The sequence below is a fragment of the Bradyrhizobium sp. 197 genome (assembly GCF_023073375.1).
Taxonomy (GTDB): domain Bacteria; phylum Pseudomonadota; class Alphaproteobacteria; order Rhizobiales; family Xanthobacteraceae; genus Bradyrhizobium.
In genome coordinates this window covers 1-56,430 of record NZ_JADPJJ010000058.1, presented here as the reverse complement: position 1 = coordinate 56,430, position 56,430 = coordinate 1, and the positions used below count along the sequence as shown (strand labels likewise).

Here is a 56,430-nt window from a genome sequence, read left to right as displayed (position 1 = left end):
AAGAGCCATGCTCTCGACCCCCAGTTCCCCATTCCGCGAGGCGTATCAGGCCCAGATCGCGTGCGGCGCGATCGAGCCCGACGCTGCGCAGGCCGAAATCGCCGAAGCCTATACGGCGCTCGACCAGCGGCTCGCCGATTACAAGCCGCCGCGCAAGCAGGGCCTGCTCAGTCGCCTGTTCAGCAGCGACAAGGACGACGCGCCGCACGGGCTCTACGTCCATGGCGAGGTCGGCCGCGGCAAGACCATGCTGATGGACCTGTTCTTTCAGCACAGTACCGTCGAGCACAAGCGGCGCGCGCATTTCCACGAGTTCATGGCCGATGTGCACGAGCGCATCTACGACTATCGCCAGGGCATCGCGCGCGGCGAGATCGCCGACGGCGACGTCATCACGCTGACCGCTAACGCCATCTTCGAGGAGAGCTGGCTGCTCTGCTTCGACGAATTCCACGTCACCGACATCGCCGACGCGATGATCCTCGGCCGCCTGTTCGCAAAGCTGCTGGAGCTCGGCACCGTGGTGGTCGCGACCTCCAACGTCGCGCCTGACGATCTCTACAAGGGCGGCCTGAACCGTTCGCTGTTCCTGCCGTTCATCAAGCAGATTACCGACCACATGGACGTGCTGCGGCTCGACGCGCGCACCGACTTCCGGCTGGAAAAACTTCAGGGCGTGCCGATGTGGCTGACGCCGGCAGACACTGAGGCGGACACCGCGCTCGACCGCGCTTGGTCGAAGATGTCCGGCAGCGCCAAATGCAAGCCGCGCGATATTTCGATCAAGGGGCGCATCCTGCACGTGCCGTGCTCGGCCCCCGGCGTGGCGCGGTTTTCGTTCGCCGATCTCTGCGAGAAGCCGCTCGGCGCATCCGACTATCTCAGGCTGGCGCACGACTATCACACTATCCTGGTCGACCATATTCCAGTGATGGACCTCTCCCAGCGCAACGCCGCCAAGCGCTTCATCACGCTGATCGACACACTCTATGACAATGCCGTGAAGCTGATGGCTTCCGCCGATGCCAACCCGATCTCGCTGTACCTCGCCCACGAGGGCAACGAGGCCAACGAGTTCAAGCGAACGTCGTCGCGCCTGATTGAAATGAGCTCGGAATCCTATCTGGCGCTGCCCCACGGCCGCAAGGATTCCACCGCCAGCGGCTCGACCAAGGGCTTGGTGGAGACTTAAGTCCTATTTGCCAGCGCTGTCATTCCGGGGGCCGCGACGGAGCCCGTCATCGGGCCATGTTTCGTGCAAACCGGTTGGATGCGCTCTGGAATGACAGGGATGCGCTCCAATACGCGGCAAGCCCGACAAATGGGCAACCGGCGACTTGAACGGGGGAGGCTAAAGGGATAACCACCCGTCTCAGTTTTCTCCTCCTGACGTGTCTAAAGGACAGGTTCACATGGCGCGCGACAAGATTGCTTTGATTGGCTCCGGTCAGATCGGCGGAACGTTGGCTCATCTCATCGGCTTGAAAGAGCTGGGCGATGTGGTGATGTTCGACATCGCCGAGGGCGTGCCGCAGGGCAAGGCGCTCGACATCGCGCAGTCCTCGCCGGTCGACGGCTTTGACGCGCATTTCACCGGCGCGAACTCCTACGAGGCGCTCGACAACGCAAAAGTCTGCATCGTCACCGCCGGCGTGCCGCGCAAGCCCGGCATGAGCCGCGACGACCTCCTCTCCATCAACCTCAAGGTCATGGAGCAGGTCGGCGCCGGCATCAAGAAGTATGCCCCCGACGCTTTCGTCATCTGCATCACTAACCCGCTCGACGCGATGGTCTGGGCGCTGCAGAAGGCCTCCGGCCTGCCGCACAAGAAGGTCGTCGGCATGGCCGGCGTGCTGGATTCGTCGCGCTTCCGCTACTTCCTGGCCGACGAATTCAACGTCTCGGTCGAAGACGTCACCGCCTTCGTGCTGGGCGGCCATGGCGACACCATGGTGCCGCTGGTGAAGTACTCCACCGTCGCCGGCATCCCGCTGCCCGACCTCATCAAGATGGGCTGGACCTCGCAGGTGCGCCTCGACGAGATCGTCGACCGCACCCGCAACGGCGGCGCCGAGATCGTCAATCTGCTCAAGACCGGCTCGGCCTTCTACGCCCCCGCGGCCTCCGCGATCGCGATGGCCGAGAGCTATCTGCGCGACAAGAAGCGCGTGCTGGCCTCAGCCGCCTACCTGAACGGCGAATACGGCGTGAAGGACATGTATGTCGGCGTGCCCGTCGTGATCGGCTCCAAGGGTGTCGAGCGCGTCGTCGAGATCGAACTCGTCGGCAAGGACCGCGAGGCCTTCGACAAGTCGGTCGGCGCGGTTCAGGGCCTGGTTGACGCCTGCAAGAAGATCGCACCCGATCTTCTCGGCCGCTAAGGTCAAAACGTCCCCGCCGAAGACCGAAACCCGGTCTTCGGCGGTTTCATTTCCGGGGGCCGCGTCGGGCGGGTTCCGGGTCCGCAAGTCCAGAGATCGATGTCAAAGAATCCGACTTGCAGTTCCTGTGGTATATGGTATGCCAGCCACAAGACTGAGGTGGGCCCATGCGGTCACCGCCCGCGGGTTCAGGGAGCGACCATATGAATATCCATGAATATCAGGCCAAAGCGCTGCTGAATGAGTTCGGCGTGGCGATCTCCAAGGGCGTTGCGGTCCTGAAGGCGGCTGACGCAGACGCAGCGGCCAAGGCCCTCCCGGGCCCGGTCTGGGTGGTCAAGAGCCAGATCCACGCCGGCGGCCGCGGCAAGGGCAAGTTCAAGGAGGCGTCCGCCGGCGACAAGGGCGGCGTCCGCATCGCCAAGTCGGCCGCGGAGGTCTCCGAGTTCGCCAAGCAGATGCTCGGCGCCACGCTCGTGACGATCCAGACCGGCGCCGCCGGCAAGCAGGTCAACCGCCTCTACATCGAGGACGGCTCCGACATCGACAAGGAATTCTATCTTTCGATCCTGGTCGACCGCGAGACCTCTCGCGTCTCGTTCGTGGTATCGACCGAGGGCGGCGTCAACATCGAGGACGTCGCGCACAACAGCCCCGAGAAGATCGTGACCTTCTCGATCGATCCCGCGACCGGCATCATGGGCCATCACGGCCGCACCGTCGCCAACGCGCTGAAGCTTTCCGGCGATCTCGCCAAACAGGCAGAGAGGCTCACCGCGCAGCTCTACGCGGCGTTCGTCGCCAAGGACATGTCGATGCTGGAGATCAACCCGCTGGTCGTGACCAAGCAGGGCCAGCTCCGCGTGCTCGACGCAAAAGTGTCGTTCGACGACAACGCGCTGTTCCGTCACCCCGAGGTGCTGGCGCTGCGCGACGAGACCGAGGAAGACGCCAAGGAAATCGAGGCGTCGAAGTACGATCTCAACTACGTCACGCTCGACGGCAACATCGGCTGCATGGTCAACGGCGCCGGTCTCGCCATGGCGACGATGGACATCATCAAGCTCTACGGCATGGCGCCGGCGAACTTCCTCGACGTCGGCGGCAGCGCCAGCAAGGAAAAGGTCGCGGCCGCCTTCAAGATCATCACCGCCGATCCCAACGTGAAGGGCATCCTGGTCAACATCTTCGGTGGTATCATGAAGTGCGACGTGATCGCCGAAGGCGTCACTGCCGCGGTGCGTGAAGTCGGCCTCAGCGTGCCGCTGGTGGTTCGCCTTGAAGGCACCAATGTCGAACTGGGCAAGAAGATCATCCGTGAATCCGGCTTGAACGTGGTGCCGGCCGACAATCTCGACGACGCCGCGCAGAAGATCGTGAAGGCCGTCAAGGGAGGCTAAGGCCATGGCCCAGGACCATCTCGCCGCATCATCCCCGCTGCCGGAGCACGCGCGTCTTGCCGCGTTCGCCGGCGAATGGAATGGCGAAGAGGTGGTCTTTCCGTCGCGCTGGACGGAAGGCGGGCCGGCCACCTCGCACGTCGTGGCGCATATGGATCTCAACGGGTTCTACCTGATCCAGGACTCGGTTCAGATGCGCGACGGCAAGCAGGTCTTCGCCACCCACGGTATCTTCACCTTCGACCGCGAGGACCGGACCTACAAATTGTTCTGGTACGACTCGCTCGGCTACACGCCGCCCTCGCCCGCCTCCGGCGGCTGGATCGGGAAGTCCCTGACACTGGTGCGCGGCTCGCTCCGCGGCAATGCGCGCCACGTCTACGAAATCATCGACGACGATTCCTATTCGTTGAAGATCCAGTTCTCGCCGGACGCGGAAGGCTGGGCCGACGTCCTCACCGGCGTCTACCGCCGCATCCACTGACCTCTCACACGTTAGTTTCGCGAAAGCAGACCTCATGTCCATCCTGATCGACAAGAACACCAAGGTCATCTGCCAGGGCTTTACCGGCAAGAACGGCACCTTCCACTCCGAGGCCGCGATTGCCTACGGCACCAAGATGGTCGGAGGCACTTCGCCCGGCAAAGGCGGCGCGACGCATCTGGGCCTGCCGGTGTTTGACACCGTGCGCGAGGCGCGTGAGAAGACCGGCGCCGACGCGTCCGTGATCTACGTGCCGCCGCCGGGCGCGGCCGATGCGATCTGCGAAGCCATCGACGCCGAGGTCCCGCTGATCGTCTGCATCACCGAGGGCATTCCTGTCATCGACATGGTGCGCGTGAAGCGTTCGCTGGCCGGTTCCAAGTCGCGCCTGATCGGGCCGAACTGCCCGGGCGTCATGACCGCCGGCGAGTGCAAGATCGGCATCATGCCGGCCAACATCTTCAAGACCGGCAGTGTGGGCATCGTCTCCCGCTCCGGCACCCTGACCTACGAAGCCGTGTTCCAGACCAGCCAGGAAGGCCTCGGCCAGACCACCGCGGTCGGCATCGGCGGCGACCCGGTCAAGGGAACAGAGTTCATCGACGTGCTGGAAATGCTGCTCGGCGACCCCAAGACCGAGTCGATCATCATGATCGGCGAGATCGGCGGTTCCGCCGAGGAAGACGCCGCCCAGTTCCTCAAGGACGAAGCCAAGCGCGGCCGCAAGAAGCCGATGGTCGGTTTCATTGCCGGTGTCACGGCCCCTCCCGGCCGCCGCATGGGCCATGCCGGCGCGATCATTTCGGGCGGCAAGGGCGACGCGGGTTCCAAGACCGACGCGATGAAATCGGCAGGAATTACAGTGTCTCCGTCTCCCGCCCGCCTTGGGCACACGCTTGCCGAAAAATTGAAGGGCTAATTCACTCCTTCGTACTTTTCCGGGCGAAGTTTCGCAGCAAATAGGGTAAATGGTGCCTGTCGCGCTGGTCCTCTGCCGGGGAGCCCAGCGCCAGCGCCGTTTGTTATGCGCGAACCGAAATCGCCAGGAATTCAAGTATGTCTCGCCAAGACGCGAACGCAGCCTTTGCCCTCTCATCCTTTTTGCAGGGCACCAACGCCACCTACATCGACGAAATCTATGCCCGCTACGAGAAGGATCCGTCCTCGGTGGATGCCGAGTGGCAGGACTTCTTCAAGAGCCTCAACGACCAGCCGGCTGACATCAGCAAGAACGCCGAAGGCCCGTCCTGGGAGCGCGCCAACTGGCCGCTGACCCCGCAGGACGATCTGACCTCCGCCCTGGACGGCAATTGGGCGGAAGTCGAGAAGACGGTCGGTGCCAAGATCGCCGCCAAGGCGCAGGCCAGGGGCGGCGACAAGGGCGGCGGCCTCTCCTCCGCCGACCTGCTCCAGGCCACGCGCGACTCGGTCCGCGCCTTGATGCTGATCCGGTCCTACCGCATGCGTGGTCATTTCCACGCCAAGCTCGATCCGCTCGGCATCGAAGCCCAGCGCAATCGCGAAGAACTCGATCCGCGGACCTACGGCTTCAGCGAAGCCGATTTCGACCGCAAGATCTTCCTCGACCATGTGCTCGGTCTCGAATACGCCAACTTGCGCGAAATCACCGCGATCTGCGAGCGCACCTACTGCCAGACGCTCGGCGTCGAGTTCATGCACATCACCAACGCGGCGCAGAAGGCGTGGATCCAGGAGCGGATCGAGGGGCCGGACAAGGAAATCTCCTTCACCCGCGAAGGCCGTCGCGCCATCCTGATGAAGCTGGTCGAAGCCGAAGGTTTCGAGAAATTCTGCGACACCAAGTTCACCGGCACCAAGCGCTTCGGCCTGGACGGTGCTGAATCGCTGATCCCCGCGCTCGAGCAGATCATCAAGCGCGGCGGCAATCTCGGCGTGAAGGAGGTCGTGCTGGGCATGCCGCATCGCGGCCGCCTCAACGTGCTGACCCAGGTGATGGGCAAGCCGCATCGCGCGCTGTTCCACGAGTTCAAGGGCGGCTCGGCCAACCCTGACGCGGTCGAAGGCTCGGGCGACGTCAAATATCACCTCGGCGCATCCTCGGATCGCGAGTTCGACGGCAACCGCATCCATCTGTCGCTGACTGCCAACCCCTCGCATCTCGAGATCGTCGATCCCGTCGTGCTCGGAAAAGTCCGCGCCAAGCAGGATCAGCACGGCGATCCGCCGGACCAGCGCATCTCGGTGATGCCGCTCCTGATGCACGGCGACGCAGCGTTTGCCGGCCAGGGTGTGGTCGCGGAATGCTTCGGCCTGTCGGACCTGAAGGGCTACCGCACCGGCGGCTCCGTGCACTTCATCGTCAACAACCAGATCGGCTTCACCACCTATCCGCGTTATTCCCGTTCTTCGCCGTATCCGTCGGATGTTGCGAAGATGATCGACGCGCCGATCTTCCACGTCAACGGCGACGATCCGGAGGCCGTGGTGTTCGCGGCCAAGGTCGCGACCGAGTTCCGGCAGAAATTCCACAAGCCCGTCGTCATCGACATGTTCTGCTACCGCAGGCATGGCCATAACGAGGGCGACGAGCCGGCTTTCACCCAGCCGGTGATGTACAAGAAGATCGCGGCCCATCCGTCGACGCTCGAGCTCTACGCCCGTCGCCTGATCAGCGAAGGCGTGCTGACCGAGGGCGAGGTCGAGAAGGCCAAGGCGGACTGGCGCGCGCGGCTCGATGCCGAGCTCGAAGCCGGCTCCGGCTACAAGCCCAACAAGGCCGACTGGCTCGACGGCAAATGGGCCGGCTTCAAGATCGCCGATCAGGAAGAAGATGCGCGGCGCGGCGTCACTGGCGTCGACACCGTCGAACTGAAGGATATCGGCCGCAAGATCACCAAGGTGCCGGACGGTTTCCGCGTCCACCGCACCATCCAGCGCTTCCTCGACAACCGCGCCAAGGCGATCGACACCGGCACCGGCATCGACTGGGCGACCGGCGAGGCATTGGCGTTCTGCACCCTGCTCAACGAGAATCACCATGTCCGCCTGTCGGGTCAGGATTCCGAGCGCGGCACCTTCTCGCAGCGCCACTCCGTCCTGATCGACCAGGAGGACGAGAGCCGCTACACGCCGTACAACCATCTCGGCCACGAGCAGGGTCACTACGAGGTCATCAACTCGCTGCTGTCGGAAGAAGCGGTGCTCGGCTTCGAGTACGGCTACTCGCTCGCCGAGCCGAACACGCTGACGCTGTGGGAAGCCCAGTTCGGCGACTTCGCCAACGGCGCGCAGGTCGTGTTCGATCAGTTCATCTCCTCGGGCGAGCGCAAATGGCTGCGCATGTCCGGCCTCGTCTGCCTCTTGCCGCACGGCTATGAGGGCCAGGGACCGGAGCATTCCTCGGCGCGGCTCGAGCGTTTCCTGCAGATGTGCGCCGAAGACAACATGCAGGTGGTCTACCCGACCACGCCGGCGAACTACTTCCACGTGCTGCGCCGGCAGCTTCATCGCGAGATCCGCAAGCCGCTGATCGTGATGACGCCGAAGTCGCTGCTGCGTCACAAGCGGGCTGTGTCGCGTCTCGAGGAGCTCGCGAAGGGAACGACCTTCCACCGCATCCTCTACGACGACGCCCAGATGCTGCCGAGCGAAGCGGTCAAGCTCGTTCCCGACGAGAAGATCCGTCGCATCGTGCTCTGCACCGGCAAGGTCTATTACGATCTCTACGAGGAGCGCGAGAAGCGCGGCATCGACGACATCTACCTGATGCGCGTCGAGCAGCTCTATCCGGTGCCGCTGAAGGCGCTGGTGGCCGAGCTGTCGCGTTTCAAGAAGGCCGAAATGGTGTGGTGCCAGGAAGAGCCGCGCAACATGGGTGCCTGGCACTTCATCGAGCCCTATCTGGAATGGGTGCTGAACCAGGTGAACGGTGTGAGCCGGCGTCCGCGTTATGTCGGCCGCGCCGCTTCCGCCGCGACCGCCACTGGCTTGATGTCGAAGCATCAGGCGCAGTTGAAGGCGTTCCTGGACGAAGCATTGAGCTGAAAAGTCTTTACACCTCGTCATGCCCCGCGAAGGCGGGGCATCCAGTATTCCGCGCCGCCCGTCTTTATCACGACTGTCACGGCGTACTGGATCGCCCGCATCCGCGGGCGATGACATCTGCACTTATGTCTGCATTGGCGATCTCCTTAAGGAAAAGACCATGACTGAAATTCGTGTGCCGACCCTCGGCGAATCCGTCACTGAGGCCACCATCGGCCGCTGGTTCAAGAAGGCGGGCGATCCCGTCGCCGTCGACGAGCCCTTGGTGGAGCTCGAGACTGACAAGGTCACCATCGAAGTCCCGGCGCCCTCCGCCGGCACGCTGAGCGAGATCGTCGCCGCCGATGGCGCGACTGTTGCGGTCGGTGCGCTGCTCGGCCAGATCACCGAGGGCGCCGCTGGCGCTGCCAAGCCGGCTGCCGCTGCGCCCGCAAAGCCCGCGGCTGCCGCTCCTGCCGCCGCCGCGGCTGCTCCCGCTGCGGCGTCAAAGGCGCCGCCGGCCGACGCCCCGCTCGCCCCGTCCGTGCGCAAACTCTCGGCTGAGACCGGCATCGACGCCTCGACCGTTCCGGGCTCCGGCAAGGACGGCCGCGTCACCAAGGGCGACATGCTCGCCGCGATCGAGCGTGCGGCGTCTGCGCCGACCCCGGTCAACCAGCCTGCCGCCGCCGTTCAGGTCCGCGCGCCGTCGCCGGCCGATGACGCCGCCCGCGAAGAGCGCGTCAAGATGACCCGGCTGCGCCAGACCATCGCGCGCCGCCTCAAGGACGTGCAGAACACCGCGGCGATGCTCACGACCTTCAACGAGGTCGACATGACCAACGTCATGGCGTTGCGCGCGCACTACAAGGATGCGTTCGAGAAGAAGCACGGCTCGAAGCTCGGCTTCATGGGCTTCTTCACCAAGGCCGTCGTGCAGGCGCTGAAGGACATCCCGGCCGTCAATGCCGAGATCGACGGCACCGATCTGATCTACAAGAACTACTACCACATCGGCGTCGCCGTCGGCACCGACAAGGGCCTCGTCGTGCCCGTGGTGCGCGACTGCGACAACAAGTCGATCGCCGACATCGAGAAGGGCATCGCCGATTTCGGCCGCCGCGCCCGCGACGGCCAGCTCAAGATCGACGAGATGCAGGGCGGCACCTTCACCATCACCAATGGCGGCATCTACGGCTCGCTGATGTCGACCCCGATCCTGAATGCGCCGCAGTCGGCCATCCTCGGCATGCACAAGATCCAGGAGCGGCCGATGGCGATCGGCGGCAGGGTCGAGGTCCGCCCGATGATGTACCTGGCACTGTCCTACGATCACCGCGTTATCGACGGCAAGGAAGCCGTCACCTTCCTGGTTCGCGTCAAGGAGAGCCTGGAAGATCCGGCTCGCCTGGTGCTCGATCTCTGATCCCTGATGCTCTGCGAGCGCCGTCGCCTTTCGCGGCGGCGCGTGTCGAACCATGGAGGCGCGCGTGACGGATAAAGTCGTTGTCATCACCGGCGGCAGCCGCGGCATCGGCCGCGCGACCGCGATTGCGGCGGCCGCGCGCGGCTTCCGCGTCGTGGTCGGCTATGCCAGCAACAAGCAGGCCGCCGACGAGGTGGTTGCCGCGATCGAGGCCAGCAACGGCAAGGCGATCGCGGTCAAATGCGACGTCGCGGAGGAAAGCGACATCCTCGCGCTGTTCCAGGCGGCGGACAAGTTCGGCACGCTCGGCGCGCTCGTGAACAATGGCGGCATCGTCGGGACCAGCGGCGTGCGTGTCGACGAGATGTCGGCCGAACGCATCCAGCGCGTCATGGCGGTCAACGTCACCGGCTCCATCCTCTGCGCCCGCGAAGCGGTGAAGCGGATGTCCACGAAACACGGCGGCACGGGCGGCGTCATCGTCAATCTGTCATCGGTTGCTGCCAAGCTCGGCGCACCCAATACTTATGTCGATTATGCCGCCTCCAAAGGCGCGATCGATTCCTTCACCATCGGCCTGGGCTATGAGGTCGCGAGCGAAGGCATCCGTGTCGCGGGCATCCGCCCCGGCCTGATCGATACCGAAATCCACGCCTCTGGCGGTGAGCCCGATCGGCATCATCGTCTGGCCCATATGGTGCCGATGAAGCGCGTCGGTACCGCCGACGAAATCGCCAACGCCATCGTCTGGCTGATGTCGGACGAGGCCTCCTACGTCACCGCAGCCACTCTCGATGTGTCCGGCGGACGCTGACGCGCCGCGCGGACGCTGACACATCCTCATCACGCTAAACTCACGGGACTTTCTCTCATGGCTACCTACGATCTCGTCGTCATCGGCACCGGACCGGGCGGTTATGTCTGCGCGGTGCGCGCAAGCCAGCTCGGCATGAAAGTCGCCGTGGTCGAAAAGAACGCCACGCTCGGTGGCACCTGCCTCAATGTCGGCTGCATGCCGTCGAAGGCGCTGCTGCACGCCTCCGAAATGTTCGAGGAAGCCGGGCACTCCTTCGCCAAGATGGGCGTGTCGGTCTCGGCGCCGAAGCTCGATTTGCCCTCGATGATGAATTTCAAGCAGCAGGGCATCGACGGCAACGTCAAGGGCGTCGAGTTCCTGATGAAGAAGAACAAGATCGACGTGCTCAAGGGCACCGGCAAGATCTTGGGCACCGGCAAGGTCGAGATCTCCGCCGACGGCAAGTCGCAGGTCGTCGAAACCAGGAGCATCGTGATCGCCACCGGCTCGGACATCGCGCGTCTGAAGGGCATCGAGATCGACGAGACCCGCATCGTGTCGTCGACCGGCGCGCTCTCGCTGGACAAGGTCCCCGGCAAGCTGCTGATCGTCGGCGCCGGCGTGATCGGCCTCGAGCTGGGCTCGGTCTGGCATCGTCTCGGCGCCGAAGTGGTCGTCGTCGAATTCCTGGACCGCATCCTGCCCGGCATGGACGGTGAGATCGCCAAGCAATTCCAGCGCATCCTGGAGAAGCAGGGTTTTGCGTTCAAGCTCGGCGCCAAGGTCACAGGCGTGGACACCTCCGGCAAGATGCTGAAGGCGACGATCGAGCCCGCCGCCGGCGGCGCTGCCGAGACGCTGGAAGCCGACGTCGTTCTGGTCTGCATCGGCCGCGCGCCGTACACGGACGGGCTGGGGCTGAAGGAAGCGGGCGTAGCGCTCGACAATCGCGGCCGCGTGCAGATCGATCCGCATTTCGCCACCAGCGTGAAGGGCGTCTATGCCATCGGCGACGTCGTGGCGGGCCCGATGCTTGCACACAAGGCCGAGGATGAAGGCGTCGCGGTCGCGGAGATCATCGCCGGGCAGGCCGGTCACGTGAACTACGATGTTATCCCGGGCGTCGTGTATACCACGCCGGAAGTGTCCTGCGTCGGCAAGACCGAGGAGGAGCTGAAGCAGGCGGGCGTGGCTTATACGGTCGGAAAGTTTCCCTTTACCGCCAACGGCCGCTCCAAGGTCAACCAGACCACCGACGGCTTTGTGAAGATTCTCGCAGATGCGAAGACCGATCGCGTGCTCGGCGTGCACATTATCGGCCGCGAAGCCGGCGAAATGATCCATGAAGCGGCCGTTCTCATGGAGTTTGGCGGCAGCGCCGAGGATCTTGCCCGCACCTGTCACGCGCACCCGACCCGCTCGGAGGCCATCAAGGAGGCCGCGCTTGCAGTCGGCAAGCGGGCCATCCATATGTAGGTCGCGCCCAGCTCCGAATCGGGCGGGAAACACATGCTGCGCCGCCTGCTTCAACCGGTCTGGGTCCTGCTTGCGATCATCTTCCTGATCGAAGCCTGGCTGTGGGATCATCTCGAACCGATCGTCGCGCGGGCTGTCGCAATCATTCCGCTCGCGCGGTTCAAGCAATGGCTGTCGGAGCGTGTCGACGCGCTGTCGCCGGCGATGACGCTGATCGTGTTCGCGGTCCCGATCGTTCCGCTGTTTCCGCTCAAGCTGGTCGGCCTGTGGCTGCTCACGCACGAATACTGGACCAGCGCGGTCGTCACGATCCTGTTCGCAAAGCTGCTCGGGGTCGGCGTCACCGCTTTCGTGTTCGACGTGACGCGCGACAAGCTGATGGAGATGGGCTGGTTCGAGCGGCTCTATCAGCTCGTGATGAAGCTGCGCGCCAAGGCCGCCGAGCTGGTCGATCCGGTCAAGCGCCGCATCAGGGAGCTGATCGCCGGCAACGGCGAAGGCTGGTCCTCCCGCACGCTCCGCCTGATCCAGCGTTTTCGCAAGAGCGTGCACGAAGCGCGCTGATCATCGCCACTTGTTCGGTGTCATTGCCCGCGAAGGTGGGCGGCGTACTGGATGCCCCTTCGCGGAGCATGACAACGGTGTACGTCGCTTCAGCGCATCAATGCAAATGCAGCAGATGGGGCATCCACAGGCCGAGCGCCGTCATGAAGATGCCGGCCAGGGTCAAAACACCGGCGACATAGGCGAGCGCGATGATGCCGGTGATGATGGTGGCCGAGGCCAGCACGATGCCGATCTGGAAGGCGGCCGACGCCAGTTCGAAGTGATGGTATTTCGCGGTCGCCTCGTCGCGCTCGTGCTCGGCGTGCTTGGCCTTTTCGGCGAGCTGCTCGGTGCCTTCGCCGGTCTCCGGCTCGGAGCGATAGCGCGCCGCGGTCTTGGTCCAGTCGTCGATCTGCTTCTGCACCGTCGCCTTGATGGCGTCGTCGGTGGTGGCGCCGAGCGTGAGCTTGCCCTGCTCGGACGCGGTCAGCACCACGGTGCGGCGAACGCTCTTCGCCTGGAAGAACGCCCAGAGATTGGCGGCCTCGACGTTCTTGCTGATCGATTCGGTCTGGGCGCCCTTGCCGAGCGTCTCCGAGATCGCCAGGAACAGCGCCAGCACGGCGATCAGGAGGGCGATCTTCTTGTTCGAGCCGGACGCGTGCTCGGCATGCTCGGCATGCTCCATGCTTTCATGTGCGCTCATAAGTCCCTCCTGGCTCGGTTCCCCACGATTGACCGAACCGTTGTTCCGGCGCAAGCGCCAAGCGATCATTTGAGCGGATGCTTTAAGGGATTTTTTTGTCACGCGTCTTACGTTCAGCGCATGACTACAGCGGAATTCATCGCCTGGGCGCTTTGGCCGATCGTGGCCCTTTTCGTCGTCCTGCTGGCGGCGATCAGCCATCCCCGGCTGCGCCTCTACGTCATCGTGGCCGCGATCAGCGCGTTCTTCGTCTACTTCGTCCTCGGCCTTCTCTACTGGCGCAGCTCGATCGCGGGCGTCACGGATGCCTATCTGTTCGGCGTGATGTTCTCGCTGACTATGTTTGGATTGGCCCTGCGCAGGTTGATGAACGGCGGCCAGGGTTCGCCACGGCTTTCCAAGTGGAAGCTTGTGGTCGCCCTTGTGCTTGGTGCTGCCGGGACCTGGCTATTCGCCAGCACATTGTATTCGGACTATGCCGAGCCGCGCCTCGTGATTGAGGGGCGCGTGGAGAGCTTACGCGGGTCCGGCAAGCGAATCGCCGAACATCTTGCCGATATCGGGGGTCACACGGTGAAGGCGACGACGCCGGTCTATGACCGCCTCAAGTTCAAGCCCTATGTTCGCGCCGAGATCGGCCGCGGCTCGAACTACATCTTTGACATTGAGTATCTCGCCGACTGATGCCTCACCGCCGCGGATGCGCGCTGGCATAGACTTCCAGCAGCCGCTCGGAATCGATGCCGGTATAGATCTGCGTGGTCGAGAGCGAGGCATGGCCGAGCAATTCCTGAATTGCGCGCAGATCGCCGCCGCGTGACAACAGATGCGTCGCGAAGGAATGGCGGAGCGCGTGCGGCGTGGCGCTGTCGGGCAGGCCGAGCGCGCCGCGCAGCCGCTCCATCGCGAGCTGGATAATGCGCGGGCTCAAGGGCCCGCCGCGTGCGCCGACGAAGATCGGGCCTTCGGCCGGCAGCGGATACGGGCACATCGCGACGTACTCCTGCACGAGCGCGAGCACGTTCTGGAGCACCGGCACCATGCGGGTCTTGTTGCCCTTGCCGGTCACGATCAGCACGTCGCCCTCGCCGGGACGCGGCACCTCGCGGCGCGTCAGGCCAAGCGCTTCGGAGATACGCAGGCCTGATCCATACAGAAGCGCCATCACCGCGGCATCGCGCGCCAAAATCCAGGTCTCGCGATCCTCGCCGGCGCGTTCGTCGGCGTCCGCAAGACGTTTGGCGGACGCCATCGGCAACGGTTTTGGCAGGGTCTTGGCGACTTTCGGCGCGCGGATCGCCGAGAGTGCGCCGACCTTGCCCTTGCCTTCGCGTTCGAGAAAGCGGCCGAACGAGCGCAGGCCCGCGAGTGCGCGCATCAGCGAGCGGCCGGCAATATCGTCGGCGCGGCGCATCGCCATGAAGGCACGGATGTCGGTGGCCTCAAGGGCGGCGAAACGCTTGAGCGTGACGCGCTCGCCCCAATGGGCGCAGAGGAAATCCAGGCACTGCCGCAAGTCGCGGCTATAGGCTTCCAGCGTCTTCGGCGACAGCCGCCGCTCCGCGCCGAGATGCGACAGCCAGCGCGTCATCTCCTGCGCGATCGAGGGATCGGCGCTGGCGAGCTCGATTTGTGGGGCGGCCGCTTTGCTCATGCGCTCTGGACGTAATGATTCCACTCAGTATATCGCATCACACTCGTTTACTGTTCGCTAAGGCCTCCCCCAGGCGTTAGCTTCAAGGCCCCCAGGTTCCGATTCTCCCTCATGGATCATTCGTCGCGCAGCCAGACCGCCCCCGCCAACGCGACCCGCATGGTCGACGTGCTGGTGCCGGTCGCGCTCGACCAGACCTATTCCTACAAGGTGCCGCGCGGGATGGAGCTGAGGGCGGGCGATCTCGTCGGCGTGCCGCTCGGCCCGCGCGAGGTGATCGCGGTGGTCTGGGCCGAAAACGCCAATCCGGATCCGCGCCTGCACAACCGTCTCAAGGAGGTCAGCGAAAAGCTCGACATCCCGCCGTTGAAGCCCGAGCTGCGTTCCGTGGTCGATTGGGTCGCCAATTACACGCTGAGCCCGCGCGGCATGGTGCTGCGCATGTGCCTGCGAATGGGCGAGAACCTCGGCCCAGAGCGGGTGCGCGCCGGCGTGCGCCTGGTCGGTGATTCCCCGCGGCGGCTAACGCCGGCGCGGCAGCGCCTGATCGAGGTGCTGTCGGACCGGCTGCTGCACAGCAAATCGGAAGCCGCCAAAGAAGCCGGCGTTTCGGCCGGCGTGATCGACGGCCTCGTCGACGAAGGCACGCTGACGGTCGAGCCGATGCCGCCGCCTCCGCCGCCGCCGGCCCCCGATCCGGATTTCAGCCGGCCGGATTTCACACAGCTCCAGTGCATTGCTGTCGATACGATGCGCGCGCTCGCGGCCAACGGCACCTTCCACGTCGCGCTGCTCGACGGTGTCACCGGCTCGGGCAAGACCGAGGTTTACTTCGAAGCCGTGGCCGAGGCGATCCGCCGCGGAAGACAGTCGCTGATCCTGATGCCGGAGATCGCGCTGACCGGCCAGTTCCTCGACCGCTTCGCGCAGCGTTTTGGCGTGCGCCCCTTGGAATGGCATTCGGAGCTGACGCCGCGCACCCGCGCGCGCAATTGGGCGGCGATCTCCGAGGGCAGCGCGCCGGTCGTGGTCGGCGCGCGCTCGGCGCTGTTTCTCCCTTACGGCAATCTCGGCCTCATCGTCGTCGATGAAGAGCACGACCAGGCCTACAAGCAGGACGAGGGCGTCCATTATCACGCGCGCGACATGGCGGTGGTGCGCGCGCATATCGCAAAGGTCCCGATCGTGCTGGCCTCGGCGACGCCGTCGGTCGAATCCGAGGTCAATGCGCGCAAGAACCGCTATCAGCGCATCGCGCTGCCGTCGCGCTTCGGCGGTCAGCACATGCCGCATATCGAGGCCATCGACATGCGCCGCGGGCCGCCGGCGCGCGGCCGCTTCATCTCGCCGCGACTCGCTTCCGAGATCAAAATCGCGATCGAAAAGCGCGAGCAGGCGCTGCTGTTCCTCAATCGCCGCGGCTATGCGCCGCTGACGCTGTGCCGCGCCTGCGGTCATCGCTTCGCGTGCACCATCTGCGATGCCTGGCTGGTCGATCACCGCTTTCGCCAGCGGCTCGTCTGTCACCATTGCGGCTTCTCGATGCCGCGTCCGCAAACCTGCCCGCATTGTTCGGCGGAGGAATCGCTGGTCGCGGTCGGGCCCGGCGTCGAGCGCTTGCAGGAAGAGGCGGCCGCGCTATTCCCGGAAGCGCGCACCATGGTGCTGTCGAGCGATCTCATCACCTCGATCGAGACGATGCGCTCCGAACTGAATGACATCGCGGAGGGTCGCGTCGACATCATTATCGGCACGCAGCTCGTCGCCAAGGGCCACAATTTCCCGCGGCTCAATCTCGTCGGCGTGGTCGATGCGGATCTCGGCCTGTCCAATGGCGATCCGCGTGCGTCGGAACGCACCTGGCAATTGCTCAACCAGGTGATCGGCCGCGCCGGGCGCGAGCAGGGTCGCGGCGTCGGCTATCTGCAGACCCACCAGCCCGACCATCCCGTGATGAAGGCGCTGATCGCCTGCGACCGCGAGGCCTTCTACGACAGCGAGATCGACTTGCGCGAGCGCACGCTCTATCCGCCGTTCGGGCGGCTCGCGAGCCTGATCATTTCCGCCGGCGACCGACCGAGCGCCGAAGGATTTGGTCGCCGTCTCGTGGCGCTCGCGCCGCGCGACGAGCGCGTGGTGGTGCTGGGCCCGGCGGAAGCCCCGCTCGCGGTCATCAAAGGCCGCTACCGCTTCCGCATCCTGGTGAAATCGGCGCGCGGCTTCGACCTGTCGGATTATTTGCGCAACTGGCTTGCCGTGTGCCCGAAGCCGAAAGGCAATCAAAAGCTCGAAGTCGACGTCGATCCGCAGAGCTTTTTATAGGGACTACAAAACTCTCTCCCCGTCATTGCGAGCGCAGCGAAGCAATCCAGATTCTCTCCACGGAAGCCGTCTGGATTGCTTCGTCGCTGCGCTCCTCGCAATGACAAAAGGGATAAAACAAGCCCGCCGTCCCCCAAGACGGCGGGCTTGTTTCACCCGCGCTGATCCCGCTGCTCACACGTCCATGCGGACGATGACGGGAACTGCACTTGTGCGGTGAGGCGCTGTCGCGCCTTAGGAGACGACTTCCGCGGTGACGCGGCCGACGCCGGCACCGGTGAGGCCGATGGCCCGGGCGGCGCCCGTGGAGAGGTCAAGGACACGGCCGCGAATGAACGGTCCACGGTCGTTGATGGTGACGATGACGCTCGAGCCGCCATGGGTGACGCGCAGCTTGGTGCCGAACGGCAGCGAACGGTGCGCCGCGGTCATGGCGTTCTGGTTGAAGCGCTGGCCCGAGGCGGTCTTGCTGCCGGACTCGTTGCCGTAGAACGAAGCCATGCCGGAGAAGGAACGTCCGGTGCCCTGCGATGGCGTCATCGACGCATTGGCGTTACGCCAATCGGTGGTCGCGTTGGCATCGTTCTGGGCGTGATGGCGGTGATGATGGTGAGAATACCGATGGTGATGCCGGGATTTGGCGGAAGCTTCGGTGGCGGTTCCGCCGACGAGGAGTGTTGCGGCAACAAAAGCGATCGCCGTACGCGGCCGGGTCATAGAGCCCAGCGTCTTCAAAGTCAGCATTTAGTGGTCCCTAAGCTAGTATTGCCGCATATGTGGCAAGTGGAGCCCTCGTAAGTTTGCGAGCGGGATCGCGTTTCGATTCCTAATGAGGCGTGAATTGGGCAGTAATTCCGTTCTGTGTCCTTATGAAACATCTTGTTACTCTCGACCGGTATTCAGCTGATGTTCCGTAATATTTCGTTTTAACGGTTTGTTAACCTTCTAATTACTTGTAAGTACTGTAAACTGAAGTCATCGCTTCCAGCGTTTAGAATTGGGTAAGTATTCGGCGAGTGAAGCCGGCGGGCGGGAATCACGCCTCAGCGATCCGTGTTCATGGCCGCTATGCGCTGAGGGCAGGAACCACGGGCGGGTATCGGTGCCGAGCGCGCGACAATTCCGTCAGGTGGCAGGTCGTCGTTGCGTCGTCGTGGACTGCGCCGAACTGGCGACAGAACGTCGTGCCTTTAATTTGGCGTCATGTTGCACGTGCGCGCCTGCTATGTTAGCAAAGCCGCGATTTCAACGAGCCCGGCACTTCTCGTGCGGGGTCGAAAATCGAAGTCCCGCTTGAATTCCAAGGGCTTGGATCGCTAGGCGCCGCTTTGTGGCGACGGTTTTTCCCTTGCGAGTTTGACAGCAAAAAGAGCGCGTCTGTGGCTGCAGAAGATACGTCCGTTTCCGGTGTGTCGGGTCGTTATGCAACGGCCTTGTTTGAACTGGCCCGCGACCAGAAAGTGGTCGACGAGGTCAAAGCCGATCTCGACAAATTCGAGGGCTTGCTGAACGAAAGCGCCGATCTGACGCGCCTCGTCCGCAGCCCGGTGTTTGCGGCCGAAACGCAGTCCAGGGCCCTCTCGGCCGTGCTGGACAAGGCCGGCATCGCCGGCATCTCCGCCAATTTCCTCAAGGTTCTGACCGCCAACCGCCGCCTGTTCGCGGTGGCTGACGTCATCCGCGCCTACCGCGCCCTCGTCGCCAGGTTCAAGGGCGAGGTAACGGCCGACGTCACCGTGGCGGAAGCGCTCTCGAACAAGAATCTCGACGCCCTCAAGGTTGCCCTGAAGTCGGTGACCGGCAAGGACGTCGCGCTCAACGTGAAAGTCGACCCCTCGATCATCGGTGGCCTCGTGGTCAAGCTTGGCAGCCGTATGATCGATAGTTCGCTTCGCACCAAACTCAATTCGATCAAGCACGCGATGAAAGAGGCAGGCTGATGGACATCCGCGCCGCGGAAATTTCCGCGATCCTCAAGGACCAGATCAAGAATTTCGGCCAGGAAGCTGAAGTCTCCGAAGTCGGACAGGTGCTGTCCGTCGGTGACGGTATCGCTCGCGTCTTCGGTCTGGACAACGTCCAGGCCGGTGAAATGGTCGAGTTCGAGAACGGCACCCGCGGCATGGCGCTCAACCTCGAAACCGACAACGTCGGTATCGTTATTTTCGGTGCCGACCGCGAGATCAAGGAAGGCCAGACCGTCAAGCGCACCCGCGCCATCGTGGACGCGCCGGTCGGCAAGGGCCTGCTCGGCCGCGTCGTCGACGCGCTCGGCAACCCGATCGACGGCAAGGGCCCGATCCAGGCCGACAAGCGCATGCGCGTCGACGTCAAGGCGCCCGGCATCATTCCGCGCAAGTCGGTGAACGAGCCGATGGCGACCGGCCTCAAGGCGATCGACGCCCTGATCCCGATCGGCCGCGGCCAGCGCGAGCTGATCATCGGTGACCGTCAGACCGGCAAGACCGCGATCGCGCTCGACACCATCCTCAACCAAAAGCCGCTCAACGCGCAGCCGGACGAGAACATCAAGCTGTATTGCGTCTATGTCGCGATCGGCCAGAAGCGTTCGACCGTTGCCCAGTTCGTGAAGGTGCTGGAAGAGCAGGGCGCGCTCGAATACTCGATCATCGTCGCCGCCACCGCCTCCGATCCGGCGCCGATGCAGTACATCGCGCCGTTCACCGGCTGCACCATGGGCGAGTACTTCCGCGACAACGGCATGCACGCCGTCATCATCTATGACGATCTGTCCAAGCAGGCCGTCGCCTACCGCCAGATGTCGTTGCTGCTGCGCCGCCCGCCGGGCCGCGAAGCCTATCCGGGTGACGTGTTCTATCTGCACTCCCGCCTGCTCGAGCGCGCGGCGAAGCTGAACAAGGACCAGGGTTCCGGCTCGCTGACGGCGCTGCCGGTCATCGAAACCCAGGCCAACGACGTGTCGGCCTACATTCCGACCAACGTCATCTCGATCACCGACGGCCAGATCTTCCTGGAAACCGACCTGTTCTTCCAGGGCATCCGTCCTGCCGTGAACGTCGGTCTGTCGGTGTCGCGCGTCGGCTCCTCGGCGCAGACCAAGGCCACCAAGAAGGTCGCCGGCAAGATCAAGGGCGAGCTCGCGCAGTACCGCGAAATGGCGGCGTTCGCGCAGTTCGGCTCCGACCTCGACGCCTCGACCCAGCGCCTGCTCAACCGTGGTTCGCGCCTGACCGAGCTCCTGAAGCAGCCGCAGTTCGCGCCGCTGAAGATGGAAGAGCAGGTCTGCGTGATCTGGGCCGGCACCAACGGCTATCTCGATCCGCTCCCGGTCAACAAGGTGCGCGCGTTCGAGGACGGCCTGTTGTCGTTGCTGCGCGGCAAGAACGTCGAGATCCTCAATGCGATCCGCGACAGCCGCGACCTCTCCGACGACAGTGCTGCCAAGCTGAAGTCGGTGGTCGAAGGCTTCGCCAAGAGCTTTGCATAAGAGCCGTCGCATGGCCGGGCTTCTTGTCCCGGCCGTCCGTGCCTCATCGCATGGCGGCGAAGACGTGAATGCCCGGGACTAGCCCGGGCATGACGACAGGGACAGGCTAACGGTCTGATCGCAAGAGATCGAACCGTCGGGGTGAACGAAGAATGGCCTCACTTAAAGACATGCGGGTTCGCATCGCCTCGACCAAGGCGACGCAGAAGATCACCAAGGCCATGCAGATGGTCGCTGCGTCCAGATTGCGCCGCGCCCAGCAAGCGGCCGAGGCGGCGCGGCCCTATGCCGACAAGATGAGCGCGGTGATCTCCAACATCGCCAGCGCCGCTGCGGGTTCTCCCGGCGCGCCGGCGCTGCTGTCCGGCACCGGCAAGGACCAGATTCACCTGCTGCTGGTCTGCACCGGCGAGCGCGGCCTGTCCGGCGCTTTCAACTCCTCGATCGTGCGCCTCGCGCGCGAGCGCGCACAGGCGCTGATTGCGCAGGGCAAGGAAGTCAAATTCTTCTGCGTCGGGCGCAAGGGTTATGAGCAGCTCCGCCGCCTGTTCGACAAGCAGATCGTCGAGCACCTCGATCTGCGCAGCGTTCGCCAGCTCGGCTTCGTCAACGCCGAGGACATCGCGAAGAAGGTTCTGGCGCGTTTCGACGCCGGCGAGTTCGACGTCTGCACGCTGTTCTACTCGCAGTTCAAGTCGGTGATTGCGCAAATCCCGACCGCGCAGCAGATCATTCCGCTGACTGTGGAAGCAAAGGCGGCGAACGCGCCGTCGACGTCCTACGACTACGAGCCGGAGGAGGACGAACTTCTCTCCGGCCTGTTGCCGCGCAATATCGCCGTGCAGATCTTCCGCGCGCTCCTGGAAAACAACGCTTCGTTCTACGGCGCGCAGATGAGCTCGATGGACAATGCCACCCGCAATGCCGGCGAAATGATCCGCAAGCAAACCCAGATCTATAACCGAACCCGTCAAGCCCAGATCACCAAGGAGCTGATCGAGATCATCTCCGGCGCCGAGGCGGTCTGACGCACGAACCAAACGACGGTCGTTCAAGTAAAGAATTTCGAAGGAGAGCTAATCATGGCCACAGCAGCTAACCAGGTCGGTCGCGTCACCCAGGTCATGGGCGCCGTCGTCGACGTTCAGTTCGAGGGCCACCTGCCGGCCATTCTCAATTCGCTGGAAACCAGGAACGGCAGCATCCGCCTCGTGTTGGAAGTCGCGCAGCATCTCGGTGAGTCCACCGTGCGCACGATTGCCATGGACGTGACCGAAGGTTTGGTGCGCGGCCAGGAAGTGACCGACACCGGCCAGCCGATCGAGGTTCCGGTGGGCGCCGGCACGCTCGGCCGCATCATGAACGTCATCGGCGAGCCGATCGACGAAGCGGGCCCGATCCCGTCCGAAGGCAAGCGCGCCATCCACCAGGAAGCGCCGACCTACACCGACCAGGCCACCGAGGCCGAAATTCTCGTCACCGGCATCAAGGTCGTCGACTTGCTCGCGCCTTACGCCAAGGGTGGCAAGATCGGCCTGTTCGGCGGCGCGGGCGTCGGCAAGACCGTGCTCATTCAGGAGCTGATCAACAACGTCGCCAAGGCGCACGGCGGCAATTCGGTGTTCGCCGGCGTCGGCGAGCGTACCCGCGAAGGTAACGACCTCTATCACGAGTTCATCGAATCCAAGGTCAACGCCGACCCGCACAATCCCGACCCGAGCGTGAAGTCGAAATGCGCGCTGGTGTTCGGCCAGATGAACGAGCCGCCCGGTGCCCGCATGCGCGTCGCGCTGTCCGGCCTGACAGTCGCCGAGCACTTCCGCGACCAGGGCCAGGACGTGCTGTTCTTCATCGACAATATCTTCCGCTTCACTCAGGCTGGCTCGGAAGTGTCGGCGCTGCTCGGCCGTATTCCGAGCGCCGTGGGCTATCAGCCGACGTTGGCAACCGACATGGGCGCGCTGCAGGAGCGCATCACCACCACAAACAAGGGCTCGATCACCTCGGTGCAGGCGATCTACGTGCCGGCCGACGACTTGACCGACCCGGCGCCGGCGACGTCGTTCGCGCATTTGGACGCCACCACGGTGCTGAACCGTGCGATCTCGGAAAAGGGCATCTATCCGGCGGTCGATCCGCTCGACTCGACCTCGCGCATGCTGCAGGCGAATATCGTCGGCGAAGAGCACTATACGACCGCGCGCATGGTCCAGCAGGTGCTGCAGCGCTACAAGTCGCTCCAGGATATCATCGCCATCCTCGGCATGGACGAGCTTTCGGAAGAGGACAAGCTGACGGTGGCCCGCGCCCGCAAGATCGAGCGCTTCCTGTCGCAGCCGTTCCACGTCGCCGAAATTTTCACCGGCGCGCCCGGCAAGTTCGTCGACCTCGCGGACACCATCAAGGGCTTCCGCGGTCTCTGCGAAGGCAAGTATGACCACCTCCCGGAAGCCGCCTTCTACATGGTCGGCACCATCGAAGAGGCGCTCGAGAAGGGCAAGAAGCTGGCGGCTGAGGCGGCCTAAGCTGCGAACGGCGAGTAGGGAGTAGCGAATGGTCTCGCTGCTCCCGCTCCATTCGCTATTCGCTACTCACCATTCGCAGGTTTCCCATGGCCACCTTCCACTTCGATCTCGTCTCGCCGGAAAAGCTCGCATTCTCGGGCGAGGTCGACCAGGTCGACATCCCCGGCGTCGAAGGTGACTTCGGCGTGCTGGCGGGACATGCGCCGGTCGTGGCTGCGATCCGGCCCGGCATTCTCACCATCACCACCGGCGGCAAGCACGAGAAGATCATCGTGCTCGGCGGTCTCGCCGAAGTCTCCGAAAAGGGTCTCACTGTGCTCGCCGACGTCGCGACGTCACTGGCCGAGCTCGACCGTGCCCAGTTCGCCGCGACCGTCTCGGAGATGGAAGAAGGGTTGAAGGAGCACGAAGGCAGCGAGCTCGATCAGGCCATCGCGCGGCTCGACCACTTCAAGAGCATCCAGCAGCAGCTCAACAGCACGGCTATGCACTGAGCCCCGGCGCATCGCACCGGGGCTCAAGCTACCAATTCCTGAACAAGTTCAGCGCTCGTCACGGAAGTGGCGGGCGCTGAAACTTTGTTGCACCGCGCCGCCGATAGCGGCATTCTGCGCTCGCGAATTTGTTCCGGGGCGGGCAGCAGATGAAACGCAAGATCGCAGCGATTTTCGCGGCCGATATTGCCGGTTACTCAAGGCTGGTCGCGGAAGACGAGGAGGAGACGCTGCGGCGTATGGCCTCCTATCGTGAGGTCGTCGACGATTTCATCGCGAAGGCCGGCGGACGCATCTTCAACACCGCAGGCGACGCCGTGCTCGCGGAATTTCCAAGCGCAGTCGATGCGGTGCGCTGCGCGATCGACATCCAGGAATCGCTGCGAACCCGCAACATGGCCTATCCGCCGAGCCGGCAGATGTCGTTCCGCATCGGCATCACCATCGGCGACGTGGTCGAGCGCGACGGCGATCTGCTCGGTGACGGCGTCAATATCGCCGCCCGGCTCGAGGGCCTCGCCGAGGTCGGTGGCATCTGCGTCTCCCGCGCCGTACACGAGCAGGTCGCCAACAAGCTGTCAGTGCAATTCGCCGATATCGGCGCGCAGGAGGTCAAGAACATCCCGACGCCGGTGCACGCCTACATGGTGGCGATGCGGCGCGTGGACGGCAGTTACGCAACGCCGCAGATCAAGAAGGTGGCGAAAGTAGCGCCCGCGCTGAACTGGATGTGGCCGCTGGTGGTCGGTGTCGTCTCCGTCGTCGCGATTGCTGTCGGCGGCTTTCTCTATTTCACCAAGCTCGAGACCACAAAGGCGCCGGCGATCGCAGCGATCGCGCCAGGCCCAGCATCAAGCCCGATGCCCATGCCGGCACCATCCGCCTCGCCGATGGTCGGCAAGTTTCCTGCCGACAGCGTGCCCTTCATCGGCGAGCGTATCCGCGGCTATCTCGGTGGCGAATATTCCGCCGCCGGTGACTACAAGGCCTTTGCGCTGAACGTCGGCGGCGTCACCGGCTCCGCACTCAATCAGCCGAACGAGGAAGCCGCGCGCAACGCTGCGCTCGATCAGTGTCAGAAGCGGGCGGATGCCGCGCAGTCGCCGCGGCCCTGCGAGCTCTATGCGATCGGCAACAATGTCGTCTACACGCACGGCAAGCCGCCGATGCCGCCGCAGCCCTTTATCCGGCACGATCCAATGACCGAGCGCGCCTTCGTCCCAAAGGACTTTCCGATGGTGCGCGATCCCGCAAAAGTCCGGCTCGAGAACATGTTCGTCCCCGCGGCAAAATCCCGCTCGGTCGCGCTCGGCCCGGGCGGTCAATATTTCATGGTGATGGGCGCATCATCCGCCGACGATGCTGCGCGGCGCTCCCTGGAATCGTGCGGCGCGATCACCGGCGTCGCCTGCATGGTCGTTGCGGTCGACGAGAATTTCGTCGTGCCGATCCCGACCCTGCTGAGGATCACCGGCTTCTTCCATGCGGCGTCCAATGCCTCGGTCGTCGCAGATGCGCGCGACGAGGTCGTGCGCAAGCTCGCCGATGGCATGGGCTGGAACGCAGTCGCGGTCGGCAGCGCGGGCCGGCCGGGCCTCGGCCTGAAGGCCGCGGACGAGCAGACCGCCGTCAATTCCGCGCTCGCCGACTGCGCCAGGCGCGACAGCGATTGCCACGTCATCGCGATCGGCCCGTTTACGGTGGGACCGGTGAATTAGGCGTGTGCTGATTAGGCCCGATCGTTAACGCTTGCGAGATGCGCTCCCTCCCCCCTTGTGGGGCTCGCTTGCGGGGGAGGGCTGGGGAGAGGGTGCATCTGCAAAGACACAGTCCCTAAACGGAGAAAGCCCTCACCCGGCACTTCGCGCCGACCTCTCCCGCAAGCGGGAGAGGCTGAGCGAACCCGTGGCTGGTGGTGCGGTCACCCATGCCCGTCCTAAACGCTGGAATGCGCTCTGCAACGACACCGGCTTGTTCTCGCGTTTTTTAGTTTGCGAAGGGCGCAAACTGTTGGGCCACCGCGCGGTAGACCTCGCGGCGGAACGGGACCACGACATCGGGGACACGGTCGAGCCGCTCCCAGCGCCAGGCGTCGAACTCCGCGGGCTGGTCGTTGCGCGGTGTCAACGGATCGATCTCGTCATCCTTGCCGGTGAAGCGCAGGGCGAACCATTTTTGGCGCTGCCCGCGGAATTTCGCCAGCCGATGCGTCTGCGGTCCATCGTAAGGCGGGAATTCGTAAGTCAGCCAGTCGGTCTCGCCGAGATAGGTTGCGCTCTTGACGCTGGTCTCTTCCCAGAGCTCGCGCAGGGCCGCATCGCGCAGGTCCTCGCCTTCGTCGACGCCGCCTTGCGGCATCTGCCAATCGAGGCCCGGCAGGACGATCTCGGGTCCGTCGCCCTTGAAGCGATGCCCGATCAGCACCCGGGCGTCGGCATTGAACAGCGCGATACCCACGTTCGGGCGATAAGGCTTTTGATCGGTCACGTGCGGATCTCTCGTCGTCATTCCAGGCGATGCATTAGCATCAACCTGGAATGGCGACTTGAACTAATCCTCCGCCAGCGCGGAAAATTCCTTCACTACGCGCTCATAGACCGGGCGCTTGAATGGGACGATCAGCCCGGTCAGGTTCTTCATCGGCTCCCAGCGCCAGTTCACGAACTCGGCCTTGTGACCGCCGCCGGGCTTTTCGACGTTGATCTCGCTGTCCTTGCCGGTGAAGCGGACCGCGAACCATTTCTGGCGCTGGCCGCGATAGCGACCCTTCCAGGCGCGGCCCGCAACAGTGCGCGGAATGTCGTAAGTGAGCCAGTCCGGAACCTCGCCGAGCCGCTCGACCGAGCGCACGCTGGTCTCCTCGTAGAGCTCGCGCCTGGCGGCGTCCCAATTGTCCTCGCCGGGATCGACGCCACCCTGCGGCATCTGCCAGACATGGGTGTCGTCGACATGCTCGATGCCGCCGGCGCGGCGGCCGATGAACACCAGGCCTTGCTTGTTGATCAGCATCACGCCGACGCAGGTCCGGTAGGGCAGATCCTCGTAACGCGCCATTCCGCCAGGCCTCTCGCATGCTGTCGGTAAGGCTTGATCCGGCCCCGCAGGACCCGCGCCGTACCAATCCGTTGATTTAGCTGGATTTTGATTTCAGCATCGCGGTTGTCAATGGCACCAAAAGGATACCTCGGTCGCTCAATGTCTTGGTCCAGGCGCCGATGCGCTCGATCGAGACCGGGAGGGCGGAGGCGGTGCCCACGGCCGCGCCGCGCTCGCGCGCCGCCGCTTCGAGCTTGTTCAGGGCGCGGTCGATCTCGGCCGGGGTCGGCACCACGTCGATCGCGATGTCGCCCCTGCCGAACGGCATCGCCTGGCTTGCCGCGGCCTGGGGCGCGATGCTGCGGGGCGAGGAGCCGTCGTCGAAGAAGCCGAGGCCACGTTTGGCCGCCTCGCGGATGATCGGCTGCATCGCCGGCTCCGTGGCGATGAAGCGGGCGCCCATGAAATTGGTGAGGCCGGCATAGCCCTGCATCCGGCTCAGATGCCAGTACAGGCGGTCCATGTTCTGGTCGGCACTCAGCGAGGTCAGCAGCGTCTGCGGTCCCGGATCGTTGTCGGGGAAGTCGTAGGGCTCCATCGGGATCTGGAGGAAGATCTCGTGGCGCTGGGCGCGGGCTCGCTCGGCGAGTTTTCCTGGATCGGAACCATAAGGCGTGAAGGCCAGCGTCACCGCCGCCGGCAGCCTCATGATGGCGTCGGTGGTCTTGGCTGCGCCGACGCCGAGGCCGCCAATCAGGATCGCAACCACGGGCATCTTGGCGGCCTTGGCGCGGTCGGCATCCGCCGCATAGACGTTGAACGGTTTCAGATCCCCGGCAACCACGGGGATCATGCCGTAGCGCGATTTCTCAAGGAGTTTTGGGTCGATCCCGGTCATGACGGGCAGCGGTGCGGAGGCCGCTCCGCCCTTGTCGGCGGGATCGCTGCCGCCGATCACCACGTCCTGGCGCGTGCCGGTGGAACCGTCGATCATGGTGACGGTCTTCTGCTCGCCCGCCTGCTTCGGCGCTTCCCTGGTCTCGTGCTTGCTTTCCTGTTTGCTTTCCTGGCCGTGGCCGGAAGCGGCCGGCTTCTCGTCGCTGGCCTTGTCCGTAGCTTGGGGCTCGCGGATCGCGAGCCGCGTCATCGGCTCGCCACCGAGCGGATCCTTGTTGAAGATCGCGAAACCGGCAAAAGCGACCAGGAACAGGCCGAGCAGCATCGCAAGCGCCTGCATGGCCGTGAACGGCAGCCGCCGCCGGTGTTTGCGGCGCGGCTTATCCTGTCCGAGCGGGGCGCTCAGATCATCGGCCGTTTCAGTCATGCGCGATCCCGAATCACTCACCCATGACGATACCACGGCGGGGTCAAGCGGCGGCAGGCCGGGATAGGCCGGGGGTGTCTGGCGTTCCAAGCAAAAAGGGCGGCTCCGTGAGCCGCCCTTTCCGTCAGATCGCGATGCGCCGACCTAGTTTGCCGCTTTGGGCTTGTCGGCCGTGGTCTTGTTGTCGCCGCCCGGCGTGGGCGCCGCGGAGGCGCTGTTCTTGATGCCATGGAGCAAATCGTCGGCGAGCTTGAGCGCCTTGTCGTCCTTGGCGTCCGGCGGCACGTAGGACTGCGACCCGGTCTTCTCGTCGCCGTCGTTCTTGAGATGGCCGCGCAGCGAAGCCTCGCCCTTGGTGTCGGTGCGCGACTTCAGTTCGTCCGGCACGTCCTGCAGCACTTCGATGTCGGGCACGATGCCCTTGGCCTGGATCGACTTGCCCGACGGCGTGTAGTAGCGCGCCGTGGTCAGACGCAGCGCGCCGTTGCCCGAGCCGAGCGGAATGATGGTCTGCACCGAGCCCTTGCCGAACGAGCGCGTGCCGACGATGGTCGCGCGCTTGTGGTCCTGCAGCGCGCCGGCGACGATCTCCGATGCCGAGGCCGAGCCGCCATTGACCAGCACGATGACCGGCTTGCCCTTGGTGAGGTCGCCCGCATGCGCGGTACGGCGCTGGGTCTCATCGGCGTTGCGGCCGCGGGTTGAGACGATTTCGCCCTTCTCCAGGAAGGAGTCGGAGACGGTGACCGCTTCCTCGAGCAGGCCGCCCGGGTTGTTGCGGAGGTCGATGACGTAGCCCTTCAGCTTGTCGCCGATCTGATTCGAGAGGTTGGCGACCTCGCGCTTCAGGCCTTCGGTGGTCTGCTCGTTGAAGGTGGTGATGCGGATATAGGCGATGTCGTCGGCCTCGATGCGGGCGCGCACCGAGCGGACGCGGATGTTGTCGCGCACCAGCGTGACGTCGATCGGATTGTCCTGGCCCTTGCGGATGATCTTGAGCTTGATCTTGGTGTTGACCGGGCCGCGCATCTTCTCGACCGCCTGGTTCAGGGTCAGGCCCTGCACCGCTTCGTCGTCGAGACTGGTGATGATGTCGTTGGCCATGACGCCGGCGCGCGAGGCAGGCGTGTCGTCGATCGGCGAGACCACCTTGATCAGGCCGTCTTCCATCGTGACTTCGATGCCGAGGCCGCCGAACTCACCGCGGGTCTGCACCTGCATGTCGCGGAAGCTCTTGGCGTCCATGTAGCTCGAATGCGGATCGAGCCCGGTGAGCATGCCGCTGATGGCTGATTCGATCAGCTTGGTGTCGTCGGGCTTCTCGACATAGTCCGAGCGCACGCGCTCGAAGACGTCGCCGAAAAGGTTGAGCTGGCGATAGGTGTCCGCGGTGGCAGCCCGTGCGCTGGAGCCCATGAAGACCGCGCGCGGCTGGGTCACGAACAGCGTCAGCGCCGCACCGGTGGCCGCGCTGAGGAGGATAACTGAAGTCTTGCGCATCATCCGCGAACCTTCTCGCCTTCATTTGCGGCCCACCATGGGCCTGGATCGATTGGAGTGCCGTCTTTGCGGAACTCGACATACAGCACAGGTTGACTCGCGTTCGTGGCGAGAATGGAGGCGACTTGAGAGGTCGACCCCATGGACGCGACAGGCTCCCCCGTGAGGACAAACTGTCCGATGTTTACCGAAATGCGCTCCATCCCGGCGATCAGGACATGATACCCGCCCCCGGCATTGAGGATCAAGAGTTGTCCATAGCTGCGGAACGGGCCGGCATAGACCACCCAGCCGTCACACGGCGTCGTGACCTGGGAGCCGGGCTTACTTGCCAGCGAAATGCCCTTTTGGACCCCGCCGAGCCCGTCGGAACCGCCAAAATCCCTGATCTTGTTACCGTTAACTGGAAGAGGCAGGAGGCCTTTGGCGGCGGCGAAGGCCATCGCGGGAGTGGTCCGGGACCGGTCCTTGAAAGCGCCGGGGCCGGGTTTGGCGTTGAGGGCGGCCTTTGCCTCGGCCTGCTTTGCGGCCTCAGCTGCCTTCTCGGCTGCCTTGGCGGCGCTTTGCAGCTCCTGCTCCATCTTGGCGATCAGCCCCTGGAGATCGCCGACCTGCCTTGAGAGCGTGATGGCGCGCGAGTTCTCGGCATCCAGGTCCTTTTCACGCGACGCCTGCTGGCGCTGCCGCTCGTCAACCAAGGCGGTGAGCCGGGTCTGGTCGTTGCGGACCTTGTCGCGGTCGGAGGCGAGCTGGTCGCGTTCGGTCGCGATGGTCTTGCGCAAGGACACGAGCTCGCCGAGCTCGCCGGCGATCTTCTCGGCGCGGCCGCGCAATTCCGGCACGACGGCGCCGAGCAGCATCGCCGTGCGCAGCGATTGCAGCGCGTCCTCGGGCCGCACCAGCAGCGCCGGCGGCGACCGCCTTCCGGCGCGCTGCAAGGCCGCCAGCACCTCGACGATGTCGGCGCGGCGCGAATCGAGCGAGCTGCGCATCGCCTGCTCGCGGCCGTTCAGCGAACGCAGCCGCGCTTCGGCTTCGTCGATCTTGGTCTCGACGGTGCGCACATTGGCGGCGGTGTCGATCAATTGCTGATTGAGCTGGGTGCGGTCCTGGCCGAGCGAGGTGATCTCGGTCTTGAGCTTGGCCTGCGCGTCCTCCGCGCTCTTCTTGCTTGCGCGGGCGGCCTCGAGCTCCTGCTCGCGCTGCTTGATCGCATCGGGCGAGATGGCCGCAGCCTGCGGCGCAATTGTTTGGCCTTGCGTCTGAGCTTGCGCGAGGCTTGCGCCAGTCACGCCGGCGATCAGCAGCAGGTTGAGAATCGGCGCTCGCATCGCTTTAGGCAAAGGTGCTCGTTGTAGCGCGCATCATGCGCGGTGATAGGGGTGGCCGGCCAGAATGGTGGCGGCCCGATAAAGCTGTTCCAGAAGCATGACGCGGACCATTTGATGCGGCCAGGTCGCAGAGCCGAACGCGATCGCGAGCTTAGCCTTACGGCGCAATTCGGGCGAAAGTCCGTCCGCCCCTCCGATCATGAAGATAGTATGACCGGCCCCCTCGTCGCGCCAGCGGCCGAGATGCCGTGCGAATACGGTGGAATCCAGATTCTGGCCGCGCTCGTCCAGCGCCACCAGGATCGATTTCTCGGGAATATGCGCGGAGATCGCCGCGGCCTCTTCGGCCATCCGCGTCGCCGTGTCGCGCGCGCGGCTTTCGGGCAATTCGTGGATGGCGAGCTCGCGGAATCCGAGCTTTCGGCCGACCTCGTCGAATCGTTCGAAATAGCGGTCGGCAAGCTCCCGTTCGGGACCCTGCTTCAGCCGGCCCACCGCAATGACAGCAACACGCATGATAGCTTCAAGGTCGCATTTTCAAGACCGCACGCAAATTGCGCGCGCACGACGCTAGCATGCGCGTCAGCCGATTCGAAATCGGCCAGAGCCTCTAGATCGCCTTCGCCGCCCCTGGGCCCTGTGTGTACAATCTCTCGAGATTGTAGAACTCGCGGACCTCGGGTCTGAACACGTGAACGATCACATCGCCGGAATCGATCAGCACCCAGTCGCAATTGGGCAAGCCCTCGACGTGGATGTTCTTGATGCCGTTTTCCTTGAGGCCTTTGGCGACGTTCTCCGCGATCGCGCCGACGTGCCGGTTGGCCCGGCCGGTGGTGACAATCATGTAGTCGGAGTAGGCCGATTTGCCGCGAAGGTCGATGGTGACCGTCTCTTCCGCCTTCATGTCGTCGAGGCGGGAGAGGATCAGGCTCAGCGTCTTGTCGGCGTCGGGTTGCGCCTTCAAGGCTGCAGCTTTGGTCGATGTTTTACGCGCCGGCTTGGCAACCTTGGGTAAAACAGACTTCGTCGAAGCTGACTTGGACAATACAGATGTGGCCAGGGACCATTCCTTTCACTGTATCGCGAACGCCGAATCCGACGCTCACTGGTTACACTACATCATGTGGGGTTAAGGGTTTCAATATGCCAGAGAGCCCGAAGTTGACAACGACCTCCGCAGAGTCTGACTCACTTCGTACCTTTCCAGCTTCCGTCCGGGTTCCGTAAGCCGGTCGAAGAGAGATTCAGCTTCATTCCGGTCAGGAAGACCCACGCCGGCGCAGCCCGGTCCGCAAGCAATGCTGCCTCATTCTCGGGCACGCGGTAGCGCTTGAGCGCCTGGGCGGCGGGAGAGGCGAGCGCGCGAAAACTCTGCGGTGGGCGATCGATGACCGCAATCGGCACCTGGCCGGCGATACGCTGCCAGTGCTGCCAACGATGGAATTGAGCGAGGTTGTCGGCGCCCATGATCCAGACAAAGCGCAAGCCGGAGAGGCGGCGGCGCAAGGTGTTGATGGTGTCGATAGTATAGCGCGTGCGAATGACGGATTCGAGACAGCTCACCTCGATCCTGGGATCGTCGGCAATTTCGCGCGCCGCCTGCATGCGCCGGCCTAGCTCATGCAGCGTGCCGTTCTCCTTCAAGGGATTGCCCGGCGTCACCAACCACCACACGCGATCGAGCTGAAGGCGTTTCAGCGCGAACTGGCTGATCGCGCGATGGGCCTGGTGCGGCGGATTGAACGAACCGCCGAGCAGCCCGATGCGCATGCCCGAGGTGTGGGTTGGTATGGCCTGCGCGAAGGAACGTGGCGCGACGAAATTGTTGCTCAATGCCCCGCGCCCCGCGTCGTTTACGGCCGCGTCTGCCCGGTGCCGTGGATGCGATACTTGAAGCTCGTCAGCTGCTCGGCCCCAACCGGACCGCGGGCATGGAATCTGCCGGTGGCGATGCCGATCTCGGCGCCGAAGCCGAACTCGCCGCCGTCGGCGAACTGCGTCGAGGCGTTGTGCAGCACGATCGCGGAATCGACCTCGCTCAGGAATTTCTTCGCAGCGGTCTCGTCCGCGCTCACGATCGCATCGGTATGGTGCGAGCCGTGGTTCTGGATATGCGCGATCGCGCCGTCGACGCCGTCCACCACTTTCGCCGCGATGATCGCGTCGAGATATTCAGTGTCCCAATCCTCTGCGCTCGCAGCCTTGACGCGCGCATCGGTCTTCTGCACGGCGTCGTCGCCGCGTACTTCGCAGCCGGCCTCGATCAGCATCTCGACCAGCGGCTTCAGCTTTGTGCCGGCAGCAGCGCGATCGACCAGCAGCGTCTCGGCGGCGCCGCAGACGCCGGTGCGGCGCATCTTGGCGTTGAGCACGATCGACTTCGCCATGGCGAGGTCGGCGCTGGCATCGATATAGACGTGGTTGACGCCCTCGAGATGCGCGAACACCGGCACGCGCGCTTCCTGCTCGACGCGCGCGACGAGGCTCTTGCCTCCGCGCGGCACGATCACGTCGACGGCGCCGTTCAATCCCGACAGCATCATGCCGACCGCCGTGCGGTCGCGCGTCGGCACCAACGTGATCGCGGCCTCGGGGAGGCCGGCTTCACGCAGGCCCTGCACCAGGCATTCATGGATGGCGCGGCAGGAGCGAAAACTGTCGGAGCCGCCGCGCAGGATCACGGCATTGCCGGACTTCAGGCACAGCACGCCGGCGTCCGCCGCAACGTTCGGCCGGCTCTCAAAAATCACGCCGACGACGCCGAGCGGCACGCGCACGCGCTCGATGGTCATGCCGTTCGGCCGTTGCCAGCTCTCGGTGACGATGCCGACCGGATCGGCAATGCCGCGCACGATGCCGATGCCCTCGGCCATGCCCTCGACCCGCGCCGGCGTCAGCGTCAGGCGGTCGATGAAGGAGGAGGCGGCATTGCCGGAGGCGCGGGCATCAGTGACGTCCTCGGCGTTGGCGGCGAGGATCGCGGCAGAGTTCGCGCGGATCGCCCGCTCCATGGCTTCGAGCGCCCGGTTCTTCTGCTCCGGCGGCGCCAGCGCCAGCACGCGCGCGGCAGCGCGGGCACGGGTACCGAGATCGGTCATCAGCGCCTGAAGATCGGCATTGCCGTCGACGGCTTTGAGGGGGGCGGCCATAGCTCGTTCAACCTTCTGCTAAGGCGGTGTCCTAGCACGGAAATCCCGCTTTTGCGAAGCGTCGGGAGGGTATGGCAGGGCTTCACGTGCCGGACGACAGCTCGGTCAATGGCCTAGCTCCGGCGTCATGGCCGGGCTTGCCGGCCATCCACGCCTCGGCCGGCGCCTGCAAGAACGTGGATGCCTGCCGGTCTACCCGCCCATCACCAGATCGTCGCGGTGGATCATCTCTGACCGCCCGCTGATGCCGAGGATCGCCATCACGTCCGGGGAAGAGCGGCCCTTGATCCGCTCGGCGTCGTCGGCATCGTAGGCGATCAGGCCGCGGCCGACCTCGCTGGTGTCGGGGCCCCGGACGATCACGGCGTCGCCGCGGGCGAACTGGCCCTCGACCTTGATCACGCCGGCCGGCAGCAGGCTGGCGCCGGCACGTAGCGCGGCGACTGCGCCGGCGTCGATGGTCAGCGTGCCCTTCGGCTCCAGCGAGCCCGCGATCCAGCGTTTTCGCGAAGTGATGGGATTGGCGGGCGTCAGGAACCAGGTGCAGCGGCCGCCATCGGCGATTGCCTGCAAGGGATGCTCGATCTTGCCGGAGGCGATCAGCATATGCGTGCCGCCGGTGGTGGCGATCTTCGCCGCCTCGACTTTGGTGCGCATGCCGCCGCGCGACAGCTCAGACTCGGCGTCGCCGGCGACAGCCTCGATCTCCGACGAGATGCTGTCGACGACGGGAATGAGCTTGGCGTTCGGATTGTTCTTCGGCGGGGCATCGTAGAGCCCGTCGATATCGGACAGCAGCACCAGCAGATCCGCGCTCGCCATGGTGGCGACGCGCGCGGCGAGGCGGTCGTTGTCGCCGTAGCGGATCTCGTTGGTGGCGACCGTGTCGTTCTCGTTGATCACGGGGATCGCGCGCCACTCCAGGAGCTTGCCGATAGTGGAGCGCGCGTTGAGATATCGGCGGCGCTCCTCGGTGTCCTGAAGCGTCACCAAAATCTGGCCGGCGCCGATGCCGTGGGCACCGAGCACCTCCGACCAGATCCGCGCCAGCGCGATCTGACCGACGGCGGCGGCCGCCTGGCTCTCCTCGAGCTTCAGCGGTCCGCGCGGCAATTTCAGGCGGCTGCGGCCGAGCGCGATTGAGCCTGAGGAGACCACGAGCACGTCACGGCCCTCGCCGTGCAGCTTGGCCATGTCGTCGGCGAGCGCGGCGAGCCAGGACGCCCGCACCTCGCCTCTGTCGGAATCGACCAGCAGCGCGGAGCCGACCTTGACGACGATGCGGCGGAATTGACTGAGTTCGGGGCTGGCCATGAGTGTATGTGTTGGCGCGTGTGACGGATTGCTCTGCATCGGACACGGCGGAGCGGAGCGCGGCGCCGGTAAGGCCTGCTTTTGCAGCAGGACGATGGCCGGCGCAAGGCGGCAGGCCCGGTAAACAGCGCTTGTCCGGGACGCCTGTCTGGCTCTAATTGTCGCCAACGATAATGGGCTCAAAGAGGAAACCAATGGATCGCCGCAACTTCATCGCCGGATGCCTGGGGTTGCCGCTGCTGGCGCAAGCGGGCGGGTCGCAAGCGCAGGCCGGGCTGACGAAAATGATCTTCCCGTTCGCGGCGGGAGCGGGCGGCGACACGCTGTGCCGGCTGATCGCACAGGAGATGGCGCCGGCGCTGCAGCGGACCATCGTGGTCGAGAACCGCACCGGCGGTGACGGCCTGATCGGCATCAAGGCGGTGAAGGGGGCCAGCCCCGACGGCAGCATGGTGCTGGTGACGACCGGCCCCACGATGTACCTGCTGCCGATGGTGGAGGCGACGCCGAGCTTCGATACTGCAAAGGATTTCGTCCCGGTATCGCTGCTGGCCCGGTTCGAATTCGCCGTCGTGATCGGCCCGGGGATCGATGCCGCCGACTTCAAGGCATTTGTCGCCTGGCTGAAGGCGCATCCGGACAAGACGTCGTTCGGCGTGCCGAGCAACGGCACCATTCCGCATTTCATGGGCTCCAAGCTCGAGAAAGACCTCGGCATTCCCATGACGCGGGTGCCCTATCGGGGCAGCGCGCCCATCCTCAACGACATCATCGGCGGCCACATCTCGTTCGGCATCACCACGTTGGCCGACGCGCTGCCGCAGAATCGCGCCAAGGGCGTGAAGATCATCGCGGTCGCGAGTGCGGAACGCTCGCCGTTCGCGCCCGCCGTCCCGACGCTGAAGGAGAGCGGCATCGATCTCGTCGCGGACGCCTGGTACGGCATGTGGCTTCCCGCCGGCAGCTCGCCGGAATTCGCGAGCAAGCTCGGCGCGGCCGCAAGCACCGCGCTCGCCAAGCCCGAGGTGAAGGAGAAGCTGACAGCGATCGGGCTCATTCCGGTCGGCAGCACTGCGGAGGATCTGACGAAGGAGCTCGCCGCGAACACCGCCTTCTGGCAACCGATCGTGAAGGCGACGGGCTACAAGATCGAGAATTGAGAAGCGTAGCGCGATTTCTCCCCTCATCCTGAGGAGCGCGCTCTTTGCGCGCGTCTCGAAGGATGCAGGCCGAGGTGCGAGAGCCGGGCCTGCATGGTTCGAGACGGCGCTTCGCGCCTCCTCACCATGAGGATTACAACTTCGCGCGCTGTTCGATGCCGTCCTTGATCGACGCGAGTTCTTTCTCGTCCCAGATGCCGATCAGGACGCCGCCCTTCACCTGAAGCTGGTTGTCGGCATAGTTCGCGATCTTCTCGCGGGGTGTGGTGATGTGGTCGTTGGGATGCAGCGCCCAGTCGAACAATTCCGCCTGTAATCGCGCGATGATGCCGGCGCACTCCGGGTCGTCGCCGCGATCCAGAAACTCTTCCGGATCGGTTTCGAGGTCATACAGCATCGGGCGGAAGCCGGAGGCATGGATGTATTTCCAGCGGCCGTCGAACACCATGAACAGGCGGCAGCGCTCGATCGGCTGGTTCAATTTCAGCCGGACGTCCTGCATGGAATAGTCGTATTCGGAGAACGCGACCTTGCGCCAATCCGGCGGCGTCGGCCCGCGCAGCAGCGGCAGCAGCGAGCGTCCTTCGAGGATGTGGCCCGGCACCTTGCCGCCGAAATAATCGACGAAGGTGGGCGCGAGATCGATGGCTTCGACCAGCGCGTCGCTGCGCTTGCCGCGCGTGGCGTCGGCTTCCTTCGAGGGATCGATGATGATCAGCGGAATCTTGGCCGACTGCTCGTGGAACAGATCCTTCTCGCCCATCCAGTGATCGCCGAGATAGTCGCCATGATCGGAGGTGAACACGATCATGGTGGATTCCACGAGATCGCGCTCCTCCAGAAACTTCATCAGCACGCCCATCTGGTCGTCGATCTGGGTGATCAGGCCCATATAGGTCGGGATCACCTTCTCGCGGGCCTCGTCGCGCGCCATGTTGCGGGAGTAGCGCATGCCCATATAGGCGCCGAACACCGGATGCGGATTCTGGCGCTCGCGCTCGGAGCGGATCACCGGGATCATGTCATCCGGCGAATACATGCTGGCGTAAGGTTCGGGCGCGATGTAGGGCCAGTGCGGCTTGATGTAGGACAGATGCAGGCACCACGGCTTGCCGTCGGTTTCGGCCTCGCTGATGAAGTCCATCGCGCGGCGCGTCATGTAGGGCGTCTCGGAATGTTCGTCCGGCACGCGCGCGGCCTTGTCGGCATGCACGAGCAGCCAGCCGTTTTGCAAGGAGCCGTCTTCCGCCGCACCTGAATTCGCCCAATGCTCCCAGGGATTGGTCGCTTCAAAACCCTGCTGGCGCAGATATTCGTCGTATCTCGGACGCGGACGGCCGGTCGGATGCAGGCCGTCGTCACGCTCATAAGGCTCGAACCCGCATTCGGCGACGTGCACGCCGATCACCGATTCCGGCGGGATGCCGATCGCCTTCATGCCTTCGAGATCGGGTGCCATGTGGGTCTTGCCGACCAGCACGTTGCGCACGCCGAGCTTCTTGAGGTGATCGCCGAGGGTGGGCTCGCCGACGCGCAACGGCCAGCCGTTCCAGTGCGAGCCGTGCGAGCGCATGTAGCGCCCGGTGTAGAACGACATCCGCGAGGGGCCGCAGATCGGCGACTGCACATAGGCCTTGCTGAACAGCACGCCGCGCTTCGCCATGGCGTCGATGTTCGGCGTCTTCAGCGTGGGATGGCCGGTGCAGCCGAGATAGTCATAGCGAAGCTGGTCGCACATGATCCAGAGAACGTTCTTCGCGCGCGCCATGCGTCATCCCCGCCGTGTCTTGATTGTTCGATGCTGCGCTAGCGCGCCAGCGAAGACAAGCAGGGCGGGATCAGGCCGACCAGATCAGACCGACCAGCTCAAGCCGACCACGGCTCGGCTTCGGCCGCGCTCTTCGCCTTGGCGGAGACCGGGCTTTCGCCGATCACTTCCGCCAGCGCGCGCAACGCTTCCTTGACGCCATCGCCGGTGACGGCGGAGAGCAGCAGCGGCGTCTTCTTGGCGGCGCGCTTCAGCCGGTCCTTCTGCTTCTTCAACTCGTCCGGCTCGACCGCGTCGATCTTGTTCAGCGCGACGATCTCGATCTTGTCGGTGAGCTGCCCGGCATAGGCGTCCAGTTCCGTTCGCACCGTTTTGTAGGCCTTGCCGGCATGCTCGCAAGTCGCATCGACGAGATGCAGCAGCACGCGGCAGCGCTCGACATGAGCAAGAAAGCGGTCGCCGAGACCCACACCTTCATGCGCGCCTTCGATCAGGCCGGGGATGTCCGCCAGCACGAATTCGCGGCCGTCGGCATTCACGACGCCGAGCTGCGGATGCAGCGTGGTGAAAGGATAGTCGGCGATCTTCGGCTTGGCCGCGCTGACTTTGGCGAGGAAGGTCGATTTGCCGGCATTGGGCAGGCCGACGAGGCCGGCATCTGCGATCAGCTTCAGCCGCAGCCAGATCCAGCGCTCTTCGCCGGGCTGGCCGGGATTGGCATTGCGCGGCGCGCGGTTGGTCGAGGTCTTGAAATGCGCGTTGCCGAAGCCGCCATTGCCGCCCTCGGCCAGCACGAATTTTTCGCCGACATTGGTGAAATCGTGGATCATGGTCTCGCGATCCTCGTCGAAGATCTGCGTGCCCATGGGAACCTTCAGCACGATCGCCTTGCCGTTGGCGCCATGGCGGTCCGAGCCTGCGCCGTTTTCGCCCTTTTGGGCCTTGAAGTGCTGCTGGTAGCGATAGTCGATCAGCGTGTTCAGGCCGTCTGCGACCTCGATGATGACATTGCCGCCGCGGCCGCCATTGCCGCCGGAGGGGCCGCCGAATTCAATGAATTTTTCGCGGCGGAACGCCACGCAGCCGTTTCCGCCGTCACCGGAGCGGATATAGACCTTTGCTTCGTCGAGGAATTTCATCGGCCATAGGTAGGCCAGCCGGTCCCGCGCGGCAACCCGGATGGACCCGCAAATCGGCCGAAATTCGGCGATTTATGGGCCTTGCTTAACCGCAAGACCAGGTCCAGGACGGCGTCAGAGCGGCCGCCGCCGGATCAGGAATTTCTGCGTGCCCTCCAGCACCAGCTCCTTGCGCTGGTTGAACACGGTGCTTTTGAGCGTCACCGTGCCGGTCGTGCGTCCCAGCACCAGCTCGACGACCTCGAGCGCGGGATAGATGGTGTCGTCAGCGAACACCGGCTTGAGGAACCGGCTCGACTGCTCGAGGAAGCCGACCAGGGATTCCTCGACCATGAACGGAAACAGACCCGCGCCGGGTGCGGTGTGGATCAAGGTCTGAAAACCGTGGGCCAGCAAATGCGGCATGCCGCGGCTGCGGCAATACTCCACATCATAGTGCACCGGATGGGTGTCGCCGCTCGCGGTCTGGAACGCCGCGAACACCGCATTGGTCTGCGTGCGGCTCGGCAGCACGAAGCGCTCGCCGACCACGAAATCCTCAAACCAGCGTTGCGCGGGGATCATGCGATGCCGGGCCGGATCGAAGTCGGTCATGTCTTAGCTCTTTTCTTGGCTCTCTTCTTGGCTCTTGCGTTCGTGGGCAGCCTATCGCTACTTCGACGCGAAGAGTGCGACAATCCGTTCAATTCGTCCAACGCGGGCTTGTCCCGGCGGCCTGCGTCATTACAACGGCGCTCGATGCCCCTTTTCAAAAATCTCTCGGCCTATGACGAGCGCTCGGCGCGCCTCGCCGGCATTGCGCTCATGGTGCTGTCGATCTTCATGTTCTCGTTCGGCGATGCCATGGGCAAGTTCCTGGTCGGGACTTATTCGGTGGGGCAGCTGCTGTTTCTGCGCGCCTGCGCGGCGCTGCTGCTGCTGTCGCCGCTGGTCTGGCGGCAGCGTCACCAATTCCGGCATCTGGAGCGGCCGGGCCTTCAGCTCTTCCGCGTGATGCTGTCGACGCTGGAAGTGGCCGCCTTCTTCCTCGCGACGGTCTATCTGCCGCTCGCCGACGTCATCACCTATTATCTCGCCGGCCCCATCTTCGTCACCGCGATGTCGGCGATCTTCCTCGGCGAGAAGGTCGGCTGGCGGCGCTGGACGGCGATCCTGATCGGCTTCTGCGGCGTGCTGATCGCGCTGCGGCCGTCGGCGCAGACGATCAGCCTGCCGGCGCTGATCGCGCTTGGCGGCAGTCTTTCTTTCGCAACGCTGATGCTGATCACGCGCAGCCTGCGCAAGACGCCCGATATCGTGATGGCGTCGTCGCAATTCGTCGGCACGTTTTTGCTGGGCGCTGTGCTGTCGGCGTTCCACTGGGTGCCGCCGACATCAGGCAGCCTCGTGATCTTCGCGCTGGCGGGATGCGTCTCGGTCACCGCGCTGTTCTGCGTCAACCGCTCGCTCAAGCTGGCGCCGGCCAGCGTCGTCGTGCCCTATCAATATTCGATGATCGTCTGGGCGGTGATCTTCGGCTTCGTCGTGTTCGGCGACGTGCCTGAAGTCGCCACCATCGTCGGCGCCGCCATCATCATCGGCGCCGGGTTCTATATCTACCTGCGTGAGCGCGATCTCGGCCGCGCCGGCGGAGAGGTGAATCCGCCGGCGTAGTGCCTACCTCACGCGCCTCGCACTGCTCCAGCTCTTCAGCGACGCCCACACACTGCGCGAGAGGCGGAAGCAGTCGACGGGCGTGGACGAGCCCAGCGCCAGGAACCGGTGCAGCTGGACGCCGCTCCATTGGAAGCCGCACTTCTCCAGCACCTTGCGCGACGCCGGATTGGTGACGCGTGCACCCGCATAAAGATGGTCGTCCTCGAACTCCTCGAAGAAGAAGTCGATCGCGCCGCGTGCGGCCTCGGTGGCAAAGCCCCGGCCCCAATGCTCGACGCCGAGCCAATAGCCGAGCTCGGCATTGTCGGGCGTGGAGCGGTCGATGCCGACCATGCCGACCGGACCGGAGTCCTGCTCGATCAGGAACACGGTCTCGCTGCCGAGCGCGGCGGTGGCGCGGACGAATTCGACGGCGTCGTCCTGCGAATAGGGATGGGGGAGGCGGCGGGTGTTCTCGGCGACGCGACGGTCGTTGGCCAGGAGGGCGATGGTCCTGACATCGGCGAGGGTCGGCCGCCGCAAGGTCAGCCGCTCGGTGGCGACGACGCTTGGTCTCGTCTCCCGCAAGGTCGTGCTCGAAAAATCCTGCAACATGTCCGGCTCCGTCGAAGTCACTAAGTGAAAAGTGAGCAAGTCAAACGAAAGGGGAGGCCGGTTTCCCGCCTCCCCTGGAGCCTTCGATCTCTTTGATCTCAAGGACTCCGCCGGTTCGGTCTGGGACCCGGCGGACTCCAAATTTGACCCACCGTCTATTCAGCCGCCTCTGCGAGCGGGAGCACCGAGATGAAGGTGCGACCGTTGGCTTTGGCCTGGAATGTTACGCGACCCTCGATCTTGGCGAACAAAGTGTGGTCGGTGCCCATGCCGACATTAAGGCCGGGATGCCAGGTGGTGCCGCGCTGACGCGCAATGATGTTGCCGGGAATCACGACTTCCCCGCCGAACGCCTTGATACCGAGGCGCTTGCCTTTGGAATCGCGACCGTTGCGCGATGAACCGCCTGCTTTTTTGTGAGCCATGGCTCGTCTCCGAAATCTTACGTATTTCTAGATCAATTCCTTGACGGAATCATTTCACAATTTCTCACGCATCACTTCGTGATGCGCGTGATCAAATTATGCGGCGTCGGCTTCTTCGGTCGTGGTCTCTGGCTTGACGACCTTTTCCCGCTTCGGACGCGGGCCCTTTGTGGGCTTGGCGCCGTCCGTCAGGATCTCGCTGATGCGCAGCACCGTGATCTCGTCGCGATAGCCGCGCTTGCGGCGCGAGTTCTTGCGGCGGCGCTTCTTGAACGCGATGACCTTGGGGCCACGCTTGTGGTCGAGCACCTCGACCGCGACGGACGCACCTGCAACCGTCGGCAGACCCAGGAGCGGCGTGTCGCCGCCGACCAGCAGAACTTCGTTCAATTGCACGATCGAGCCGACTTCGCCTTCGATCTTGCCTACTTCCAGGACATCATCCGGAACGACGCGGTACTGCCGGCCGCCGGTTTTGATGACTGCGAACATCGTTGTTTTCCTTCGTGTTCATTCCCGGCCTCGCGACATAGTGTCGGGGCCGGCTTTTTGTCAGTCGCGGGTTTATGCGAATATGGGTTTATGCGAGTTTTGTGCGGGCGGGAGTTATCCCTTTGAAAACCCACGCAAAAACAAGCGGCGCGAGAAACGCCCCGCGCCGGTTGCGGGATTTATAGCCGCTCGCTCCCGGGAGTCAAGGAAAAGCAGGCGAAAACGGCCCGAAATTGAAGGATTTGGGCCAGATCGGAGCTCTCTACTGAATCCCGCGCCGCGCTGCAACCAACCGGTTCCGCCGCCGTTGTCCTGACGAAGTTCGCAAAGGGCGAGGGGGCATCCATGGCAACGGAAGAGTTGGTCAAGACGACGGGCATCGCCACCCACGGCGCGGCACGGCTGCCGTCGGTGGACGTCGACAGTTTGAACATCGAGATGAAGGACGACGACGGCTTTCTCGGCGACCGCGCCAGCAAGGGCGCGTTCCGCGAGATCCTCGATCGCTGGCGCAAGCCGCTGCGCAAGACTGGCGAGGACCCGTTCGGCAAGGAGCCGTCGGAGGAGGTCAGCAAGAAGACCCTGGATGCCATCCTGGTCGGTGACGATGTCGAGGCCTCCGCGGTCGTGCACAGCGCGATCGAGGACTTCGCGCAGGAGCTCGCTTACGTCACGCGCCGCTTCCTCAAGTCCAAGGCCTGGGCCAAGACCGAGCGGATCGTGGTCGGTGGCGGTTTCCGCGATTCCCGGCTCGGCGAGCTCGCGATCGCCCGCGCCGAGATCATCCTCAAATCCGAGGACTTCAAGATCGACATGATGCCGATCCGCCATCACCCCGATGAAGCCGGCCTGATCGGCGCGCTGCATCTGGCGCCGTCATGGATCTTCGAAGCCTATGACAGCATCCTCGCCGTCGATATCGGCGGCACCAACATCCGCTGCGGCCTGGTCGAGACCGGCTGGAAAAAGGCAAAAGACCTGTCGAAGGCCAAGGTCGTGAAGTCCGAGCTGTGGCGTCATGCCGACGACGAGCCGACGCGCGAAGGCGCAGTGAAGCGGCTCACCAAGATGCTGAAGGGGCTGATCACGGAGGCCGAGGCGGAAGGCTTCAAGCTGGCACCCTTCATCGGCATCGCCTGTCCTGGCGTGATCGACGAGGACGGCTCGATCGAGAAGGGCGCGCAGAACCTGCCGGGCAATTGGGAGAGCAGCAAGTTCAACCTGCCGGCGAGCCTGATCGAGGGCATTCCTGAGATCGGCGAGCACGACACCGCGATCCTGATGCACAATGACGGCGTGGTTCAGGGGCTCTCCGAGGTGCCGTTCATGCAGGACGTCGATCGCTGGGGCGTGCTCACCATCGGCACCGGGCTCGGCAATGCCCGCTTCACCAATCGCCGCAAGGACAGCGGCCAAGGCAAAGATAACGGAAAAGACCGGGATTCCACGGACAACGGCAAGAAAAAGAGCAAGAACGGCAACAAGGCCGACTAGCCAGCGTTTTCGAGCGAAGTGGATGCCGGTTCGCGTCAGGAAAACACGCCAAAACAACAATCTGGAGACCCGTTCCGATTTCATCGGAACGGAAACGGCTCCAGAGTAACCTTGACTGGTTAGGTTAAGGGCCGGTTTGCGTTGCGGCGCACGGGCCGCGCGCTAGGGTCGAATCGTCGCCTCACCTGGCCGGCGAAGCCGCCCTTCCCAGCCAGTATTTTAATGAGCGGCACGGGACCGCCAGTGTTTACCGCGTCTGGCGGTCCCACCTCCCTTTGGGGGTCACCTATGGGCTTACCGGGAAACCGGTGATTCGGGCGGCGATGGCGCCGCCTCTGGGCTCGCGCCGGGTCATCGGCGAACGGTTCACGCCCAATTCGCTCAAACTGCCGCCGAAATCCGAGGGTCGTTCCCATCGCCCCCGCGACATCGTGGGGTCCGGCCGGAAAACCGGTCTGATTTTCCGCTCGCGCGCCTTGTCTGGCCCGCCATCCTCGCCTATTAACGCCCCCAACCACAGGGGCCCTGCTCCTTACTTGGCGCCTTCAGGAGAGGTGGCAGAGTGGTCGAATGCACCGCACTCGAAATGCGGCATAGGTGCAAGCCTATCGGGGGTTCGAATCCCTCCCTCTCCGCCAATTGATCCTCCAGGTACCGGCGACAAGCGCCCGCTTCAAGGCCGCCCGCGTTCGACGAACGGCGCATCACGTCCCAGACTCGTGGCGAGGTCCGTCGGGCAACATTGAGCCGCAAGAACGTGGGCGCTGTCCTGTCCCTTCTATCAAGCGGATTGGCTGATGCTTGGCCGAGGGCGAGAAACTTTAACCACCTATGGGTAGAATTGTTGCCGACTGAAAGGCTTGTGACAGCTGACGAAACTTGTGAAAGCAAAGCTTAGTCGGAGCGGTGAGGGCGGCTTTGCTGGATACAAGGCCGTAGTCGCTTGCTAATGTCGGTACAGGACGGCTCCGGAACGAGATCGTGAAATAAGGACTATGACGACCGCTCGCCACATCGTCGCGCTGCTGCAAAGTCATATCGATGGGGATGAGGATCGCTTCCTCTCCATTGCGACGCAGCTCGCTGCGCATCAGGCAAGGCAGGGCCACGGCAAGCTCGCCCAGGAACTGCGCGAGCTGATCGATGCTGCAAAGGGGAAGGGCATCAATGTAGGGCGGCGCGGCGCGGGGCCGGTCCCGCTTGCCCAGCCAAAGGGCGAACTCAGTAATCTGCTCTCGGCCCGCTATTCCGACATCCGCCTCAATAGCATGGTGCTGGGGCCTGAGCTGAAGGCGCGACTAGCGCGTATCCTGACCGAACAGCGTCAGCAAGAGCGTCTGCGCGCGCGTGGTTTGCAGCCACGTCGCAAGGTGCTGCTCGTTGGCCCCCCCGGTTCGGGCAAGACGATGACGGCTTCGGCTCTAGCGGGCGAACTGAAGCTTCCGTTGTTTGCCGTTTTATATCAGGGCCTAATCGGCAAGCTCATGGGAGAGACGGCCACACGTTTGCGCCTCGTGTTCGACGCCATCGCGGTCCAGCGTGGCGTTTACTTCTTCGATGAGTTCGATGCGATTGGCTCGCAACGTTCGCAGCCGAACGATGTCGGCGAGATCCGACGTGTGCTCAACTCGTTCCTTCAGTTCCTTGAAAACGACGATGGGCCGAGCCTGATTATTGCCGCGACGAACCATCCCGAATTGCTCGACAAGGCCGTTTTCCGTCGCTTCGACGACGTCATTAATTACGGATTGCCGGACCCGGAGATCGCGCTCGGCATATTGGAGTCGCATCTGACAGGGTACGACCTTTCGGACATCAATTGGACATCGGTTTTGGAAGCCACTGCGGGCTTGAGCCAGGCGGAAGTCTCACGGGCAGCCGACGAGGCGGCGAAAATCGCCGTGCTCGAAGACTCGGATGAGATCAAAACGCCGACGCTGCTCTCGACGTTGGCGGAGCGCCGAGCCGTCACAAGTTGAGGCGCAGTCGATAGATGGCCCGACCGCCGCGCAATCGGCCGCATTTTCATCTTGAGGGTGGCGGTGAATCCGAGCCGTACACTTCGCCGCGCATTGTCATCACGGGACTGCCTCCAGCGCGGGTAAGAGCGCAGCACGCAGAAAAGCTCGGCCGCGCGATCGGGACCGCGGTCCAGCAGGCTCGACAGAAGCTCGGGACTCGCGACCAAGCGGTCGCTGAAGGCGAGAAGGGGTTCTATCTTGAATTCCAGATCCCGGCTGCGGAGCGGGATGCCGTCGAAGGTCTTGAAAACAAGCCCGCCGAGATTGAACTCGTCGCCGTTAGGCCCGCCGCTGATAATCAGGAGATGGTCTCGGCCACCGTGTTCGTGCCTGAACGCTCAGCCGAGTTCTTTGCCAAAAAGGTCGAGACATATCGCGACAAGAACTCGAAGTCGGGAAAGCCCAGGAACGAAGCTTTGGTCGCTCGAATCGAGGATGTTCGCCTTGGAGCCGTTCGTTCGCTTTTCACGGACAGTATGGCGCTCTTCCCGGGGGCTGGTCGTCAGGCGTGGTGGGAGGTCTGGGTTCGTGACGGTCGCTTGGAGACACTTCGGCATGTCGCGCAGCGCCTAAACGTGGCGCTAAAGGAACATGCCATCAGCTTTCCCGAACGTGATGTGATCCTGGCGCTCGCCAACGAAGAAACGATAGCGAGGCTCGTCGATAACAGTGACGCCGTGGCTGAACTGCGTATCGCCAAGGATACGCCGACGCTTTTTCTCGAAATGCGGCCAATTGAACAGGCCGGCTGGGTAGGCAATCTGACCGAGCGGGTCGAACCACCTGATGCTGCGGCACCCGCAATCTGCCTTCTCGACAGCGGAGCGACTCGCGCGCACCCCTTGATCGAGCCGGGCTTGGATGCTGCTGACCAGCACGCCTATGACAAGGACTGGGGCGTGGGCGATAGCGCTTACTGGAACGGCCACGGCACGTCGATGTCAGGTGTCGCGCTCTATGGCGATCTCGAAGCAGCGCTAAACCATGGTGGTCAGGTCGAGTTACGCCATCGGCTGGAGACAGTGAAAATTCTGCCGCCGGCTGGCCAGAACGATCCCGAACTTTATGGAGCAATCACCGAAGCCGGCATTGTCAAGGCTGAGGGGCAGGCTCCACGTCGCCGACGCGTGTTTTGCTTGGCAATGACGAGCGAAGTCGGTCTTGGTCGCGGTCGCCCATCATCGTGGTCGGCGGCCATCGATCAGCTTTGCTATGGAGGTGGCGACCGCCGGCGCCTTATGGTGCTCTCTGCGGGTAATCTGCGAGGCGAAATTGCGGCTGAGGACTATCCTGACCGAAACGACCTTGAAGAGATCGAGAGCCCCGCTCAAGCGTGGAATCCCTTGGTTGTCGGTGCATACACAGACAAGATCGGTATCTTTCATCCCGACTTTGACGGTTGGCAGCCAGTGGCGCCGGCCGGCGACTTATCCCCGGCGAGCCGAACGTCTGGCATCTGGGATCGTCAGTGGCCAATCCGACCAGACGTCGTCTTTGAAGGTGGTAACTTCGCCCATGATGGTGTCAATCCAGCTTCTGCGATCGATGATCTTCAACTCCTAACGACGCACTACCGCCCGCAAATGCGCCTCTTCGAGACGTTCGGCGACACGAGCGCGGCTGCGGCGTTGGGTTCGCACCTTTGCGCCGGTGTTCTGGTCGCGCGGCCCGAACTCTGGCCGGAAACTGTACGAGCTCTCGCGGTGCATTCGGCCGAATGGACACCGGCGATGCGCGCGCAGATCGAGGGGGCTGCCCAGTCACAGAAGGTGGCCATGCTTCGCCGATATGGATGGGGCGTACCGGATATCGGTCGTGCAGTGATGAGTGCGACGGACGATGCGACCTTAGTCGTCGAAGATGCGCTTCTGCCGTTCCGGAAGGATGGCTCGACGATAAAGACTCGCAGCATGAACCTTCACCGCTTGCCTTGGCCTCGAGACGAATTGCTCGCGTTAGGGGAGCATGATGTCGAGTTGCGGCTGACCTTGTCCTACTTCGTCGAGCCCAATCCCGGGGAACGGGGATGGACTCGACGGCATCGCTATTCGTCTCATTCGATCCGTTTTGCGGTGAAGCGATCACTGGAGAGTCTCCAGCAATTTCGTCAGCGTATCAACAAGGCTGCCGAGGCGGAAGAAGAGGGGCAGGCTGGAGCCGCGGTAGGTGGCGACAATTGGGTGCTTGGTCCGATCCGCGATAAGGGATCTATCCATTCGGACATCTGGCGTGGAAGTGCGGCTGAGCTCGCTGAGCGCGATGCGATCGGCGTGTTCCCGATCAGCGGCTGGTGGAAAGAAAAGCCCGCGCTTCAGCGTTGGGACCGCTCGGCTCGGTATGCGCTAATCGTATCGGTGAGGGCACCTGGAGCAAACGTCGATATCTATACGGCGATTGCCACCAAAATTGAGGTTCCGATACCTGCTGCGTGAAGAAGCGGGTGGCTCGATTGTTGATCGCATATACCCACGTGAGACGATCGCCTCTGCATGCGGATTCACGTCTCGCGCCGCATCCCAGCCGCTGCGGACGAGGCAGAGCTCGATGACATTTTTGAGAACTGAAAGGCAATTACTCTACGTCGCCTGCGCGCGAAGTCGGGTTGATCGGGATGCGTTTGCCTGAAGGGCGATTCTTCAGCTAAGATATCCTCGACTGCGTTTGCCCCGCCGGGGGCGTAACGTCCCTGCAGATCACACGCTCTTCAATGAAGCCATCTTGCCCCTGTTTTGCCCGACGGGTCAAATGACGCGCGATGTCATCCGGAGTCCGCCGACGCTAATCTCTGCCGACCTCGGGAAACCAGGCAGCAGTGTCGGCAATAACGCGCTCCAGTGCCGGTTCAGACCCATCATGCTTCGCCGCGCATCGCTCTTGAAAGTTTGCCCGCCGCATCACACGACTCCGCCCCCTCGCGTAAGTCATTGATCTTGCAGCCGCCGGCTACTGTGCATGGGGTTGTTTTCGAGTTTTTTGTTGTCCGGTCGCGGAAGACGTGGGACTTGATCGTCACGCACGCTGGCCGACGCCATCGGCAAAGGCCGATGATCATCACCCAAAAAGCGAGATGAGCATGCAATCTTCCGGGAGCGGCTGGGGCAACGGGCTGCTCGGCGTCATCATCTTCAGCGGCTCGCTGCCGGCGACGCGCGTGGCGGTCGGCGATTTTTCCGCGCTGTTCCTGACGTCCGCGCGCGCGGTCATCGCGGCACTGATCGGTGTGGCCGTGCTCGGCCTGCTTCGTCAGGCGCGGCCGCAGCGGAAGGATCTCGTCTCGCTCGCCATCGTCTCCATCGGGGTCGTGGTCGGCTTCCCCCTGCTGACGGCACTCGCGCTCCAGCACATCACGTCTGCGCATTCGATCGTCTTCATTGGCCTCTTGCCGCTCTCGACCGCGATCTTCGGCGTGCTGCGCGGCGGCGAGCGGCCGCAGCCGATGTTCTGGCTGTTCGCCGTCCTCGGCAGCGCCACGGTGGCGGGCTTTGCCTTCTCCAACGATGGCTCCGCATCGCTGACCGGCGATCTCCTGATGGTCGCGGCGATCGTGCTGTGCGGGCTCGGCTACGCCGAGGGCGGCGCGCTGTCGCGTCGCCTCGGCGGCTGGCAGGTGATCTCCTGGGCGCTGCTGCTGGCGCTGCCGCTGATGGTGCCGATCGTGATCCTGACCTGGCCGTCGACCTGGAGCGGCGTCGGCGCGCCCGCCTGGATCGGGCTCGCCTACGTCTCGGTGTTCAGCATGTTCGTCGGCTTCATCTTCTGGTATCGCGGGCTTGCGATCGGCGGCATCGCCCGCGTCGGCCAGTTGCAGCAGCTCCAGCCGTTCTTCGGCCTCGCGCTCGCAGGCTGGCTGCTGCACGAGCCCGTCGCCTGGAGCATGATCGCCGCGACCGCGCTGGTGGTCGCCTGCGTGTTCTTCGCGCGGCGGTTTGCCTGAGGCCGCCTCACGCGCCTCCCATCACCGTCCGCGTCAGCGTGCTCCTCGCGAACTTCTTCAGCGGCATCGGCTTGCCGAACAGAAAGCCCTGCACGCAGTCGAAGCCGAGCTCGTTCGCCGCGACGAGATCGGCGCGGCTCTCGACGCCTTCGGCCACGGTGCCGGCGCCGTAGCCCTGCGCGAGCTCGACGATGTGGCGGCACACCGTGCGCTTGAGGCGGTCACTGCCGCTGCCGGTGACGAAGTGCCGGTCGGCCTTCAGCTTGATGAAGGGAATCTTGTCCATATCCATCAGCGACGGCCAGTTGGCGCCGAGATTGTCGATCGACAGGCCGATATTGTGCAGGCGCACTTCGCGGGCGACCTCGGCGAGGTGATCGAGGTCGCGGATCGCCTCGTCGCTGTCGATCTCGATCGTCAGCCCGCCGAACGCCGGATGCGTCGGCATGCGGCGGCAGAGATCGCGCACGGCCTGCGGCTCCGTCAGATACGACGCGGGCAAATTGATCGAGAGATCGACCGGGCTCTGCTGCTCCAGCAGATAGTGCCAGTCCTGCATGGCGCGCTCGATCACGAATTCGGACAGGTCGCGCAGATGCGGGTCGTGCTCTTCGGGGATGAAATAGGCCGGCGGCACCACGCCCCAGGTCGGATGCCGCATCCGCACCAGCGCCTCGGCGCCGCTGCGGATCAGCGTGCGCGCGTCGATCCTGGGCTGGTACCAAAGCTCGAGCCAGCCGGCATGCAGAGCCTCGCCGACATGCACGGCCGGGCTCGGCGCCGGCTCGTTCGGCAGCAGCATCGCGACGCGATCGCGCAACGTCTCCGCGGCAAAGGGCGTCGTCAGCGGCGGCAGCATCGCAAGGCCGTATTCCTCGCCGACCTGCTGCACGGCCCTGACGATGATCGACTCGCGGGCGCCGACGGCCAGAACCTTGCCGTCGAATGCCTCGCGCACCAGCGTCTCCAGAAACATGCCTGGCTCGATGCCGTCGGCAGCGATGCCGAGCAGGATCAGGTCGGGCAATTCGCTCGCCAGTACCGTTCGCAGCTCGTCGGCGCTGGCGCATTCGGTGGTGACGAAGCCGAGATCCTCCAGCACTTCGGAGAGAAAAGCGCGCAGATGGCGCTTGCCGTCGGCCACGCATGCGCGCGGCGTCACCTTTCGTCGTCCGAAGGTTTTTGGCCTTCGTCCAGCGAGTTCAACAGTTTCATCTTTCATCGCAAACCACTCCCGTTCCGCGACCGGTGTGTTAGCGACGTGAGCAGTTTCAAATATGGAAGGCTTCAGTCGATTGTTGAATTATCTGGGTAACGTTAAAGCACCCATCATGTCTAAAATTGTCGGGATCTCGTTGGAGAAGTTTTTACGTCTGCCCGCGCGGCGCGCGCAGGTGTGCGGCAATCAACGGAGATTTTCGCGACGTGCGGTGCGGCGGTATGCACGCGCACTGTCCTGCAATTGGACGAAGCCGCGCGCGCCTTCGCCCAATTGAATAATGGCCGCCTCAATTGCCCGTGGGCTTCGCGCGATGCGCGTATGTTCCCGCTTCGCTCGTGACGGTTCTGCGACGATGCGTCCGGCTGCGCCGGCGCCATTGTGAAGCACATCACATGCGTATTGCTGCAGCTGCGCTATTGCTCTGGGCAGCCGGTGGTGGGCTGTCAGGGATCGCAGCAATGACGACGCGGCGAATAATGTATTGGTGGTTCAGATTCGTGCTGTCAGGACGATTTCTCGATCGCTTCCTGTGCCTGCCGCGCGCGCAGTAGCGCGGGATCAGGTTTGGCCGATCAATTTGCGGAGCGCGGCCGCACCGTCTTCGATCGCATCGCGTCCCTTCCAGGCCAGATAGCTCAGCTTTCCGCTGAGCGTGTCGTGGCTGCGCAGCCGGCGCGAGCCGAGAATGTGGCCGACATTGGAAGGGAAGCGGCTTACCTCGGCGGACACCAGCGCCGCGATCGCGTCCATCAATTGCTGGAGGCGAATGCCCCATTCGCAATTCTCGATGCCGTCGATGCGCACCTTGAGCGCATATTCGGTGTCGTAGATCTCGGTGAGCAGGTCGCGCGCGACCAGCACCCGGTTGTGACGAAGCGCGATACGCAAAGCCAGGCGTTTGTCGTCGAGCTGGTCGAGCACCATGTGAACGACGAAGGCATAGGGCGTGGCGGCAACATCCGCGGCGCTCTTGCTCGCGGCGGCCTTGGTGGCAAGGCGCACCAATTGCCAGAACGTCTTCAGCCGCCTCGCCACCAGCGTCAGCGCGAATGGCAGCGCCTCGGGATGGGCCTTCTTGAAGGCGTCGAGTTGCGCGGTGATCTGGGTAACCTGGCCGTCGTCGAATTTCGCGATCTTCTCGGGCAGCTTTTCGTTGAACTTCGGCAGCGCAGCGCCGGCGCGCAGCACATGCTGCATCTTCTTCACGTCGTCGAAGGCGGTGCGCGACGCCGTGTATTGCGCGAGCTTGCCGCGCGCGAACTCGGTGCTCTCCACCGATGCGAGCGTGCTCTCGAGAACCTTGACGACCTTGGTCTGGAAGGTCGATGCGATCTTCAGCACTTCCTTCGGGTTGTTGGCGGCGACCTGGTCGTTGATCGCCTTGATGTAGTCGCGCGCCATGGTCGGCAGCAGGTCGCGGCAGATCCACTCCCAGATCGGGGTGAGGGTGTTGCGCGAGATCCGCCCCAGATTGGCGTGCTCGGGCGCGCCGTCGATCAGGAGCAGCTCGAGCGGCGCGAAGAAATATCGCGAGGGGCTGGTGGCGCGCGCCTGGCTCGATCCGTCCTTGCGAAATTCGGCCCGCAGCTTGGAGTGGATATCGGCCGCGCCGGGCATGTCGATGCCGCATAGCTCAAGCCGCTCGATCTCGCTGAGCAGGCAGCTGCGCGACAGCGGCGTCAGCTTCTGCAGGAAGTCCGATAGCTGGTCGATCTCGTTCATGGCACGCAATCTTCCGCAACGATTCCAGCAGGCCTACCGGCCCAATGCATGGAGGCATTTGCGCGCTCTCAAGTGCGACATAGAGAAGCAAGCCGCCGTTAATTTATCCGTAAAGTCCGGGAGCAGCGGTATTCGGCGGGGATGCGATGGTTAAAAGGCTCCGGCCCATCTGCCCAGCATTTGGGCAGATTTATCAACCTAAGCATATTGGGGGACGAAGCCACTCAAGCACAAAGTGTGCCTACGCCGGTGTTTCAGCACAAAACTGCCAAAATGACCGTAGTCTTACGGAGCAAAAAGTTAATCACAGATCGGTCTGGGTTCCGCTAAAGAGTGACATGGGGTCACAGAATGATACGGCCACTGATTCGCGGCCTTCGGAATGGTACGAAAGCAAAGCTGCTCCAACTGAAGAGCTCGATGCCGTCCGCCTGAACGCCGCCCGTGCCAAGGCGGCCGACGAAATGGCCGCCGCCATCGCCCGCGAGCTCAACGGCCCCCTCACTGCCCTCCTGCTCTACATGGGCGAAATCAAGCACCACAGCGATCAGCTCGCGCCTGTGACGGGCGACCGTGCCTATTTGCAGCGGGTGGTGGAGAATGCGCTGGCGCAGACCGAGCGGGTTTGTGGCCTGGTCAAGCAGCTTGCCGGTTCTCACAAGGGCGGCCTGCCGACCGCGTCCAGGACCGAGGACGCCGAATCGAAGGCCACCGCACGCGCGCCGCAGCGGGTGCCGAGCGCCGAAATCCTCGGCCTGTCAGGCCAGAAGCGGCTGACCAAGCGCGAGCGCGAGGTGCTGAGGCTGATCAGCGAGGGCTATTCGAACAAGCAGGGGGCGCTTCGGATGCAGATCAGTCCGCGCACCTTCGAGAGCCATCGCGCCGAGGCGATGCGCAAGCTCGGTGCGCGCAACACCGCGGATCTCGTCCGTGCGGCGCTGCTGCATTCGATCGACTGAAGGCTCTTGTGCCGTGCCGCCCGTCGGCGGCGAGGGCCGGGCCCGAGCAATCTCGCGATAAAGCCCGGAGCCCGATCGCGCTCAGAAATAATCTTCAGCGAACGGACGTGCGCGCGACGAGGGCCGCAGCGGCTTGAGCTCTTCCTTCGGCCCGTTGGGAATGATGGTGATGGTCCAGCGGGGCGGTGTGCTCGATTCCTGCACCAGCACCGAACGCACGAAGCCAGTCACCGTCGCCTCGCCAGCGGTCACCGTCGCCATCCGGCCGTTGAACTGTGCGATGCGGAAGCGACGGACCTCTTTCTGGTCCGCAGTCTCGTAGGTGAACATGGAAACCCTCCTGGTTTCCGGTGACTATCGCCACTTATGATTAGCCTTCTGTGAAAATCCCAAACCGTAGAAGTACGGCGGGGATGCACGCATGAGTGGTCAGAGCGTTTTCGAGCGAAGTGGATGCCGGTTCGCGTGAAGAAAACGCGTCAATAAGAATCTAGGCCTCCAAGAATCTAGGCCCCGGGCTCCTGCGCGCGCGCGGCGGCGTAGGCGGCGTCCATCAGGTCCAGGAGATCGCGGAATTCGGGGCCACCCAGCATCTCCGCGGTCATCTCCAGCCGCAGCGCCAGCGCCGCGAGCCTGACATAGCCGAACGTTGCGGCCGCGCTCTTCAGCGAATGCGCTTCGCGCGCGATCCTGCCGTGGTGCTGCGCGAGCGAGAGCGTGCGGAACTGTTGCAGGCGCGCGCAGGTCTCGCACCAGAACACGTCGCGCACTTCACCGGCACCGTCCTCGCCTATCTCGCGCACCAGCGCCTGGTACGCGCCCGGCTCGCGCGCGGGCTCGGCATCGAGCCCTGTCTGTGCCGCCGCGACGGTGACTTCGAACATGGTTTTGCCTGCCTCGATCACGGTCCGTTTGCCGCCCGGCCCGTAACGGCTGCGCGTCAGGCCCGTGTCTACGGCATCCCGATTTCAGTTCCGATAGCAGGATGATCGGTGTTTGCAGGCCGGAATTAGCCGCCGGTTCACCACGCGGCGGCGCCGGTCAGCGCGGGCCGAGCAACCGGTCGTACTGCGCCTTCACGGTGGCGTAGCATTCGCACGCCGTCTGGCGCAGGCCGTCGAGGTTGAGGATCTGGATGTGCCCGCGGGTGTAGTGGATGAAATTGGCCTGCTGCAAGGTATTGGCGACCAGCGACACGCTGTTGCGCCGCGCTCCGATCATCTGCGCCATGGCCTCCTGGGTCAGCAGCAGCCGAAAGTCGCCGGAGAGGTCATGGGTGTGCAACAGGCAGCGCGACAGCCGCGATTCCACCGGATGGGCGGCGTTGCAGCCCGCAGTCTGCTGGACCTGCGCGTAGACCGCCAGCCCGTGACGCGTGAGTAGCGTCCGCAGGGTGCCGCTCTGGTCGGCCGCGACGCGCAGCACGTCGAGGTCCATCACGGAGGCGGAACCAGGAACCAGCACGATCGCCGTGTTCAGCGCGCAGGCATCGCCCATGGTCGAGAGCGTTCCGAGCAGGCTGTCGCGGCCGATCATGGCGACCTGCACATGCTCGCCCCTGGCGAGTTCCACCACCAGCGAGATGACGCCGCGGTGGGGAAAGTAGGCGCGCTTGAGCGTCTCGCCGGTCTCGACCAGCACCGCCTCATGCGGCAGATCGACCATACGCAAATGCGGGCGGATCAATTCATAATCGTCTGCCGACAGCGCGGACAGGAAACCGTTGGATGAACGCACCATCGTTTCCAAAGCTGCCTCCCGTCTCCTGGACCAGCGAGTCGCAGCACGCGAAACTGCTTGCTGCCCGGGTAAGTTTCATCATGTTCCCGTCGGGACATATTGGCAATTGGGACAAGATGTCCGTCCGCGGCTGCGACCGCGTGCACATCCGCGTCCAGAGGATGATCGCGTCGCTCGCCGCCATCAACGATTGTCTGCGGAGCACCGTCCCGACGGCGACCTTGCCTCGGCGTGGCGCCTCGGTTAGCGCGGCACCGGCCGCAGCGGACGCGGGTAACCGTTCGTTTACCGCAAAAGGCGGATCTGGCGAATCCCGGCAAAGCACCAAGCGACGGTGGCGAGAGCGCCCCGGATTGCAGGCGGCTCGGTTCAATTCCGCGAAGGCCGTGCATATCGTGCTTCACGAGCAGGGCTTTCCTGCGCGCTTGGCCTTGCTGTTGTCGGCACGTTTACCCAAAGCGTGCGGCCGTCGCGGCGTGGTGCCGGTCTGGCCGAAAAACGCTGTCGCATGCGGTCGAACGACAAACTTCTCTTCAATATCCGTATTAGCACGGAGGATGAAATTAACGGGACCGTGAAAGGGGATGTCTAACGATCCAAGGTAGGGCTTCCGTCCATGCCAAGCGCGGCTCGGGCGTCGAGATCCAGGTCAGTAAGGCGTAGCTCATGGATGATCTGTTGCGGGAGTTTTTGACGGAAACCGGCGAGAGCCTGGACACGGTGGACAATCAGCTTGTGAAGTTCGAGCAGGAGCCGAACAACG

The 56,430-nt window shown here is 64.0% G+C and carries 50 protein-coding genes and 1 tRNA gene; 27 read left to right on the top strand and 24 right to left on the bottom strand.

What is annotated here, in order from left to right:
• Positions 1 to 7: 7 nt before the first annotated feature.
• From zapE to IVB27_RS13620, 10 genes are all read left to right on the top strand, one after another.
• A complete protein-coding gene (gene zapE, locus IVB27_RS13665; RefSeq protein ID WP_247444078.1) occupies positions 8 to 1,192 on the top strand; it encodes a cell division protein ZapE in 1,185 nt (394 codons plus the stop codon).
• 220 nt (positions 1,193 to 1,412) lie between these two features.
• Positions 1,413 to 2,381, top strand: a complete 969-nt coding sequence (gene mdh, locus IVB27_RS13660; RefSeq protein WP_247444077.1) for a malate dehydrogenase — start codon at positions 1,413 to 1,415, stop codon at positions 2,379 to 2,381.
• 203 nt (positions 2,382 to 2,584) lie between these two features.
• Positions 2,585 to 3,781 carry an ADP-forming succinate--CoA ligase subunit beta gene (gene sucC, locus IVB27_RS13655; protein WP_247444076.1) on the top strand — a complete coding sequence of 399 codons (1,197 nt, stop codon included), beginning with the start codon at positions 2,585 to 2,587 and terminating at the stop codon, positions 3,779 to 3,781.
• A 4-nt stretch (positions 3,782 to 3,785) separates the two neighbouring features.
• Positions 3,786 to 4,265: a DUF1579 family protein gene (locus tag IVB27_RS13650; protein ID WP_247444075.1), complete on the top strand. Its 480-nt coding sequence runs from the start codon at positions 3,786 to 3,788 to the stop codon at positions 4,263 to 4,265.
• Between the two features lie 34 nt (positions 4,266 to 4,299).
• Positions 4,300 to 5,184, top strand: a complete 885-nt coding sequence (gene sucD, locus IVB27_RS13645) for a succinate--CoA ligase subunit alpha (protein WP_247344406.1) — start codon at positions 4,300 to 4,302, stop codon at positions 5,182 to 5,184.
• 137 nt (positions 5,185 to 5,321) lie between these two features.
• A complete protein-coding gene (locus IVB27_RS13640) occupies positions 5,322 to 8,291 on the top strand; it encodes a 2-oxoglutarate dehydrogenase E1 component (protein WP_247444074.1) in 2,970 nt (989 codons plus the stop codon).
• A gap of 160 nt (positions 8,292 to 8,451) precedes the next feature.
• Positions 8,452 to 9,696 carry a 2-oxoglutarate dehydrogenase complex dihydrolipoyllysine-residue succinyltransferase gene (gene odhB, locus IVB27_RS13635; RefSeq protein WP_247444073.1) on the top strand — a complete coding sequence of 415 codons (1,245 nt, stop codon included), beginning with the start codon at positions 8,452 to 8,454 and terminating at the stop codon, positions 9,694 to 9,696.
• Positions 9,697 to 9,748: 52 nt separating this feature from the next.
• A complete protein-coding gene (locus IVB27_RS13630) occupies positions 9,749 to 10,510 on the top strand; it encodes an SDR family oxidoreductase (protein ID WP_249811555.1) in 762 nt (253 codons plus the stop codon).
• Between the two features lie 57 nt (positions 10,511 to 10,567).
• On the top strand, positions 10,568 to 11,968 hold the full coding sequence (lpdA, locus tag IVB27_RS13625) for a dihydrolipoyl dehydrogenase (RefSeq protein ID WP_247444071.1): 1,401 nt from the start codon (positions 10,568 to 10,570) through the stop codon (positions 11,966 to 11,968).
• Between the two features lie 33 nt (positions 11,969 to 12,001).
• Positions 12,002 to 12,532: a hypothetical protein gene (locus IVB27_RS13620; protein WP_247344395.1), complete on the top strand. Its 531-nt coding sequence runs from the start codon at positions 12,002 to 12,004 to the stop codon at positions 12,530 to 12,532.
• Between the two features lie 97 nt (positions 12,533 to 12,629).
• On the opposite strand, the gene IVB27_RS13615 is transcribed toward IVB27_RS13620, so the two are convergent.
• The gene (locus tag IVB27_RS13615) at positions 12,630 to 13,220 is read right to left on the bottom strand and encodes a DUF4337 domain-containing protein (protein WP_247444070.1); all 591 of its coding nucleotides are present in this window, start codon (positions 13,218 to 13,220) and stop codon (positions 12,630 to 12,632) included.
• Positions 13,221 to 13,340: 120 nt separating this feature from the next.
• On the opposite strand from IVB27_RS13615, the gene IVB27_RS13610 reads away from it, so the two are divergent.
• Positions 13,341 to 13,904 carry a hypothetical protein gene (locus tag IVB27_RS13610; protein WP_247444069.1) on the top strand — a complete coding sequence of 188 codons (564 nt, stop codon included), beginning with the start codon at positions 13,341 to 13,343 and terminating at the stop codon, positions 13,902 to 13,904.
• Between the two features lie 4 nt (positions 13,905 to 13,908).
• On the opposite strand, the gene IVB27_RS13605 is transcribed toward IVB27_RS13610, so the two are convergent.
• Entirely contained in the window at positions 13,909 to 14,874 is a 966-nt protein-coding gene (locus IVB27_RS13605; protein ID WP_247344385.1) for a tyrosine recombinase XerC, read from the bottom strand.
• A 111-nt stretch (positions 14,875 to 14,985) separates the two neighbouring features.
• Between IVB27_RS13605 and IVB27_RS13600 the strand changes: the two genes are divergently transcribed.
• The gene (locus IVB27_RS13600; RefSeq protein WP_247444068.1) at positions 14,986 to 17,196 is read left to right on the top strand and encodes a primosomal protein N'; all 2,211 of its coding nucleotides are present in this window, start codon (positions 14,986 to 14,988) and stop codon (positions 17,194 to 17,196) included.
• Between the two features lie 234 nt (positions 17,197 to 17,430).
• Here the strand turns inward: IVB27_RS13600 and IVB27_RS13595 are convergent, their stop codons facing one another.
• On the bottom strand, positions 17,431 to 17,940 hold the full coding sequence (locus tag IVB27_RS13595; protein WP_247444067.1) for a septal ring lytic transglycosylase RlpA family protein: 510 nt from the start codon (positions 17,938 to 17,940) through the stop codon (positions 17,431 to 17,433).
• A 635-nt stretch (positions 17,941 to 18,575) separates the two neighbouring features.
• On the opposite strand from IVB27_RS13595, the gene IVB27_RS13590 reads away from it, so the two are divergent.
• From IVB27_RS13590 to IVB27_RS13565, 6 genes are all read left to right on the top strand, one after another.
• Positions 18,576 to 19,136 (top strand): F0F1 ATP synthase subunit delta, encoded by a 561-nt coding sequence (locus IVB27_RS13590; RefSeq protein ID WP_247339434.1) that lies wholly within the window; start codon positions 18,576 to 18,578, stop codon positions 19,134 to 19,136.
• Positions 19,136 to 20,665: a F0F1 ATP synthase subunit alpha gene (gene atpA, locus IVB27_RS13585; RefSeq protein ID WP_247339437.1), complete on the top strand. Its 1,530-nt coding sequence runs from the start codon at positions 19,136 to 19,138 to the stop codon at positions 20,663 to 20,665. Before IVB27_RS13590 ends, atpA begins: the two co-directional genes overlap by 1 nt.
• A gap of 152 nt (positions 20,666 to 20,817) precedes the next feature.
• Positions 20,818 to 21,693, top strand: a complete 876-nt coding sequence (locus IVB27_RS13580; protein ID WP_247339439.1) for a F0F1 ATP synthase subunit gamma — start codon at positions 20,818 to 20,820, stop codon at positions 21,691 to 21,693.
• A 54-nt stretch (positions 21,694 to 21,747) separates the two neighbouring features.
• Complete coding sequence (gene atpD, locus IVB27_RS13575) at positions 21,748 to 23,190, top strand: F0F1 ATP synthase subunit beta (protein WP_247339443.1); 1,443 nt, start codon at positions 21,748 to 21,750, stop codon at positions 23,188 to 23,190.
• Positions 23,191 to 23,276: 86 nt separating this feature from the next.
• A complete protein-coding gene (locus IVB27_RS13570; protein WP_247339445.1) occupies positions 23,277 to 23,684 on the top strand; it encodes a F0F1 ATP synthase subunit epsilon in 408 nt (135 codons plus the stop codon).
• Between the two features lie 149 nt (positions 23,685 to 23,833).
• A complete protein-coding gene (locus tag IVB27_RS13565; protein ID WP_247444066.1) occupies positions 23,834 to 25,402 on the top strand; it encodes an adenylate/guanylate cyclase domain-containing protein in 1,569 nt (522 codons plus the stop codon).
• A 268-nt stretch (positions 25,403 to 25,670) separates the two neighbouring features.
• On the opposite strand, the gene IVB27_RS13560 is transcribed toward IVB27_RS13565, so the two are convergent.
• From IVB27_RS13560 to proB, 10 genes are all read right to left on the bottom strand, one after another.
• Positions 25,671 to 26,171 carry an RNA pyrophosphohydrolase gene (locus tag IVB27_RS13560; protein WP_247444065.1) on the bottom strand — a complete coding sequence of 167 codons (501 nt, stop codon included), beginning with the start codon at positions 26,169 to 26,171 and terminating at the stop codon, positions 25,671 to 25,673.
• A gap of 63 nt (positions 26,172 to 26,234) precedes the next feature.
• Positions 26,235 to 26,738 carry an RNA pyrophosphohydrolase gene (locus IVB27_RS13555; RefSeq protein ID WP_247339447.1) on the bottom strand — a complete coding sequence of 168 codons (504 nt, stop codon included), beginning with the start codon at positions 26,736 to 26,738 and terminating at the stop codon, positions 26,235 to 26,237.
• A 76-nt stretch (positions 26,739 to 26,814) separates the two neighbouring features.
• Entirely contained in the window at positions 26,815 to 28,044 is a 1,230-nt protein-coding gene (locus tag IVB27_RS13550; RefSeq protein ID WP_247444064.1) for a divergent polysaccharide deacetylase family protein, read from the bottom strand.
• Between the two features lie 144 nt (positions 28,045 to 28,188).
• The gene (locus IVB27_RS13545) at positions 28,189 to 29,547 is read right to left on the bottom strand and encodes a S41 family peptidase (protein ID WP_247444063.1); all 1,359 of its coding nucleotides are present in this window, start codon (positions 29,545 to 29,547) and stop codon (positions 28,189 to 28,191) included.
• Entirely contained in the window at positions 29,544 to 30,875 is a 1,332-nt protein-coding gene (locus IVB27_RS13540) for a murein hydrolase activator EnvC family protein (protein ID WP_247444062.1), read from the bottom strand. Before IVB27_RS13540 ends, IVB27_RS13545 begins: the two co-directional genes overlap by 4 nt.
• Positions 30,876 to 30,908: 33 nt before the next feature.
• Positions 30,909 to 31,391, bottom strand: a complete 483-nt coding sequence (gene rlmH / locus IVB27_RS13535) for a 23S rRNA (pseudouridine(1915)-N(3))-methyltransferase RlmH (protein WP_247444061.1) — start codon at positions 31,389 to 31,391, stop codon at positions 30,909 to 30,911.
• A gap of 94 nt (positions 31,392 to 31,485) precedes the next feature.
• On the bottom strand, positions 31,486 to 31,842 hold the full coding sequence (gene rsfS, locus IVB27_RS13530) for a ribosome silencing factor (protein ID WP_247339456.1): 357 nt from the start codon (positions 31,840 to 31,842) through the stop codon (positions 31,486 to 31,488).
• Positions 31,843 to 32,066: 224 nt separating this feature from the next.
• Positions 32,067 to 32,711 carry a nicotinate-nucleotide adenylyltransferase gene (locus IVB27_RS13525; protein WP_247444060.1) on the bottom strand — a complete coding sequence of 215 codons (645 nt, stop codon included), beginning with the start codon at positions 32,709 to 32,711 and terminating at the stop codon, positions 32,067 to 32,069.
• 20 nt (positions 32,712 to 32,731) lie between these two features.
• Positions 32,732 to 34,027 (bottom strand): glutamate-5-semialdehyde dehydrogenase, encoded by a 1,296-nt coding sequence (locus IVB27_RS13520; protein WP_247444059.1) that lies wholly within the window; start codon positions 34,025 to 34,027, stop codon positions 32,732 to 32,734.
• A gap of 192 nt (positions 34,028 to 34,219) precedes the next feature.
• The gene (gene proB / locus IVB27_RS13515; protein ID WP_247444058.1) at positions 34,220 to 35,341 is read right to left on the bottom strand and encodes a glutamate 5-kinase; all 1,122 of its coding nucleotides are present in this window, start codon (positions 35,339 to 35,341) and stop codon (positions 34,220 to 34,222) included.
• Between the two features lie 194 nt (positions 35,342 to 35,535).
• On the opposite strand from proB, the gene IVB27_RS13510 reads away from it, so the two are divergent.
• On the top strand, positions 35,536 to 36,501 hold the full coding sequence (locus IVB27_RS13510; RefSeq protein ID WP_247444057.1) for a Bug family tripartite tricarboxylate transporter substrate binding protein: 966 nt from the start codon (positions 35,536 to 35,538) through the stop codon (positions 36,499 to 36,501).
• 133 nt (positions 36,502 to 36,634) lie between these two features.
• Here the strand turns inward: IVB27_RS13510 and IVB27_RS13505 are convergent, their stop codons facing one another.
• From IVB27_RS13505 to IVB27_RS13495, 3 genes are all read right to left on the bottom strand, one after another.
• Positions 36,635 to 38,269 carry an alkaline phosphatase family protein gene (locus IVB27_RS13505; RefSeq protein ID WP_247444056.1) on the bottom strand — a complete coding sequence of 545 codons (1,635 nt, stop codon included), beginning with the start codon at positions 38,267 to 38,269 and terminating at the stop codon, positions 36,635 to 36,637.
• A 98-nt stretch (positions 38,270 to 38,367) separates the two neighbouring features.
• Complete coding sequence (obgE, locus tag IVB27_RS13500; RefSeq protein WP_247444055.1) at positions 38,368 to 39,408, bottom strand: GTPase ObgE; 1,041 nt, start codon at positions 39,406 to 39,408, stop codon at positions 38,368 to 38,370.
• Between the two features lie 114 nt (positions 39,409 to 39,522).
• Positions 39,523 to 40,002 (bottom strand): MaoC family dehydratase, encoded by a 480-nt coding sequence (locus tag IVB27_RS13495; protein WP_247444054.1) that lies wholly within the window; start codon positions 40,000 to 40,002, stop codon positions 39,523 to 39,525.
• Positions 40,003 to 40,146: 144 nt separating this feature from the next.
• On the opposite strand from IVB27_RS13495, the gene IVB27_RS13490 reads away from it, so the two are divergent.
• A complete protein-coding gene (locus IVB27_RS13490) occupies positions 40,147 to 41,061 on the top strand; it encodes a DMT family transporter (RefSeq protein WP_247444053.1) in 915 nt (304 codons plus the stop codon).
• Between the two features lie 3 nt (positions 41,062 to 41,064).
• On the opposite strand, the gene IVB27_RS13485 is transcribed toward IVB27_RS13490, so the two are convergent.
• The 3 genes from IVB27_RS13485 to rplU all read right to left on the bottom strand — a co-directional run bounded on the left by IVB27_RS13485 (position 41,065) and on the right by rplU (position 42,575).
• Complete coding sequence (locus tag IVB27_RS13485) at positions 41,065 to 41,658, bottom strand: GNAT family N-acetyltransferase (RefSeq protein ID WP_247444052.1); 594 nt, start codon at positions 41,656 to 41,658, stop codon at positions 41,065 to 41,067.
• A 155-nt stretch (positions 41,659 to 41,813) separates the two neighbouring features.
• A complete protein-coding gene (gene rpmA / locus IVB27_RS13480; protein WP_018459863.1) occupies positions 41,814 to 42,083 on the bottom strand; it encodes a 50S ribosomal protein L27 in 270 nt (89 codons plus the stop codon).
• Positions 42,084 to 42,179: 96 nt separating this feature from the next.
• Positions 42,180 to 42,575 carry a 50S ribosomal protein L21 gene (rplU, locus tag IVB27_RS13475; protein WP_247444051.1) on the bottom strand — a complete coding sequence of 132 codons (396 nt, stop codon included), beginning with the start codon at positions 42,573 to 42,575 and terminating at the stop codon, positions 42,180 to 42,182.
• A 345-nt stretch (positions 42,576 to 42,920) separates the two neighbouring features.
• Between rplU and IVB27_RS13470 the strand changes: the two genes are divergently transcribed.
• The 5 genes from IVB27_RS13470 (at position 42,921) to IVB27_RS13450 (ending at position 50,024) form a co-directional block, all read left to right on the top strand.
• On the top strand, positions 42,921 to 44,069 hold the full coding sequence (locus IVB27_RS13470) for an ROK family protein (protein WP_247444050.1): 1,149 nt from the start codon (positions 42,921 to 42,923) through the stop codon (positions 44,067 to 44,069).
• Between the two features lie 548 nt (positions 44,070 to 44,617).
• Positions 44,618 to 44,707, top strand: a tRNA-Ser gene (locus IVB27_RS13465).
• Between the two features lie 357 nt (positions 44,708 to 45,064).
• Positions 45,065 to 46,048, top strand: a complete 984-nt coding sequence (locus tag IVB27_RS13460) for an AAA family ATPase (protein WP_247444049.1) — start codon at positions 45,065 to 45,067, stop codon at positions 46,046 to 46,048.
• Between the two features lie 14 nt (positions 46,049 to 46,062).
• Complete coding sequence (locus tag IVB27_RS13455) at positions 46,063 to 48,522, top strand: S8 family peptidase (RefSeq protein ID WP_247444048.1); 2,460 nt, start codon at positions 46,063 to 46,065, stop codon at positions 48,520 to 48,522.
• A gap of 641 nt (positions 48,523 to 49,163) precedes the next feature.
• Entirely contained in the window at positions 49,164 to 50,024 is an 861-nt protein-coding gene (locus IVB27_RS13450) for a DMT family transporter (protein WP_247444047.1), read from the top strand.
• A gap of 7 nt (positions 50,025 to 50,031) precedes the next feature.
• Here the strand turns inward: IVB27_RS13450 and IVB27_RS13445 are convergent, their stop codons facing one another.
• Together IVB27_RS13445 and IVB27_RS13440 are read right to left on the bottom strand one after the other, a co-directional pair.
• A complete protein-coding gene (locus IVB27_RS13445) occupies positions 50,032 to 51,246 on the bottom strand; it encodes an EAL domain-containing response regulator (protein WP_247444046.1) in 1,215 nt (404 codons plus the stop codon).
• Positions 51,247 to 51,804: 558 nt separating this feature from the next.
• A complete protein-coding gene (locus IVB27_RS13440) occupies positions 51,805 to 52,968 on the bottom strand; it encodes a hypothetical protein (RefSeq protein ID WP_247444045.1) in 1,164 nt (387 codons plus the stop codon).
• A 338-nt stretch (positions 52,969 to 53,306) separates the two neighbouring features.
• On the opposite strand from IVB27_RS13440, the gene IVB27_RS13435 reads away from it, so the two are divergent.
• A complete protein-coding gene (locus IVB27_RS13435; RefSeq protein WP_247444044.1) occupies positions 53,307 to 53,927 on the top strand; it encodes a LuxR C-terminal-related transcriptional regulator in 621 nt (206 codons plus the stop codon).
• A gap of 81 nt (positions 53,928 to 54,008) precedes the next feature.
• Here IVB27_RS13435 and IVB27_RS13430 read toward each other — a convergent pair whose 3' ends face one another.
• The 3 genes from IVB27_RS13430 to IVB27_RS13420 form a co-directional block, all read right to left on the bottom strand.
• Positions 54,009 to 54,257: a hypothetical protein gene (locus tag IVB27_RS13430; RefSeq protein ID WP_247339500.1), complete on the bottom strand. Its 249-nt coding sequence runs from the start codon at positions 54,255 to 54,257 to the stop codon at positions 54,009 to 54,011.
• 176 nt (positions 54,258 to 54,433) lie between these two features.
• A complete protein-coding gene (locus tag IVB27_RS13425) occupies positions 54,434 to 54,811 on the bottom strand; it encodes an Hpt domain-containing protein (protein ID WP_247444043.1) in 378 nt (125 codons plus the stop codon).
• A 157-nt stretch (positions 54,812 to 54,968) separates the two neighbouring features.
• Entirely contained in the window at positions 54,969 to 55,667 is a 699-nt protein-coding gene (locus IVB27_RS13420; RefSeq protein WP_247444042.1) for a Crp/Fnr family transcriptional regulator, read from the bottom strand.
• Here IVB27_RS13420 and IVB27_RS13415 point away from each other — a divergent pair.
• On the top strand, positions 55,655 to 56,245 hold the full coding sequence (locus IVB27_RS13415) for a hypothetical protein (protein WP_247444041.1): 591 nt from the start codon (positions 55,655 to 55,657) through the stop codon (positions 56,243 to 56,245). The genes IVB27_RS13420 and IVB27_RS13415 overlap by 13 nt on opposite strands.
• Positions 56,246 to 56,430 lie beyond the last annotated feature (185 nt).

Bases quoted from the DNA above. Each gene is read 5' to 3' on its own strand.
- IVB27_RS13595 (WP_247444067.1), bottom strand. From the start codon at position 17,940: ATGCTGACTTTGAAGACGCTGGGCTCTATGACCCGGCCGCGTACGGCG.
- IVB27_RS13420 (WP_247444042.1), bottom strand. From the start codon at position 55,667: ATGGTGCGTTCATCCAACGGTTTCCTGTCCGCGCTGTCGGCAGACGAT.
- IVB27_RS13495 (WP_247444054.1), bottom strand. From the start codon at position 40,002: ATGACCGACTTCGATCCGGCCCGGCATCGCATGATCCCCGCGCAACGC.
- lpdA (WP_247444071.1), top strand. From the start codon at position 10,568: ATGGCTACCTACGATCTCGTCGTCATCGGCACCGGACCGGGCGGTTAT.
- IVB27_RS13650 (WP_247444075.1), top strand. From the start codon at position 3,786: ATGGCCCAGGACCATCTCGCCGCATCATCCCCGCTGCCGGAGCACGCG.
- proB (WP_247444058.1), bottom strand. From the start codon at position 35,341: ATGGCCAGCCCCGAACTCAGTCAATTCCGCCGCATCGTCGTCAAGGTC.
- atpD (WP_247339443.1), top strand. From the start codon at position 21,748: ATGGCCACAGCAGCTAACCAGGTCGGTCGCGTCACCCAGGTCATGGGC.
- IVB27_RS13605 (WP_247344385.1), bottom strand. From the start codon at position 14,874: ATGAGCAAAGCGGCCGCCCCACAAATCGAGCTCGCCAGCGCCGATCCC.
- IVB27_RS13510 (WP_247444057.1), top strand. From the start codon at position 35,536: ATGGATCGCCGCAACTTCATCGCCGGATGCCTGGGGTTGCCGCTGCTG.
- zapE (WP_247444078.1), top strand. From the start codon at position 8: ATGCTCTCGACCCCCAGTTCCCCATTCCGCGAGGCGTATCAGGCCCAG.
- rpmA (WP_018459863.1), bottom strand. From the start codon at position 42,083: ATGGCTCACAAAAAAGCAGGCGGTTCATCGCGCAACGGTCGCGATTCC.
- sucD (WP_247344406.1), top strand. From the start codon at position 4,300: ATGTCCATCCTGATCGACAAGAACACCAAGGTCATCTGCCAGGGCTTT.
- IVB27_RS13555 (WP_247339447.1), bottom strand. From the start codon at position 26,738: ATGGCGCGTTACGAGGATCTGCCCTACCGGACCTGCGTCGGCGTGATG.
- IVB27_RS13610 (WP_247444069.1), top strand. From the start codon at position 13,341: ATGACTACAGCGGAATTCATCGCCTGGGCGCTTTGGCCGATCGTGGCC.
- IVB27_RS13520 (WP_247444059.1), bottom strand. From the start codon at position 34,027: ATGGCCGCCCCCCTCAAAGCCGTCGACGGCAATGCCGATCTTCAGGCG.
- IVB27_RS13640 (WP_247444074.1), top strand. From the start codon at position 5,322: ATGTCTCGCCAAGACGCGAACGCAGCCTTTGCCCTCTCATCCTTTTTG.
- IVB27_RS13505 (WP_247444056.1), bottom strand. From the start codon at position 38,269: ATGGCGCGCGCGAAGAACGTTCTCTGGATCATGTGCGACCAGCTTCGC.
- obgE (WP_247444055.1), bottom strand. From the start codon at position 39,408: ATGAAATTCCTCGACGAAGCAAAGGTCTATATCCGCTCCGGTGACGGC.
- IVB27_RS13440 (WP_247444045.1), bottom strand. From the start codon at position 52,968: ATGAACGAGATCGACCAGCTATCGGACTTCCTGCAGAAGCTGACGCCG.
- IVB27_RS13490 (WP_247444053.1), top strand. From the start codon at position 40,147: ATGCCCCTTTTCAAAAATCTCTCGGCCTATGACGAGCGCTCGGCGCGC.
- IVB27_RS13630 (WP_249811555.1), top strand. From the start codon at position 9,749: ATGGAGGCGCGCGTGACGGATAAAGTCGTTGTCATCACCGGCGGCAGC.
- IVB27_RS13415 (WP_247444041.1), top strand. From the start codon at position 55,655: ATGAACGCACCATCGTTTCCAAAGCTGCCTCCCGTCTCCTGGACCAGC.
- sucC (WP_247444076.1), top strand. From the start codon at position 2,585: ATGAATATCCATGAATATCAGGCCAAAGCGCTGCTGAATGAGTTCGGC.
- IVB27_RS13430 (WP_247339500.1), bottom strand. From the start codon at position 54,257: ATGTTCACCTACGAGACTGCGGACCAGAAAGAGGTCCGTCGCTTCCGC.
- IVB27_RS13425 (WP_247444043.1), bottom strand. From the start codon at position 54,811: ATGTTCGAAGTCACCGTCGCGGCGGCACAGACAGGGCTCGATGCCGAG.
- IVB27_RS13620 (WP_247344395.1), top strand. From the start codon at position 12,002: ATGCTGCGCCGCCTGCTTCAACCGGTCTGGGTCCTGCTTGCGATCATC.
- mdh (WP_247444077.1), top strand. From the start codon at position 1,413: ATGGCGCGCGACAAGATTGCTTTGATTGGCTCCGGTCAGATCGGCGGA.
- odhB (WP_247444073.1), top strand. From the start codon at position 8,452: ATGACTGAAATTCGTGTGCCGACCCTCGGCGAATCCGTCACTGAGGCC.
- IVB27_RS13550 (WP_247444064.1), bottom strand. From the start codon at position 28,044: ATGACTGAAACGGCCGATGATCTGAGCGCCCCGCTCGGACAGGATAAG.
- IVB27_RS13570 (WP_247339445.1), top strand. From the start codon at position 23,277: ATGGCCACCTTCCACTTCGATCTCGTCTCGCCGGAAAAGCTCGCATTC.
- IVB27_RS13450 (WP_247444047.1), top strand. From the start codon at position 49,164: ATGCAATCTTCCGGGAGCGGCTGGGGCAACGGGCTGCTCGGCGTCATC.
- atpA (WP_247339437.1), top strand. From the start codon at position 19,136: ATGGACATCCGCGCCGCGGAAATTTCCGCGATCCTCAAGGACCAGATC.
- IVB27_RS13455 (WP_247444048.1), top strand. From the start codon at position 46,063: ATGGCCCGACCGCCGCGCAATCGGCCGCATTTTCATCTTGAGGGTGGC.
- IVB27_RS13460 (WP_247444049.1), top strand. From the start codon at position 45,065: ATGACGACCGCTCGCCACATCGTCGCGCTGCTGCAAAGTCATATCGAT.
- IVB27_RS13540 (WP_247444062.1), bottom strand. From the start codon at position 30,875: ATGCGAGCGCCGATTCTCAACCTGCTGCTGATCGCCGGCGTGACTGGC.
- IVB27_RS13545 (WP_247444063.1), bottom strand. From the start codon at position 29,547: ATGATGCGCAAGACTTCAGTTATCCTCCTCAGCGCGGCCACCGGTGCG.
- IVB27_RS13580 (WP_247339439.1), top strand. From the start codon at position 20,818: ATGGCCTCACTTAAAGACATGCGGGTTCGCATCGCCTCGACCAAGGCG.
- IVB27_RS13470 (WP_247444050.1), top strand. From the start codon at position 42,921: ATGGCAACGGAAGAGTTGGTCAAGACGACGGGCATCGCCACCCACGGC.
- IVB27_RS13615 (WP_247444070.1), bottom strand. From the start codon at position 13,220: ATGAGCGCACATGAAAGCATGGAGCATGCCGAGCATGCCGAGCACGCG.
- IVB27_RS13445 (WP_247444046.1), bottom strand. From the start codon at position 51,246: ATGAAAGATGAAACTGTTGAACTCGCTGGACGAAGGCCAAAAACCTTC.
- rlmH (WP_247444061.1), bottom strand. From the start codon at position 31,391: ATGCGTGTTGCTGTCATTGCGGTGGGCCGGCTGAAGCAGGGTCCCGAA.
- IVB27_RS13485 (WP_247444052.1), bottom strand. From the start codon at position 41,658: ATGTTGCAGGATTTTTCGAGCACGACCTTGCGGGAGACGAGACCAAGC.
- IVB27_RS13565 (WP_247444066.1), top strand. From the start codon at position 23,834: ATGAAACGCAAGATCGCAGCGATTTTCGCGGCCGATATTGCCGGTTAC.
- rplU (WP_247444051.1), bottom strand. From the start codon at position 42,575: ATGTTCGCAGTCATCAAAACCGGCGGCCGGCAGTACCGCGTCGTTCCG.
- IVB27_RS13435 (WP_247444044.1), top strand. From the start codon at position 53,307: ATGGGGTCACAGAATGATACGGCCACTGATTCGCGGCCTTCGGAATGG.
- IVB27_RS13600 (WP_247444068.1), top strand. From the start codon at position 14,986: ATGGATCATTCGTCGCGCAGCCAGACCGCCCCCGCCAACGCGACCCGC.